The 56,366-nt window shown below is 64.5% G+C and carries 53 protein-coding genes and 1 tRNA gene (2 of these 54 cut by a window edge); 31 read left to right on the top strand and 23 right to left on the bottom strand.

Annotated features, from left to right (window positions below):
- Positions 1-371 carry the 5' end (the start) of a lysozyme inhibitor LprI family protein gene (locus AAC645_RS01105; protein WP_340313198.1) on the bottom strand. The gene continues 727 nt to the left of window position 1, outside the view, so the window shows 371 of its 1,098 coding nt (coding positions 1-371); the start codon lies at positions 369-371; its stop codon lies beyond the left edge, outside the window.
- Between the two features lie 549 nt (positions 372-920).
- Here AAC645_RS01105 and AAC645_RS01100 point away from each other — a divergent pair.
- Entirely contained in the window at positions 921-1,181 is a 261-nt protein-coding gene (locus AAC645_RS01100; RefSeq protein WP_340313197.1) for a hypothetical protein, read from the top strand.
- Positions 1,182-1,276: 95 nt separating this feature from the next.
- Here the strand turns inward: AAC645_RS01100 and AAC645_RS01095 are convergent, their stop codons facing one another.
- The 4 genes from AAC645_RS01095 to AAC645_RS01080 all read right to left on the bottom strand — a co-directional run bounded on the left by AAC645_RS01095 (position 1,277) and on the right by AAC645_RS01080 (position 6,421).
- A complete protein-coding gene (locus AAC645_RS01095) occupies positions 1,277-2,296 on the bottom strand; it encodes a DUF4402 domain-containing protein (protein ID WP_340313196.1) in 1,020 nt (339 codons plus the stop codon).
- The gene (locus AAC645_RS01090) at positions 2,286-4,907 is read right to left on the bottom strand and encodes a collagen binding domain-containing protein (RefSeq protein WP_340313194.1); all 2,622 of its coding nucleotides are present in this window, start codon (positions 4,905-4,907) and stop codon (positions 2,286-2,288) included. The genes AAC645_RS01095 and AAC645_RS01090 overlap by 11 nt, the downstream gene beginning before the upstream one ends.
- A gap of 101 nt (positions 4,908-5,008) precedes the next feature.
- On the bottom strand, positions 5,009-5,956 hold the full coding sequence (locus tag AAC645_RS01085; RefSeq protein WP_340313193.1) for a fimbrial biogenesis chaperone: 948 nt from the start codon (positions 5,954-5,956) through the stop codon (positions 5,009-5,011).
- 39 nt (positions 5,957-5,995) lie between these two features.
- Positions 5,996-6,421: a DUF4402 domain-containing protein gene (locus tag AAC645_RS01080; RefSeq protein WP_340313191.1), complete on the bottom strand. Its 426-nt coding sequence runs from the start codon at positions 6,419-6,421 to the stop codon at positions 5,996-5,998.
- Between AAC645_RS01080 and AAC645_RS01075 the strand changes: the two genes are divergently transcribed.
- Positions 6,390-6,614, top strand: coding sequence for a hypothetical protein (locus tag AAC645_RS01075; protein ID WP_340313190.1), 225 nt, complete (start codon positions 6,390-6,392; stop codon positions 6,612-6,614). The genes AAC645_RS01080 and AAC645_RS01075 overlap by 32 nt on opposite strands.
- Before the next feature lie 39 nt (positions 6,615-6,653).
- Here AAC645_RS01075 and AAC645_RS01070 read toward each other — a convergent pair whose 3' ends face one another.
- The gene (locus tag AAC645_RS01070; RefSeq protein ID WP_340313188.1) at positions 6,654-7,178 is read right to left on the bottom strand and encodes a DUF4402 domain-containing protein; all 525 of its coding nucleotides are present in this window, start codon (positions 7,176-7,178) and stop codon (positions 6,654-6,656) included.
- Positions 7,179-7,572: 394 nt separating this feature from the next.
- Here AAC645_RS01070 and AAC645_RS01065 point away from each other — a divergent pair, with 394 nt between their 5' ends.
- Together AAC645_RS01065 and AAC645_RS01060 are read left to right on the top strand one after the other, a co-directional pair.
- Entirely contained in the window at positions 7,573-9,000 is a 1,428-nt protein-coding gene (locus tag AAC645_RS01065; RefSeq protein ID WP_340313187.1) for an oligosaccharide flippase family protein, read from the top strand.
- Positions 8,997-10,172, top strand: a complete 1,176-nt coding sequence (locus AAC645_RS01060; protein ID WP_340313186.1) for a glycosyltransferase family 4 protein — start codon at positions 8,997-8,999, stop codon at positions 10,170-10,172. Before AAC645_RS01065 ends, AAC645_RS01060 begins: the two co-directional genes overlap by 4 nt.
- A 122-nt stretch (positions 10,173-10,294) precedes the next feature.
- On the opposite strand, the gene AAC645_RS01055 is transcribed toward AAC645_RS01060, so the two are convergent.
- Positions 10,295-12,235, bottom strand: coding sequence for a hybrid sensor histidine kinase/response regulator (locus AAC645_RS01055; RefSeq protein WP_340313184.1), 1,941 nt, complete (start codon positions 12,233-12,235; stop codon positions 10,295-10,297).
- A gap of 300 nt (positions 12,236-12,535) precedes the next feature.
- Between AAC645_RS01055 and AAC645_RS01050 the strand changes: the two genes are divergently transcribed.
- A complete protein-coding gene (locus AAC645_RS01050; RefSeq protein WP_340313182.1) occupies positions 12,536-14,128 on the top strand; it encodes a phospholipase D-like domain-containing protein in 1,593 nt (530 codons plus the stop codon).
- 34 nt (positions 14,129-14,162) lie between these two features.
- Here AAC645_RS01050 and AAC645_RS01045 read toward each other — a convergent pair whose 3' ends face one another.
- Together AAC645_RS01045 and AAC645_RS01040 are read right to left on the bottom strand one after the other, a co-directional pair.
- Positions 14,163-15,569 (bottom strand): DEAD/DEAH box helicase, encoded by a 1,407-nt coding sequence (locus AAC645_RS01045; protein WP_340313180.1) that lies wholly within the window; start codon positions 15,567-15,569, stop codon positions 14,163-14,165.
- 98 nt (positions 15,570-15,667) lie between these two features.
- Positions 15,668-16,123, bottom strand: coding sequence for a hypothetical protein (locus tag AAC645_RS01040; RefSeq protein WP_340313179.1), 456 nt, complete (start codon positions 16,121-16,123; stop codon positions 15,668-15,670).
- 126 nt (positions 16,124-16,249) lie between these two features.
- On the opposite strand from AAC645_RS01040, the gene AAC645_RS01035 reads away from it, so the two are divergent.
- Together AAC645_RS01035 and AAC645_RS01030 are read left to right on the top strand one after the other, a co-directional pair.
- Positions 16,250-17,707: an FAD-binding oxidoreductase gene (locus AAC645_RS01035; protein WP_340313177.1), complete on the top strand. Its 1,458-nt coding sequence runs from the start codon at positions 16,250-16,252 to the stop codon at positions 17,705-17,707.
- A gap of 50 nt (positions 17,708-17,757) precedes the next feature.
- Positions 17,758-18,531: a SapC family protein gene (locus tag AAC645_RS01030; protein WP_340313175.1), complete on the top strand. Its 774-nt coding sequence runs from the start codon at positions 17,758-17,760 to the stop codon at positions 18,529-18,531.
- Positions 18,532-18,789: 258 nt separating this feature from the next.
- On the opposite strand, the gene AAC645_RS01025 is transcribed toward AAC645_RS01030, so the two are convergent.
- Positions 18,790-19,650, bottom strand: a complete 861-nt coding sequence (locus AAC645_RS01025) for an N-formylglutamate amidohydrolase (protein ID WP_340313173.1) — start codon at positions 19,648-19,650, stop codon at positions 18,790-18,792.
- Between the two features lie 165 nt (positions 19,651-19,815).
- Here AAC645_RS01025 and cpdR point away from each other — a divergent pair, with 165 nt between their 5' ends.
- From cpdR to AAC645_RS01000, 5 genes are all read left to right on the top strand, one after another.
- Complete coding sequence (gene cpdR / locus AAC645_RS01020) at positions 19,816-20,190, top strand: cell cycle two-component system response regulator CpdR (RefSeq protein WP_340313172.1); 375 nt, start codon at positions 19,816-19,818, stop codon at positions 20,188-20,190.
- A 337-nt stretch (positions 20,191-20,527) separates the two neighbouring features.
- Positions 20,528-20,890, top strand: a complete 363-nt coding sequence (locus tag AAC645_RS01015) for a hypothetical protein (RefSeq protein WP_340313171.1) — start codon at positions 20,528-20,530, stop codon at positions 20,888-20,890.
- A 140-nt stretch (positions 20,891-21,030) separates the two neighbouring features.
- Entirely contained in the window at positions 21,031-23,268 is a 2,238-nt protein-coding gene (locus AAC645_RS01010) for a TonB-dependent receptor (protein WP_340313170.1), read from the top strand.
- 165 nt (positions 23,269-23,433) lie between these two features.
- Positions 23,434-23,601, top strand: coding sequence for a hypothetical protein (locus AAC645_RS01005; RefSeq protein ID WP_340313168.1), 168 nt, complete (start codon positions 23,434-23,436; stop codon positions 23,599-23,601).
- A gap of 91 nt (positions 23,602-23,692) precedes the next feature.
- Positions 23,693-23,767, top strand: a tRNA-Val gene (locus tag AAC645_RS01000).
- A gap of 199 nt (positions 23,768-23,966) precedes the next feature.
- On the opposite strand, the gene tgt is transcribed toward AAC645_RS01000, so the two are convergent.
- On the bottom strand, positions 23,967-25,127 hold the full coding sequence (tgt, locus tag AAC645_RS00995) for a tRNA guanosine(34) transglycosylase Tgt (RefSeq protein WP_340313166.1): 1,161 nt from the start codon (positions 25,125-25,127) through the stop codon (positions 23,967-23,969).
- A gap of 74 nt (positions 25,128-25,201) precedes the next feature.
- Here tgt and AAC645_RS00990 point away from each other — a divergent pair, with 74 nt between their 5' ends.
- The 5 genes from AAC645_RS00990 to AAC645_RS00970 all read left to right on the top strand — a co-directional run bounded on the left by AAC645_RS00990 (position 25,202) and on the right by AAC645_RS00970 (position 27,654).
- Positions 25,202-25,957, top strand: coding sequence for a TSUP family transporter (locus tag AAC645_RS00990; RefSeq protein WP_340313165.1), 756 nt, complete (start codon positions 25,202-25,204; stop codon positions 25,955-25,957).
- A gap of 165 nt (positions 25,958-26,122) precedes the next feature.
- The gene (locus AAC645_RS00985) at positions 26,123-26,281 is read left to right on the top strand and encodes a hypothetical protein (protein ID WP_340313163.1); all 159 of its coding nucleotides are present in this window, start codon (positions 26,123-26,125) and stop codon (positions 26,279-26,281) included.
- Positions 26,282-26,294: 13 nt separating this feature from the next.
- Complete coding sequence (locus tag AAC645_RS00980; protein WP_340313162.1) at positions 26,295-26,747, top strand: DUF488 domain-containing protein; 453 nt, start codon at positions 26,295-26,297, stop codon at positions 26,745-26,747.
- Positions 26,748-26,771: 24 nt separating this feature from the next.
- Positions 26,772-26,969 carry a KTSC domain-containing protein gene (locus tag AAC645_RS00975; protein ID WP_340313161.1) on the top strand — a complete coding sequence of 66 codons (198 nt, stop codon included), beginning with the start codon at positions 26,772-26,774 and terminating at the stop codon, positions 26,967-26,969.
- An 85-nt stretch (positions 26,970-27,054) separates the two neighbouring features.
- Entirely contained in the window at positions 27,055-27,654 is a 600-nt protein-coding gene (locus AAC645_RS00970) for a DUF4142 domain-containing protein (protein WP_340313160.1), read from the top strand.
- A 75-nt stretch (positions 27,655-27,729) separates the two neighbouring features.
- Here AAC645_RS00970 and AAC645_RS00965 read toward each other — a convergent pair whose 3' ends face one another.
- On the bottom strand, positions 27,730-28,740 hold the full coding sequence (locus tag AAC645_RS00965; protein WP_340313157.1) for an NAD(P)H-quinone oxidoreductase: 1,011 nt from the start codon (positions 28,738-28,740) through the stop codon (positions 27,730-27,732).
- A gap of 53 nt (positions 28,741-28,793) precedes the next feature.
- Here AAC645_RS00965 and AAC645_RS00960 point away from each other — a divergent pair, with 53 nt between their 5' ends.
- The 5 genes from AAC645_RS00960 (at position 28,794) to AAC645_RS00940 (ending at position 36,554) form a co-directional block, all read left to right on the top strand.
- Entirely contained in the window at positions 28,794-29,021 is a 228-nt protein-coding gene (locus AAC645_RS00960) for a DUF1192 domain-containing protein (protein WP_422785772.1), read from the top strand.
- 125 nt (positions 29,022-29,146) lie between these two features.
- Complete coding sequence (gene clpA / locus AAC645_RS00955) at positions 29,147-31,459, top strand: ATP-dependent Clp protease ATP-binding subunit ClpA (RefSeq protein WP_340313328.1); 2,313 nt, start codon at positions 29,147-29,149, stop codon at positions 31,457-31,459.
- Positions 31,460-31,766: 307 nt separating this feature from the next.
- Positions 31,767-33,236 (top strand): Si-specific NAD(P)(+) transhydrogenase, encoded by a 1,470-nt coding sequence (gene sthA, locus AAC645_RS00950; RefSeq protein WP_340313155.1) that lies wholly within the window; start codon positions 31,767-31,769, stop codon positions 33,234-33,236.
- A 139-nt stretch (positions 33,237-33,375) separates the two neighbouring features.
- The gene (locus tag AAC645_RS00945; protein ID WP_340313154.1) at positions 33,376-34,062 is read left to right on the top strand and encodes an ABC transporter ATP-binding protein; all 687 of its coding nucleotides are present in this window, start codon (positions 33,376-33,378) and stop codon (positions 34,060-34,062) included.
- The gene (locus AAC645_RS00940; protein WP_340313153.1) at positions 34,059-36,554 is read left to right on the top strand and encodes an ABC transporter permease; all 2,496 of its coding nucleotides are present in this window, start codon (positions 34,059-34,061) and stop codon (positions 36,552-36,554) included. The genes AAC645_RS00945 and AAC645_RS00940 overlap by 4 nt, the downstream gene beginning before the upstream one ends.
- A 9-nt stretch (positions 36,555-36,563) precedes the next feature.
- Here the strand turns inward: AAC645_RS00940 and AAC645_RS00935 are convergent, their stop codons facing one another.
- Entirely contained in the window at positions 36,564-37,139 is a 576-nt protein-coding gene (locus tag AAC645_RS00935) for a nucleotidyltransferase family protein (RefSeq protein WP_340313152.1), read from the bottom strand.
- Positions 37,136-38,068, bottom strand: a complete 933-nt coding sequence (locus AAC645_RS00930) for an XdhC family protein (protein ID WP_340313151.1) — start codon at positions 38,066-38,068, stop codon at positions 37,136-37,138. Before AAC645_RS00930 ends, AAC645_RS00935 begins: the two co-directional genes overlap by 4 nt.
- 115 nt (positions 38,069-38,183) lie before the next feature.
- Here AAC645_RS00930 and AAC645_RS00925 point away from each other — a divergent pair, with 115 nt between their 5' ends.
- Positions 38,184-39,170 (top strand): adenosine kinase, encoded by a 987-nt coding sequence (locus AAC645_RS00925; protein ID WP_340313150.1) that lies wholly within the window; start codon positions 38,184-38,186, stop codon positions 39,168-39,170.
- 93 nt (positions 39,171-39,263) lie between these two features.
- Here AAC645_RS00925 and AAC645_RS00920 read toward each other — a convergent pair whose 3' ends face one another.
- The 4 genes from AAC645_RS00920 to AAC645_RS00905 all read right to left on the bottom strand — a co-directional run bounded on the left by AAC645_RS00920 (position 39,264) and on the right by AAC645_RS00905 (position 41,773).
- Complete coding sequence (locus AAC645_RS00920) at positions 39,264-39,692, bottom strand: ExbD/TolR family protein (protein ID WP_340313148.1); 429 nt, start codon at positions 39,690-39,692, stop codon at positions 39,264-39,266.
- A gap of 24 nt (positions 39,693-39,716) precedes the next feature.
- Positions 39,717-40,199 carry an ExbD/TolR family protein gene (locus AAC645_RS00915; protein ID WP_340313147.1) on the bottom strand — a complete coding sequence of 161 codons (483 nt, stop codon included), beginning with the start codon at positions 40,197-40,199 and terminating at the stop codon, positions 39,717-39,719.
- 122 nt (positions 40,200-40,321) lie between these two features.
- Complete coding sequence (locus AAC645_RS00910) at positions 40,322-41,047, bottom strand: MotA/TolQ/ExbB proton channel family protein (protein WP_340313146.1); 726 nt, start codon at positions 41,045-41,047, stop codon at positions 40,322-40,324.
- Positions 41,048-41,128: 81 nt separating this feature from the next.
- The gene (locus AAC645_RS00905; RefSeq protein ID WP_340313145.1) at positions 41,129-41,773 is read right to left on the bottom strand and encodes an energy transducer TonB; all 645 of its coding nucleotides are present in this window, start codon (positions 41,771-41,773) and stop codon (positions 41,129-41,131) included.
- 331 nt (positions 41,774-42,104) lie between these two features.
- Between AAC645_RS00905 and AAC645_RS00900 the strand changes: the two genes are divergently transcribed.
- Positions 42,105-42,911, top strand: coding sequence for a hypothetical protein (locus AAC645_RS00900; protein WP_422785776.1), 807 nt, complete (start codon positions 42,105-42,107; stop codon positions 42,909-42,911).
- A 31-nt stretch (positions 42,912-42,942) separates the two neighbouring features.
- On the opposite strand, the gene AAC645_RS00895 is transcribed toward AAC645_RS00900, so the two are convergent.
- Entirely contained in the window at positions 42,943-43,344 is a 402-nt protein-coding gene (locus tag AAC645_RS00895) for a dihydroneopterin aldolase (protein WP_340313142.1), read from the bottom strand.
- Positions 43,344-44,105 carry an SDR family oxidoreductase gene (locus AAC645_RS00890; RefSeq protein WP_340313141.1) on the bottom strand — a complete coding sequence of 254 codons (762 nt, stop codon included), beginning with the start codon at positions 44,103-44,105 and terminating at the stop codon, positions 43,344-43,346. The genes AAC645_RS00895 and AAC645_RS00890 overlap by 1 nt, the downstream gene beginning before the upstream one ends.
- 238 nt (positions 44,106-44,343) lie before the next feature.
- Between AAC645_RS00890 and AAC645_RS00885 the strand changes: the two genes are divergently transcribed.
- From AAC645_RS00885 to AAC645_RS00870, 4 genes are all read left to right on the top strand, one after another.
- Positions 44,344-44,877, top strand: coding sequence for a GNAT family N-acetyltransferase (locus tag AAC645_RS00885; protein WP_340313140.1), 534 nt, complete (start codon positions 44,344-44,346; stop codon positions 44,875-44,877).
- 87 nt (positions 44,878-44,964) lie between these two features.
- Positions 44,965-45,531 carry a DUF1285 domain-containing protein gene (locus tag AAC645_RS00880; RefSeq protein ID WP_340313139.1) on the top strand — a complete coding sequence of 189 codons (567 nt, stop codon included), beginning with the start codon at positions 44,965-44,967 and terminating at the stop codon, positions 45,529-45,531.
- Positions 45,528-46,139, top strand: a complete 612-nt coding sequence (locus AAC645_RS00875; RefSeq protein WP_340313138.1) for a CoA pyrophosphatase — start codon at positions 45,528-45,530, stop codon at positions 46,137-46,139. Before AAC645_RS00880 ends, AAC645_RS00875 begins: the two co-directional genes overlap by 4 nt.
- Complete coding sequence (locus AAC645_RS00870; RefSeq protein WP_340313137.1) at positions 46,136-47,341, top strand: CCA tRNA nucleotidyltransferase; 1,206 nt, start codon at positions 46,136-46,138, stop codon at positions 47,339-47,341. The genes AAC645_RS00875 and AAC645_RS00870 overlap by 4 nt, the downstream gene beginning before the upstream one ends.
- Here the strand turns inward: AAC645_RS00870 and AAC645_RS00865 are convergent.
- Together AAC645_RS00865 and parC are read right to left on the bottom strand one after the other, a co-directional pair.
- Positions 47,317-49,101 (bottom strand): putative bifunctional diguanylate cyclase/phosphodiesterase, encoded by a 1,785-nt coding sequence (locus AAC645_RS00865; RefSeq protein WP_340313136.1) that lies wholly within the window; start codon positions 49,099-49,101, stop codon positions 47,317-47,319. The two genes, AAC645_RS00870 and AAC645_RS00865, sit on opposite strands and share 25 nt — an antisense overlap.
- Before the next feature lie 60 nt (positions 49,102-49,161).
- Entirely contained in the window at positions 49,162-51,411 is a 2,250-nt protein-coding gene (gene parC / locus AAC645_RS00860) for a DNA topoisomerase IV subunit A (protein ID WP_340313135.1), read from the bottom strand.
- A gap of 78 nt (positions 51,412-51,489) precedes the next feature.
- Here parC and AAC645_RS00855 point away from each other — a divergent pair, with 78 nt between their 5' ends.
- Positions 51,490-53,550, top strand: coding sequence for a S46 family peptidase (locus tag AAC645_RS00855; protein WP_340313134.1), 2,061 nt, complete (start codon positions 51,490-51,492; stop codon positions 53,548-53,550).
- 107 nt (positions 53,551-53,657) lie between these two features.
- Here the strand turns inward: AAC645_RS00855 and phaR are convergent, their stop codons facing one another.
- Entirely contained in the window at positions 53,658-54,227 is a 570-nt protein-coding gene (gene phaR / locus AAC645_RS00850) for a polyhydroxyalkanoate synthesis repressor PhaR (RefSeq protein WP_340313133.1), read from the bottom strand.
- Positions 54,228-54,321: 94 nt separating this feature from the next.
- Between phaR and AAC645_RS00845 the strand changes: the two genes are divergently transcribed.
- Positions 54,322-55,314, top strand: coding sequence for an alpha/beta fold hydrolase (locus AAC645_RS00845; protein WP_340313131.1), 993 nt, complete (start codon positions 54,322-54,324; stop codon positions 55,312-55,314).
- 89 nt (positions 55,315-55,403) lie between these two features.
- Positions 55,404-56,366 carry the 5' portion of an acetyl-CoA C-acetyltransferase gene (locus AAC645_RS00840; RefSeq protein WP_340313130.1) on the top strand. The gene runs 210 nt beyond the window's last position, so the window shows 963 of its 1,173 coding nt (coding positions 1-963); its start codon is at positions 55,404-55,406; its stop codon lies beyond the right edge, outside the window.

Here is a 56,366-nt window from a genome sequence, read left to right as displayed (position 1 = left end):
ATAAGCTGCCGCCGGCCATCGAAGGCCTGCTCCGTGCCGGCCGGTACTTCGAGTATCATCCTCCCCCTGCACACGGTGATCTCGAATTGCGGGTCGTGGAAATTCACGCCGGGCCGCTCGACGCGCATCACAGTCCCTTGGGCGAACCGATCGAACGTGCCGATCTTGCGGTGGCCGATGCGCCGCGCCTCGCTGAATATATGAGCCTTCAGCCGTGCATGGCTTTCTTGGCTGGAGCAGATCCGATGAAGCTTTTCCGGAATCGCCGTTTCTGCGCCTCCTGGGCTGCGCGCATCGCTGGGCTGACGATCGCAGCCCGCGAGCAATGCCGCCACGGCGGTTACTGCGATACGGAGATGAATGCCGCTCACACATGTCTCCATTCGGATCGTGCGATCACAAGCGCCGGAGCCGCGTGGTTGTTCCGGGGTCAGCCCATCCGGAGCTAGGGTTCCAGCTGCGCGGACGCGACGGATGAGCGTTCGATGAACCGTTGTGCCATCGAACATTAATCCAGGCGCTCATAACAAACGCGCTCTCTTCAAATGGATTGGAGCAATGTTGTGAGCTTCCTTTGCCATTGGGGCATACATCGCTGGGCGAAACGCCTGGCTACCCATAACCCGGAACGTGTCGTCCGCAGATGCACGCGCTGCGCGACTGTACGCGTCACCCGCCTGGAGCGGTTGGTCGGATCCGCTCTGCAGGAAGAAATCGGTCGATAGCGGCCCGCCAAAGCACCACCGGCCATGAGTCCTTGCGCGTAGGAAAAGCGACCATTGTTCGAGCAGGTCTGCGCCTTACTCGCGACCATCTCTGCCGCCGGTCGTGGTGCAAGGATACGGAAACATTCGGCTGCCGTAACAGTTTATGCCTTGTTGTTTCACTTAGGTTAATGCAGCTCCGGGTAGATCAACATCATGATAGCAAAGAACATGGAGCGCGCGGCCACAGCCTGGCGTAAAGCCGGCATAGAAGGCGACAGGTGGATTGTACGCGCAGACATCATCGAACTCTTGCGGCTGGGGCATGAGATGGATGCTCCTCGTCTCGCAGAGATGGGAAGAGAGCTATTTTTCATGGGAATACCGATCGATATCGGCATCCCATCTGACTCTGCTCCGTTCCAGCTCGTCGCGCGGCACCATGCCGATATGCCCGGCGAACGGGATCGGCTTTAGATCGCTCGTCGCTTGAGAAAAATGAGCGATCCGCATTGCGGCGTGCTTATATAATGGCCGCCATGCTCGTTGCGGATGAAGGTCTCGCCGCCGCCCTAGTTGTAGACCACCGAGACACTGAACGTCTGGGAGTACAAGCCCGTATTGGTGCTGCTCGAGATGGTCACGGTCCCGCCGATGTTGAGCGCCATCGATCCCGACAGATCCATGTTCATCGATCCGGAAATGTTCGGGGTGAGCGGTATGAGCAGGTGATTGGAAGGCCCGAGCAGGTCGACACTGGCAGGGACCGTGAGGGTGAAGGCCGTGCCCGGCTCCCCGAACAGCTGATAGGTCGCGGCGCCGTAGAGATATGCAAGGCCGACTCCTGTCATCGCGATCGGCGGTACGGCGCCCCCTGGCGAGCGGCCGCCACCCGTTGTGATGGTGATGGTACCAGATCCGTTAGGGGGACGAATGATGGTTCCGAATCTCAGGTCCGTCGACTTGTTGACTTGCATCGAGCGGCGAACGGTCGCAGTCACGGACCCCGTGAGCCCCGCCACCGGTACGGCCGGATCCTTGTCGACGCGGACATAAAAGCCGGAGCTCGCCGCTCCGGTCGTGCCGCCGACCTGGTCGCCGTCGATCGGAACGTCGACGTCGAGGTAGAATGTGCGCGTGCCGGCGGCCGTCCACCCCGAGAACAGGAAGCTCAGCGGGCCTGCGCCCGTGCTGGTGCCCGCCCCCACCGTTCCGCTATTGCTGACAGCCGTGAATTTGGAGATGGCCTGTGCGCGGCCGCCGATCGTGCCATTCGCTCCCACCGTCACCCGCGCAAAATTGCTGGCATTGTTGCATCGACGGGGATTGCCGCTGCCGTCCACGCAACGGATAGTGACCAGCCCCCGGGTTACCGGGCCGGCATAGGTCACCCCGCTGCCGGACGCGACGCTGACGACGCCGTTGTTGGTATAGGTAGTCGACCCGATCGTCGCGGCGACAAGCGTTCCGAACGCCGGCGCCGTGATCGAGTCCACCGTATATGTCTGGGCAACGGCAGGAGCCGTCGCCATGACCAGCCCTGCAGCGACCGCCGGCAGCGCCCCAGCGGTGAAAATGCGCCTAACGGGCATCGTCGAACACCACCACCGCCTGCACGTCCGGCGCGGCGCCGCCCTCGCTCGATATCGTGAAGCTGACCGGCTGTTCGAGCCGCATGTTCAGCCGCCGGGCCTGGGCTTCTCCCAATTCGAGATGATATGTGCCGGGGCGCAGCGAATCGAACAGGGCGCTGCCGTCATATTCGGTGACGCCCTCATATTCCTCGCCCTTCTGGTTCACCGCACGCAACATGACCGCCGACAGCCCCACCCGTTTTTCCGCGCGCTGGACGAAGATGGTGATCATCACCTCGCCCTTCGCCTGTATGGGATAGTCTACTACAGCAACCGTGCCCGCCCGCGGTGTGAATTCGATCACTGACGGCGGTGCGGCGATATTGTCCAGTGCGACATTGTCGAGATTGGTGCGAACCTGCGCGATGCTGCCATAGCCGAGCCCAGTGACGAGCCCCCGCCCCTTGGCATCGGTGGCGATGTCGCCGGCGGAGCCCGACATGACGACGCCCGCCACCGGAGCCTCATCCTTGTCGAAGCGGCCATTGCCGTTCTGATCGATGAACGCCTGCAAAGCCATGTTGCCGCCTGAGGCAGCCCCTGGCCGCTGCAGCCCATAGCCTCCGCCCAGGGGATTCCGCACGAGGCTGAAGGCCAGTTGCAGCCCGATCCGCCAGTCGCTGTGCGGTGCGCTATATTCCGCCGAAAGCGCCATATCGGCGAAACCGAAGCGCCTGGTGGCGGCCATCTGAAGCGTCGTCGCACTTTCGCCGCCAAAGCTGTGGCCCGCGCCCAGCCGCAGCGCAGTCTTCTCCGAAAGGTCCCGATCCGCGGTCACCGACAGGGCGCGAACTGCGGCGACCGGCAGCACCGTGTAATCGACATTGGCGCGCAGCTGCCACTTGAACATCGCGAAGGACGAGGCGCTGAGAATTCCGGACAAGCGGTTGGTCGGGCTAGCGCCCACAGGATCAAGACGTTCGAAATCCAGCCCGGTCGATAAATAAACGCCCCCGACCGGGCTCGATGCCCGCACCAGGCCATTCCAGCTCAGATCGCCATTGGCGAACTCGTCCCGCGAAACGCGCATCGAGACGGGAAGTCCGAAATCCTTCCACGCCTTCAGCTGGACGTCCATGTCGAGCGCACTCGATCGCGCCAAGGCCATACCGCCGCTCCCGCGCGGGACCGTCTCATCCACGAAGCCCCGACGATATTCCGAATGGCGGATGACCGCGGACACTCCAGCCAGGTCACCCGCGAGCGCCAGGGCCAGGCCGCCGCCGCCACGGTCGTCGCGCGCGGCGTCGATCTGGGTAGCGATACCGCGGAGCGACGTGCGGATGCCGGCCGTGACGATGCGGCGCTCGCCGAGCCCGGTCGGCGAATAGCTGGCGACGCCGCCCGCCAGGGTCAGCGTCTCGGTCAGGCCATAGAGCAGGTTCATCGCCACGCGCAGATCGCCGACCCCCGGCGAGGTGATCGCGCCGGACTCCTTGTCGCGGAGATCGATCAGCGGCTTTTCCTGCTGGGCGGCGCCGAAATCGAGAACGAACTGGCCTTTTTCCAGCTGCCCGCCACCGACGTTGACCACACGCACTTCTTCCGACCGCTCGCCGCGCGGTCCGTAGGCGACGATCCTGATGATGTTGATGCCGCGGATCAGTGGCACGTCGCGGAATTCGTAGCGGCCTTGCACCGGCGTTGCCTGGCCGCTGCGAAGCACATCGTTGACATAGAGCTCCACATCATAGCCGAGCGGCAGTTCGCCGCGCAGATCTATGCGGCCGAATACGCTCTGCTGGGTGAGCGGCGCGGAACTGAAGGAGATGCCGCGCCCGCCCAGGCTGCGCGGGCCCAGCGATAGCGCCGGCGTGAAGATGTCGCCGGCGGCCACGCGGGTCAGGCCCAGCGGCCCCAGCGCATTGCCACCAGCATCCCGGCGCTCGAGCAGGGCGCGCGCGGTAACGGGTTTCCCCGCCTGGTCCGAACCGACATAGCCTTGGAAGTTGCTGAACAGCAGATCGCCGCCCGCGCGAACGTCGTAGCGATATGGCGTATGCGGAGTCCGCTTCTGCCCGCCGGCTTCGAGCGAAACGTCGAGACTTGGCAGGGTCGCCAGGGCCGCGGATGATTTTATCCGATAGACGTCTTCGCCACCGCCACCGTCACCCTTGAGGCCGCGCATGTTCTTGAGGCGGGTGAGCCGGGACTGGATTGGCAGCGCCTCCAGCGCCACCAGCGTGAGCCGTAGCGCCGAGCCATCATAGGTGGCGCGAACCGGCAGGATCTTTTCGAGCAGCGGCGCCCGCACATAGATCTCGTTGGCGCCGACCACGATGTCGTTAGGCGATAACGGCTGGCTTACCGCCGCCACGCGCACGGTGCCGCTCGCCACGTCGACGAGAACCGGGCGGCGCGCCTGGCCGATCGTCCCCACGATCCGACGCTCGCCGAGTTGCACGGCGAGGTCGACATCGAGCAGCCGCGCGAGTTCGCCGATCGGGATGAGCAGCCCGCCGGCGCTGTCATAAGCGCCGAGCGAGTCGGTCAGGCTGAGCTGATCGAGCATCACCTCGACCAGCAGCAGATTATCGTCGGTGAGCAACTCGGGCGCCGCTCGCGCCATGGCTGCGGGCGCTATCGCTCCGATGTCTGTCGTTTGGGCTTTTGCAGGAAATGATACCGAAGCAACTAACAGATACAGGACCGCCGCATGCGGCGGTCGGCTCACGGTGCGGCGAGAGAAGCCTTGCTGAGGATCGCACCCGGTGCTGTATCATCGTCGCGGAACTGGAGGTCGATCTGCTCGCCCGACGCGGGAATCCGCGTGAGGATGATCCTGACCTGTCGCCGCTCGATTTCCGGATAAACGCCGATGCCGCGCACTGCGCCGATCGGTTCCCCCCCCAACTTCTTGCTTCCCCTGACTTCCACATCGCCGAACAGCGAGTTGGCCCCCAGCCGGACAAGTTCGAACTTCAATACCGCCGTCCGCACCGGCTTCGCGCGGCCGTCAGCCGAAAGATCCTCGAATGCGATAGCCGGATGCTCGATGGCGGCGCGAACATCGATCGGTCCAACGCGCAGGATCACCGGAATGGAGATCGCCAGGACCGAATTGATCCGGAAGGCAAGCTTGCCCTCGCGCTGACTGGCTGCCTGCTCGGCGGTCAGGCCGGTGTCGGCCGGAGGAATGCCCGTTACGGTCAGGTGCGTGCGATATTCGCCTGGGGCCAGCGTGCTGGTCGCAGCCGCACGGACGCGGATCGCCTGGCCCACGCCTGGCGTCATGCGGATGCGGCGCGGCGTCAGCACAAGATAAGGCTTGGCCGACTTGAGCAGAGCCGCCTCGGGCCCGGTGGCCTGTGACAGCGGTACGATCTGGCCGTCCGGGAGCATCACCCGGTCGATCATCTCGACGTCGAAGCCGCCCGTGCCGCCGGTGCTCGCCACCGACACCGTCGCCGATTTTCCCGGCCGGTCGAAGGTAATGCGCTTCGGCGTCAGATTGACGCTTGCTCCCGAAGAGGTCGCTACCGCGCTGCCACCGGGGACGCCCTGCGCCGACAGCGCCGCAGGGCAAGCCGTGAGGAGCATGGCGCCCGTGGCGACCCGTACGACGTTTCGCAATTGGCAGAGCGCGCGAGGCGCAGCTTTCATGCCGGTCAAACCCATATGTTCATATCATCCCGAGCTGCACGGCGGCGGCCATAGTCAGTTATATTGAATGGTAACTTCCAATACGCCCGCATAATCGCCTGCGGTGGCGGAAGGCGACGGTTGCATCCGACCGCCGACATCAAAGGCAAGCTCACCCGTACCATCGGCCGAAGCCATCAACCGGCCCTCGCCGGCCATCCCCGCCAGGTTCATGGCGGGGTTGAACGCAACTTCACCATCGCCGCTCAACCGCGACAGCGAAATCGAGGAAGGCACGGTGATCGAGATAATCTGATCCTTGTCACCGATAATGGTGAAACTCGCCTGCTGCAATCCCGCCCGGCTCACGACTCGGGCAATGTCGCGGAACGCCGACTCCGTTCCGATCCTGATGCCACCAAGGCCAGCGAAACTTTGCGGAAAGGGCAGGCTCAGCCCGCCAGAGGTGATGCCGATATTGGTTGTCAGCGGCAGCGTCACCGCACCGATCACGGTCTGTTGCTCGGTAACCGCTGCACCGGCGGCAAGGATCGACGCGCTCGCGCTCGTCGATGCGGAGGAAGCCGCCCATGAAGGGGCGGCGCTTGCCGACAGCGAAGCCAGCAGCGCGCACCGCAATGCCAAAAGGCTCGATCGGCCCATATTCCACCCCGCCGCGCCGACGGCACTATAGCCGTCGGACGCACATTACTCTTCGAATCTTAAGAGCAACTTAGTTGTAGGCGATGGTCGTGTCGAAGGTACCCGTATAGAAACCGGTCGCCATGGTATCGGTAATCGCGAAGCTGCCGCCAACATAGAGCGGACCGCCAACGAGACTGCCAGCGGCTCCCAGCGAACCCGAGAAGTTGCCCGTCAGCGCCAGGGACGGCGTCAGCGTCACCGTGATCGTACCGGGACCACCCATGTTGAAGGTCGCGGGAACGGTGATCGTATAAGCCTGGTTGCCCTCACCCGAGGCGGTGTAGGATGCACGCGCATGGGTCGACGACGCCAGCAGCGAGGCTCCGGTGCCGGTTACGACAGGCGTGTCGCTCGCGTTCATCGTCACGGTGCCGCTGCCCGAAGACGGGCGGATGATCGTCCCGAATGACAGATCGGTCACCTTCGTCAGGCTGATCCCGCGGATGATCGTTACTGTTCCGGTGGTGCTCTCGGTGTCCGTGGACTGCGCGAACGCAGGAGCAGAAGCGCCGACCATCAGGACGGCAGCAAGAATCTTGCCGAATTTGTTCATGATATCCCCCAAGAAAATAATGCAACTACAAACAGTTGAGAAGCATCAACTGAAATATCGCTTGGTCTGGATGCTTCCCCCGGCGCGATTTCTTCCCCAAAAAACCGTACCTTCGAGCCGATATCTAGCATAGGAGCCTCATTTCGGTAAGAAAATTTTTACGATTTCCTGCGCCCCCCGAGTACTAAATTGGGAATATCGCTGAAGTTCCTGCGGATATACCTAAATATCAGCAGCTTGTACCGGCGCCATGTGTCAAACCAGCCAAGCCCGAAAGGTCGGATCGACTTTCACGGCGATGCTACTGCGCCTCCGCGCAAGCCGCCTTCCCCAAGGCCGGGTGACGTTGTAGCGTCACCTCCAGGGGCAATAAAAGGGACGTCATCCGTTGAGCATGAGCGGCAGCGCTATGGCGCGGATCGTTGGCGTGCAGACGATCGTCCAGTTCGCGATCGACTTCACCGCCAGCCTCATCGTCGCCCGCCTGCTCTCGCCCCACGAGATCGGCGCCTATTCGATCGCCCTAGCGGCGGTCGTCGTGGCGCAGACGCTGCGCACCGCCGGGGTCAACATGTTCCTGATTGCAGCGCCCGATCTGGACGAGCCCCAGGTTCGTACCGCCCTGGGCCTCGCCATGGTCGCGAGCGTCGCCTTTGCGGGGCTGATCTTTGCGGTCGCGCCGCTGGTTGCAGCCTTCTACCGCGAGCCGGTCATTGCCGATATACTGCGCATCGTCTGCATCACCTATCTTCTCGCGCCCCACCAGGTGCTCGCCCATGGCCTGCTGACGCGGGCACTCCGCTTCAAGGCAATCATGGCTGCTACGCTGGCCGGCAGCGCCACGGGCGCAGCCACGGCGGTGGCGCTCGCGCTGAACGGCTGGGGCAGCCTGTCGATGGCTTATGCCGCGCTCGTCACCGGCATCGTCGGTCTCACCGTCTCGATCCTCAGCCGCCCTCCCCGGTTCATGTTCCGTCCCTCGCTTACGAAGTGGCGTACGATCTCGGCCTTTGCCGGCTGGGTGCTCGGCGGCACCCTGCTGGGCCAGTTCGGGCCGCGGCTGAACGAGCTGTTCGTCGGGCGGGCGCTGGGGATCGCGCCGGCGGCCTTTCTCGACCGGGCCGAGATGCTCCCGCGCATGCTGTGGAACTACGCGGCGCCGCCGGTGCTGAGCATTCTCTCGCCACTGGTCGCACATGAGCTGCGCAGCGGTATCGACGCGCATTCCACGCTGCTGCTGCGCATGCGGCTGTTCGGCTGCATCTTCTCGCCCATCCTGATTGGGATCGCCACGCAGTCCGCACCGATCCTGATCGGCCTCTACGGCTGGCAGTGGCAGGCGTCGATTGCGCCGGCGCCATGGCTGTGCATCGCGGCCGCAATCACGGGCCAGTTCGTCGTGCTGAATGCATCGCTCAACGGCCTGGGGCAAACCAAGGCGCTGTTCTTCCTCGGCCTTGCCGAACAGGCCGCCAGGATCCTCATGCTCGCCCTGCTCAGCTGGACCCATATCGAGCTGGTGGCGATCGGCACGATCGGGGTTTCCCTCATTTATGCCGCTGCGGCGATCAGGCTGGGCACACGGCTCAAGCTGTTTTCCCTGCGCGAAGTACTGGCGAGCCTCGTGCCGGCCATCGCAATCTGCTCGGTGGTCGGGGCCGCCGGCATTGCGATCGATATCGCGCGCGGCGGCGGCATCCCCGCCAATCCGGTCGCGGCAGTGATCGAGGCGGCCTCCCTGCTGGCAGCGGTCTGGCTGGGCGCCGTGTTCGTTTTCCAACGCTCCGTGATCAAGGCGCTGTGGAAGGTCGTGCGGCATTGAATAGCAACGCGCCCATCCTGCTGGTCACGAACATGATCCCACCGCTGATCGGCGGAACGCCGATGGTCTACGACAGGATGGCACGCCATGGGGCGCCGCATATCCATGTGCTGAGCGCATGGCGCGACCCGGACATGGCAAAGCCGATCCCGGGATGGACGGAAAGCGACGCATCGAAGCCCTACCCAGTCCGCCGGATAGCCTGGTTGCGTCCGCCGCGGATCGAGCATCTGCGGCGGCGGATGGGGCTGCTGGACCTGATCCTCATCGACCTGCCGGTAATGGCCTTCGTGTTCGTCGCGGTCCTCTGCGAGGCATTTCGCATCGGCGCGAGAACGGTGGTGATCGGCGAGCTCCAGGGGCTCGGCTGGCTAGCCATCCTACTCGGCATCGTCACCCCCTGGCGGATCGTGATGTACACCCATGGCGAGGAGGTGGTGCAGACCAGCTATAATCGGCTCGCACGGCTGCGCGGCCCGGCACTGCGGTCGAGCGACGTGGTGCTGGCGGTCTCCAGCTTTACCCGGGATCGCCTGATTTCAGACTTCGGCGTCGCACGCGAGCGGATCAGACTCGTGACGTCCGGCGTCGATCTCGACCGCTTCCAGCCCTGCGCGGCCAGCGAGCCGTTCATCCTGAGCGTCGGCCGCCTGATCGAGCGAAAGGGCTTCGACCGGCTGGTCGACGCCTTCGCGCTGGTGGCTGCGAAATTTCCGGAGGTTCGACTGAGGATTGCCGGAAAGGGGCCGCAAGAATCGGCATTGAAGGCGCAGGCCGAGCGCACTGGCCTGGGCAACAGAATCCAGTTCATGGGCGGCGTCAGCGATGCCGAACTCGGCGAGCTTTATCGGTCGTGCAGCTTCTTCGCCATGCCGAACCGCACCCTTGCAGATGGCGATACCGAAGGATTCGGACTGATCTTTCTGGAGGCCAACGCCTGCGGCAAGGCAGTGATCGGCGGACGCGCCGGCGGGGCCCCCGATGCCATCATCGACGGCGAGACAGGCCTGCTGGTTGACGGGCAGGATCCCGAGGCGATCGCCGCCGCGCTCCGGCGCCTGCTCGCCGACAAAGCTTATCGTGACAGGCTGGCGGCGGGAGGGCTCGCCCACGCCCGCGCGCATGGCTGGGCGCAGGCAGCCGAACGACTGCTGCAAGCGGTGAGAGGCTAACGATCGGCAAGCGCGCGCGCTGGTGTTCGAGCAACGCCTGTATCGCGCTGCTATTGTTGCTGATGTCGTCGCTGCTGCGTCGGCAGTGCCGCCGCTGGACGACATGCCGTCCGGAACGAAGATCAAACCGCTGGAGCGTTGAACAGGTCGGAGATCGCCCGCTCCAGATCGGCCTGGGAGAATGGCTTGCCGAGCTTGCGCATCGCCGGGTCCGCGCCCGGCGGCAGTTCGCCATAGCCCGTGGCGAGGATGAACGGCACTCCAGGTCGCCGCGCCATCGCCTGCTCCGCAAACTGGACGCCGGTCATGTTCGGCATCGCCTGGTCGGTAATCACCAGGTCGATACCCGGCTCGCGCTCGAAGATCGCCAGCGCCTCATCGCCCGAACTTGCCTCGAACACCAGATGCCCCATGTCTTCGAGCAGGGCGACGGTGTTCATCAGCACCAGCCCGTCGTCGTCAACCGCGAGCACCGTCAGCGGCCGGGTGCCGGAGGGAGGGCTCGCTTCGGGTATCGCTCCCGCCGAGAGGGTACCGGACGGGGCGATTGGGAGCCAGAGAGCCGCGGTGGTGCCCTTTCCGGGTTCGCTCTCTAGGAAGAAACGGCCACCGGACTGTTCGGCCAGTCCATGCACCATCGACAGGCCAAGCCCGGTGCCCTTGCCCACTCCCTTGGTTGTGAAGAACGGCTCCATCGCCCGGGAAAGCGTTTCGCCGTCCATGCCTTCGCCGCTGTCGGTGACGCTCAGGCTCACATAGCGTCCGGGCGCAAGCCCATCCTTGGCGCCGGGACCGACCATCCTCTCCTCTGCGGCGATAGTGATCTCGCCGCCCTGTGGCATCGCGTCGCGCGCGTTTACTACCAGGTTCAGCAGCGCCATCTCCATCTGGTTGATGTCGGCTGTGACCGCATCCAGACTGAGCGGGAAGCGCGTTTCGACGTTGATCGATGGCCCGAGCGAACGGTTGATGAGGTCCGTCATGCCGCGGATGAGCATCGGGATTTCGACACGTACGGGCTTCAGATCCTGCCGGCGCGCGAAGGCAAGCATGCGCTGGGTCAGGCTTGCGCCACGCCGCGCGCCCTGCGTCGCATTGTCGAGCAGCCGAAGCGCCTGCGGATCGTCGACCACCCGCTTGCGGAGCAGCTCCAGGCTGCTGAGCGTCGCCATCAGGAGATTGTTGAAGTCGTGGGCCACACCGCCGGTGAGCTGTCCGATCGCCTCCATCTTCTGGGCCTGGAATAACGCTTCGCGCGCCCTCTCCAGTTCTCGCTGGGCTTCCTCGCGTTCCGTCAGGTCGCGGGTGATCTTCGCGAAGCCGACCAACGCGCCATCGTCGTTCCGGATCGGGTCGATCACGACGCTCGCCCAGAAGCGCGAGCCATCCTTGCGATAGCGCCAGCCCTCCTTGGAAAAGCGCCCCTCATATTGCGCCGCGGCCAGCGCACGTTGCGGCTCGCCGGAGGCTCGATCGTCCGCCGAATAGAAGCGGGAGAAATGCTCACCGATGATCTCACCGGGCTTATAGCCCTTGATCCGCTCCGCCCCCGCGTTCCAGCTAGAAACATAGCCCTGCGCGTCGAGCATGAAGATCGCGTAGTCTGTGACGCTCTGGACCAGCAGCCTGAACTGCTCCTCGCTGCGCTTGAGAGTCTTCTCGGCTTCCGCTCGCTCGCTCAGATCGCGTGTTATCTTGGCAAAGCCGATCAACTCTCCGGCTTCGTCCATGACCGGGTCGATGACGACGTGGGCCAAAAAGGTCGAACCATCCTTGCGGACCCGCCAGCCCTCGGTCTCGAACTTTCCCTCGGCTGCGGCGGTTGCCAACGCCGCGGCTGGCAATCCCTTCTGCCGGTCCTCGCTGCGATAGAAACATGTGAAGTTCCTGCCGACAATCTCTTCCGCCGTATAACCCTTCAGGCGCTGCGCCCCGGCGTTCCAGTTGATCACATCGCCCGTGACGTCGAGCATGTAGATTGCATAGTCGGTGATGGAGTCGACAAGGAGGCGGTAGCGGCCGTCTTCGGTAAGAGGCCCCCCCAATGTCTCGCTTTTATTCATGGCCCCCAATTTCAATCCAGCACCCGATCATTTTTACGAGTGGCCGTCCCAACGCGCGGTCGGGATACCTGTTCCAGCCGGCCCGTCAACGCGACCTCAGCTCAATCAGGTCGCGATTTCGGGTTGCAGGCAGAAATCGCCCGACCCCGACAGCGCATCAACCCGCGGGCGCGCGTCAGCGGTTTCCTATCGCAACCCGTCGCGCAGCGATATAGGGTTGGCGTCATCGTCATCAGATCCCGCGGCAACGAAACGACCTGCGGAGCGTTAGGGTCCCGACGAGAATGTTACGGGGCCCAAATGGAGTTGAAAATCGATCGCGTGCGGGAACTGTCTGATGGGTTCTTCCAGACCGGATCCAATTGCTGGCGGATAGATCGGGCGACCAAGATCGCCGTGATCGTCGACGCCGCCGATTATTTCCGGATCGCGCGCGACGCAATGCTCCGCGCGCGCGAACAGATCATCCTCGTCGGCTGGGATGTCGATCCGCGCATCCTGCTGGATCCCGAAGACGGCGACGCCGAGTCGCCCAACTGCCTCGCCCAGTTCATCCCCTGGCTCGCCCGCGAACGGCCGGATCTCCGGATCAACCTGCTGATCTGGAATATGGGCTTCATCAAGCTTCTCGCGCGCGGCCTTTCGGTCTTCACTCTCGCGCGGTGGCGGATGTCGCGGCATGTCTCGATCCGCTTCGACAGCAGCCATCCGATCGGCGCCACCCATCACCAGAAGATCCTGGTGATCGACGACAGCATTGCCCTGTGCGGCGGCATCGACATGACATCCGATCGCTGGGACACCCCGGAACATCGCGACGAGGATCCGCGGCGCCGGCTGCCCGGCGGCAAATCCTATATGCCATGGCACGACACGGCCGCGATGATAGAAGGCGAGGCCGCTGCATCGCTTGGCGAGCTTGCGCGGGAGCGCTGGCAGCGGGCGACGGGCCGCCAATTGCCGTCCCCCACTCGTCGCCACGGGCTGTGGCCTGAGCACGTCGAGCCGCTCTTGCGCGACCAGGATGTCGCGATCGCCCGCACCGTTCCCAAAGCAGATGGCGTCGACGAGGCTCGCGAGATCGAGCAGCTTTATATCGACATGATCGCTGCCGCGCGCCGCTTCATCTATGCGGACAACCAGTATTTCGCGTCGCGCCGGATTGCCGAAGCGCTCGCGCACCGGCTGGTGGAGAAGGATGGGCCGGAAATCGTGATCGTCAATCCGATCAGTGCCGATGGTTGGCTCCAGGAGGCGGTGATGGGCAGCGCGCGGGCGGCGCTTTTCTTCACGCTAGCCGAGCTCGACACCCATGATCGCTTCCAGATTTACACGCCGGTAACAACTGCCGGGAAGCCGATCTATGTCCACTCCAAGCTGATGATCGTCGACGACGTCATCCTTCGGGTCGGCTCCTCGAACATGAACAACCGCTCGATGGGGCTCGACAGCGAATGCGACATCGCGGTGGGTGGCATTTCTGGCGACACGCCCGATCCGGCGATCCGCAGCCTCCGCGAAAGGTTGATGGCCGAGCATCTTGGCACCACCCCGGAGATGGTCCGCTCGGTCTTCGAGCGGACGAAATCGCTGGTTGCCACCGTCGAGTGCCTGCGCGGCGAGGGCAAGACGCTGGTGCCGTTCGAGCCCGGCGAGTGGAGCGACGCGACATTGTCGATCGGCACCAGTGAACTGCTCGACCCTGAATCGGTCGACGAGCGATGGGAACCGCTGTCGAACCGCGGCCTGTTCCGCGGTTTTCTGCGTCGCGGCACCCGCCAGCTGTTCGAAGACGTGCGGACACGCCGCCGCGAGCGCCGTGAGCGCAACCGAGGGCGCTGGCGGCGCAAGTTCCGTGAGCTTTGGGAAGCCACGCGCGGGCACGGGGAATGAAACTACCCCTCCCGCCGAGAAGAGAAAGGCTTGGCTAGCCCAGCCGGACCTCGAGGAAGCTCGGCACCGGACCGTTCCATCCCTCATCGGGGCCGTCGTCGCGATCCTCGCGGCGCGCGCGGCGTTCTTCGGAACTGGTCGCGCGCGCGGGACGGGGCGCGCGGGGCGCCTCCTGCGCAGGCCGTTCGCGGCGCGGCGCGCGAACTTCGCGCGGTGCAGCCGTCGCTTCAGCCGGCGACGGCACGCGTTCGCGCCGTCCGCGCCCACGGGCCGGCCGCACCTCGGCTGCAGCCTCGGTCTCGGCGTTTTCTGCGGAAGCGGACGGCTTTGTGCCACCGCTCCGAGCGATCTTGTGACCCGTCAGCTTTTCGATTGCCTCGACGGCTTCGGCATCTTCGGGCGTGACGAGGGTGATCGCCTTGCCGGTTGCCCCGCCGCGGCCGGTCCGGCCGATCCGATGGACATAATCGTCGGGATGCCAGGGCACATCGAAATTGAAGACATGGCTGACGCCCTTGATGTCGAGCCCACGGGCGGCGACGTCGGATGCGACCAGGATGTTGATCTCACCGGCCTTGAAGCGGTCGAGTTCACGCAGACGCTCGGGCTGTTCCATATCGCCGTGGATCTGCCCCGCCCGGAAGCCATAGCGCGCGAGGCTTTGAGCCAGGTCGCGCACCGTCGTCTTGCGGTTCGAGAAAACCAGTGCGCTCGTGACATCCTCGACCTTGAGCAGGTCGCGCAGGGTATCGCGCTTGGCGCGGCTGGATGTCTCGACCAGCGCCTGGTCGATCGACAGGTTTGCGCTCGCGGGACGTGACACTTCGATCTGCTTCGGGTTCGACAGGAACTTGTCGGCCAGTTTCTTGATCGGCGCCGGCATCGTCGCCGAGAAGAGCAGCGTCTGCCGCTGGGCCGGAAGCTTGGTGCAGATTTCCTCGATATCGGGAATGAAGCCCATGTCTAGCATGCGGTCGGCCTCGTCGATGACAAGCATGCTGCAACCGGTCAGCAGAATCTTGCCGCGCTGGAACAGGTCCATCAGCCGGCCCGGTGTCGCGATCAGAACGTCGACACCCTTTTCGAGCGCCGCAACCTGCTCGCCCATGTTCACGCCGCCTATCAACAGAGCCATGCTAAGCTTGTGATATTTACCGTATTTTTCGAAATTCTCAGCAACCTGCGCCGCGAGCTCACGGGTCGGCTCGAGGATCAGCGACCGCGGCATGCGAGCGCGGCTTCGGCCATGTGCCAGGATGTCGATCATCGGCAGCACGAAACTGGCGGTCTTGCCCGTTCCCGTCTGCGCGATGCCGATGAGGTCCTTCATCATCAGGACAGGCGGGATCGCCTGCGACTGAATGGGGGTCGGCTCGGTATAGCCGGACTCCGACACGGCGCGGAGGAGTTCATCGGAAAGGCCGAGATCGGCAAACGACATAATATATCCGGAAATAGGCGGCGCGAAGCCCCGCTTGAACCGCCGCGCTTGGGCGCGAAGCCGAGATTTGTCAAGGTAAATGGCCCGGTATCAGGGCCTCATTTGTCCAGAACGAGCCTTCGGAAACGCAGTATCTCGCATTGCCCGCCAGCCCGGGTCCTGATCACGTCGCGATCGGCGCAGATGTTGCCGTCCTCGGTCGGCAGGATATAGAAGCCGGAGTAATAATCGAGTGCCGGGCAGTTCGACGAAAAATGCGCCCGTAACCGCTGGCCGCCGCGCAACGCCAGGTCGATCGCGTCATCGGCGACAACTGCGGCACCCGCGATCGCTGCCATCGGAACGCATTTGGGGCCCTTCTTCGATGTCCATTTGAGCGGCTTGGGCGGCACTCGGCGCGGCACCCGCACGATCAGCGACTGCTCGATGGTAAGCTGCGCAAGTTGGATCGGGCGCGCGCCTTCGCTGGCGCTGACCCCGGAGCCGGCGACCGGCAGCAGCAACGTCAACGCAGCACCGATCCACATTAGTCGCGGCAGACGGCCCAGCTTCACGATCGATTATCCACCCTTGTGCTGGCCCCGTTTTCGAGGTCACCCTAACCCCATCGTCCTTCGGCGCAATCGCTTGAACAGCGGATTAACTGGCAAATCGCGTCGGGGCTGCATTATGTTCCCGTCATGACCGGCCTAAACTCTCCGGATCGGGCGCTGCTCGACAAGCTCGCCGCCCTGCTCGGGCCGCAAGGCTTCGTCACCGACCGCGACCTGATCGCGCCCTGGCTCACCGATTGGCGCGAGCGCTATCATGGCGACAGCGCTGCGCTACTCGCCCCAACCACTAGCGAGCAGGTCGCCGGCATCGTCCGCCTGGCGGCCGAAGCACGGGTCGCACTGGTGCCCCAGGGCGGAAACACCGGCACGGTCGCGGGCGCGACGCCGGCGGCCGACGGATCGACGCTGTTGCTGTCGCTGCGGCGGATGAACCGGATCCGGTCGCTATCGGCCGACGACAACGCAGCCATCGCCGAGGCGGGCGTGATCCTGTCCGATCTGCACGACGCTGCCGGCACGATCGGGCGCCGATTTCCGCTATCGCTCGCCGCCAAGGGTTCGGCCACGGTCGGCGGGCTGGTCTCGACCAACGCCGGCGGCACGCAAGTGCTGCGCTTCGGCCCGATGCGTGCGCTCGTGCTGGGAATCGAGGCGGTTCTGCCGGACGGATCGCTGTTCGACGGCCTCGCCACCCTGCGCAAGGATAATCGTGGCTACGACCTGCGGCAGTTGCTGACGGGCGCCGAGGGAACGCTGGGCGTCATCACCGCCGCGGCCCTGCGGCTGGTGCCTGCCCCTGCGTCCCGCGCGGTCGCATGGGTCGGTGTCGCCAGCCCGAAGGCCGCCCTCACGCTGCTGCGGCAGCTCGAGGAGCGCACCGGGGAGGCGGTCGAAAGCTTCGAGCTGGTGCCGGCCAATGCGCTCACGCTGGTGCTCGAGAAGATCCCGGGCGCACGGGCGCCGCTCACCGAGCACTATCCCTGGAACATATTGGTCGAAGCTGTCGGCGCGCAGGCCGGCTTCGATCCGGTCGAAGCGCTCGAGACGGCACTCGCAGCGGCGATCGACGCGGGTCTGGTGCTCGACGCAACGATTGCCGCGAGCGAGACGCAGGCCGATGCGCTCTGGGCGTTGCGCGAGTCGATCTCCGAGGCCGAAAAGATCGATGGCCCCTCGGTCAAGCACGACATATCGGTTCCAGTGTCGGAAATGCCCGCTTTCCTGGAGCGCCAGCGCCAGCGGGTCGAAGCCCGCTTCCCGGGGTCGCGGATCATTGCCTTCGGCCACCTTGGCGACGGCAACATCCATTTCAACCTGCTGCCCCCCGATGCTGCGGACCGGTCGGCCTGGATCGCGGAGCATGGCCCGGCTGCAAGCGCCATGATCCATGACCTTGTCGCCGCAGCCGGCGGATCGCTGTCTGCGGAACATGGCATCGGTCAGGCCAAGCTCGCCGAGTTCGTCCGGCTGACCGATCCGGTCCGCCTCCGGACGCTGCGCGCGATCAAGCAGGCGCTCGATCCGCTCGGGATCATGAACCCCGGAAAGCTTGTTCCGCTTGCTTCCGGCGATCAGGCCCAATAGGCGGCGTTCTACGGCCTCGCGGCCAGAAGATATTTTCAGGAGATGCCCTCATGGCGAGTGCCCCGGCCAACGCCCTGCCCCTTTTCTACAATGATCTGCAACCGCTTTCGAGCCAGGCCCACGCGACCTGGAAGGCCAAATCGATCGAGGGCGCCCCGTTCTTCGCGCAGGCGCATGCGGTCCCGCTGACGGTGGAGGAGTTCGTCCTCGCCCAGCGCCACTATCCGATTGTCTTCTCGGCCGGGCCGCAGCCCGTTCCGCTCGCGCTGTTCGGCCTGAACGAAGGCGTGAACGTCTTCACCGACGAGCAGGGCGTTCCGACTCGCGATCTCTATATTCCCGCCTATGTCCGCCGTTACCCGTTCATGCTGGCGCGTCTGCGGGAAGGTAGCGACGATCTGTCGCTGTGCTTCGACAGCACCTCCGGCGTGATCGGGGAGTTCGAGGACGGCCTTCCGCTGTTCGAGGGCAGCGAACCGGCCGAGGCGACCAAGAACACGCTCGCCTTCTGCGAGCAGTTCGAGCAGGCGGGCATGCGCACCGGCATGTTCATGGAGGAACTGATCCAGAACAAGTTGCTGATCGACGGCGAGGTCACAATCGAAACCGAGAACCAGCAGCCGTTCGTCTATCGCGGTTTCCAGATTGTCTCCGAGGAAAAACTCAAGGAATTGCGCGGCGATGTCCTGCGCAAGATGCTTCAGAGCGGGCTGCTCCCGCTGATCCACGCCCACCTGTTCTCGCTTTCTCTCATTCGCGATGTGTTCTCGATGCAGATGCAGCAGGGCAGGATGCCGGAGCCGACTCTCGCGACGACAGCCTGAAAGGGCCAGACCCAGGATAACCGTCGTGCTTATAAGGAATTTTCCCGATAGCGACGAACTGTTCTTGAAACCGTAAGGGAACCGGCCTATCTTGTTTTTGTGCGGTGGTCGTGCCCCCCTTTCGCGGCCCCGTACTACGCATCCTTCGGGATGCGTTCCTCCCTGAACCTTGGCCACCTCGTGCATCTGCACGAGGTGGTTTTTTTCATTTGGGGCTGTCGGCTAACGCAGGCGGCCCATGAACAGGAACAGGACACTTCATTCCGCGGCGATCGATAGTCCCCCGCTGAACAACGCGCCGATCTCCGCTGCGATCGTCGCCAGCAGCCGCCCACACCCTTCCAGATTGGCCGTCGGCGCATTCAGCGCAGCATCAAGGTATAGGGACCGATCATATTCGATCTGGATCGCGTGGACGTTCTTGCGAGGGCGGCCATGCCGATCGATGGTGTAGCCGCCGGCATAAGGGTGATTACGCGCAGCACGCAGCCCGACTGCTTCGATGACCGCGAGCGCCACATCGACCACGGCCGCCGATGCGCCAGCGCCGAATCGGTCGCCGATCACCAGCCTGACCGGTCCGCCGGCCTGACGGACGGGCAGCGGCGGCATCGAATGACAATCGATCAGCACTGCCACTCCGAAGATATCGCGCGTTGCCTTCAGCCGTTCGGCTATCGCGCGATGATAAGGCTCATGCGCGCAGGCGATCCGCCGGGCGGCCTCGTCCAGCGACATTGGCCGGCTCCATAGATCGCCGCAAGCTGGCAGCCGGCGCGGGAACAGGCCGAGGCCGGCGCGGACCTTGCCGCTGAGGAGTAGTTGACCGCCGGCGATGCTGCCGTCGATCATCGCTGGATCGATCTCACGCGGGTCGCGATTGAGATCGATCGCGGCTCGCGCGATCCGCGCGACGATCGCGGTCGCCCCGTCCGCCACCGCCTGCTCGACGAGACATTCCGCGTGGCGATCCTCCAGCGCGCGAAGCCGTTCGAGCGGAACTCGGGCCTGGTCCAGAAGCCAACCCGGATAGACGCGACCCGCATGCGGCACCGCCAGCAACACCGGCGAGCGCGGCGTTGCGGGTCCTAAGGCGGAGAAGGCAGGTTCTTCCAGCATCCGGACTAGTGCTAAGGACGCAATTGGCGCCACGCAACCGGCCGTGGAACGCCGGCGGCAGCTGGACCGGATATTTCGTCGTTTGGCTGGAATTTGTTAAGCGGTTGACGCATAAAGAGCAGGACTTCACCGGCACGGTGCCGGTTGCGGGATGCGATCAGGGCTATGATCCGAATACTTCTGGCCGAAGACGACGATTCGATGCGCGAATATCTCGCGCGCGCGCTCGAGCGCACCGGCTATTCGGTGACGAGCGTCGATCGTGGCACTGCCGCGCTGCCGTTGATCGAGAGCGAGAGCTTTGATCTGCTCCTCACCGACATCGTCATGCCTGAGATGGACGGAATCGAACTGGCCCAGCGCGCCAATGTCATCGCACCCGGCATGCGCGTCATGTTCATCACCGGCTTCGCCGCGGTGACGCTGAAATCGGGCGCGACCCCGCCCGACGCCAAGGTTCTCTCAAAGCCCTTCCACCTGCGCGACCTCGTTCTCGAAGTCGACCGCATGTTCCAGATCGGCACCGCGACCGGGAGATAACCGGAGAAGCCTAGCTGAGCTTTGCCACCGGGAGAGCTACGAGCGCCATCGCTGCAATCATAATCGGTGTAACCACGACGGCATCTCCCGATCGGCGCCTCCTTCCGCCGATTCAGACTGATGCGGCAAGCGCTGACAGAGGCGCCAGAACACATAGCGCTTATGTGAACCGTGTGCGTCCGGCCGCAGCAGTCGAGCCTTATAAGTCAAGAACATCTTCGCAAAGATGCGCCCTGTACTACTAAAGTATAGGTTGCGCCGCGATTCCTGCCCGTACTCACCACGCGATTTTTACTCTCGAAGGGGTATGCCGCCTGATCGGAAACAGGAAACACGAATGTATTCGTTCAAAGTTGATCCAGGGACGCGCCTTATCCGCGCGGTCGTCGGGGGGCATCAGTCGGCCGAAGAACTCGAGCAGTTCAGCGCCGAACTGCAGGTTCGCGCACGCGCGTTGCACGCAGCAGCCGGCAAGTTCGATGTGCTCCTGGATATGCGGGAGGCGCTCATATTGCCGCAGGCGCTGACGGCCGCTGTACAGGCGTCCATGCACTGGCTCGCCAATAACGGATTGGCCCGAAACGCCTATCTTGTTGGCAGCGCGCTAATGAAGATGCAATTCAACCGCATCGCGATCAGCCCCGCCTTCGCCTGCTTCCAGACAGAGAAGGACGCACTGACCTGGATCGCAGGCGATTGAGGCCCACCGTGGCGCGGGCGCCAAAGAACTCGCGGCCTGTCATCTGGACAATTGGATTTGGACAAAGGCGAAAGCGATCGATGAGGACGATGGCGCGTGGCATGGTAGCGTTCCGGACGCTTGCGTGGAGCATTTGCGCCATGACCGTGGCAGCTCCGGCGGCATCCTATGCCAACGAAATTTCCGGCGAAGCCACGCCGCCGCAGGACGACGGCCGAATCCAGGATATCGTCGTCACTGCCGAACGGCGCGAACAATCAGTCCAGAAGTCCTCGCTGGCGCTCCAGGTTCTGACCAGCGCGGAACTGGAGCGGTCGAATCTCACCCAGGCGAGCGACCTTAACACCGTCGTCCCCGGCTTGCAGATCGGCGCCGGCGGCAACGCCCCGCAAATCTATATCCGCGGGGTCGGAGACTTTGCCGGAAGCGCGCTGAGCAACCCGGCGGTCGCCGTCAACATCGACGGAGTATATGTCGCGCGCCCGCAGGCCGTGAACAGCCTGTTCTACGATCTCGCCCGCATCGAGGTGCTGAAAGGCCCGCAGGGCATCCTCTATGGACGCAACTCCTCGGGCGGCGCGATCAACCTCGTCTCCAACCGGCCTTCGCTCGACAAGGCCGGCGGCTATCTCTCGGCAACGCTCGGCAATTACGCGGCGCGGCGGCTTGAAGGCGCCGTGAACATCCCGCTCGGCGCCACGGTCGCCGTGCGCGGCGCACTCAACCTAGTAGACCGCAACGGCTATCTGTCGGACGGCACCGATGATGACGAACGTCAAGCCGGCCGCCTTCGCCTGTTGTGGGAGCCGAACGCCGATGTGTCGCTGCTGCTCAACGCCGACTATGCGAATGAAGGCGGCCACGGGCCCGGCTTTGTGATGCTGCCGCGGCCGGAGGGGACGGGGCGATGGACGTCGGCGTCCAGCCCACAGGCCAATGCCGTGCTCTCGTCGACCCCGCCAATCGGCTTCCTGATCCCTCCCGTCCAGCCCGACAGCTTCCGCGGCACCCGCTTCTGGAACTTCAGCGCGGAGCTGAACTGGAAGCTCGGCCTGGGCACGTTGACGGTGCTGCCGGCCTATCGCGACGCCCGCCTGCGGGAACGCAACTATCCGGCCGGGCTCCGCAACTTCATCCCCGCAGCCGACGCCAAGCAGACGAGCGTCGAGATCCGGCTGGCGAACGATGGCGGCCGCCTCGGCTGGGTGATCGGCTTCTTCTATTTCAACGAGGACCAGCGGGCCGAGCAGCAGATCTTCCAAGGCATCCTCCAGGACAATGTCGGCTTCTACAGCCCGAAGACCCGCAGCTACGCCGCCTTCGGGCAGGCGACCGTGCATGTGCGGGACGATCTGCGGCTCATCGGTGGCCTTCGCTATACCTATGAGCGGCGCACGCTCGACGGCCGGCTGCTCACCAACAGTCCGCTAGGGCTTCCGCCGGGAACGCTGCTGCCCGCTCTGCTGGAAAGCTTTGGCGGCCGCGACAGCTTCGATTCGCTAACCTGGCGCACCGGCGTCGAATATGATGTTGCTCCGCGCAGCATGCTGTTCCTCACCGCCAGCACCGGCTTCAAGGCCGGCGGCTTCAATCAGACGATCGCCCCCGACGATTCCTATGATCCCGAGAAGATCACGGCGATCGAGTTCGGCTCGCGCAACATCTTCCTCGATGGCCGCGTGCAGGCCAACTTCGAAGGCTTCTTGTGGAAACTGAAGGGCGCACAGGTCGCGCACGTCAAGTTCGACCCGATCGGCAACGTCAACTTCATCACCGACAACGCCGGCTCGTCGACCATCTATGGCGTCAGCATCGACGTCGTGGCGAGCCTGGGCGACGATGATCGGGTGCGGATCTTCGGCGAATATAATCACGCCCGATATGACCGATTCCGCTATGACACCGCGTTCAGCATCTTCGGCAATCCGATCTTCAACCCGCTCTCGGTTGGCTGCCCTGTCGGCGCGACGGCTCCCGGCAGCGTCTTCGGCACCCAAATGATTTCCGTCGATTGCTCGGGATTCCGCCCGCCACGCGCGCCCCAATGGTCGGGATCGGCATCCTACCGCCACAGCTTCGCGCTGCCGCAGGGAGACCAGTTCGTCGTCGATCTGACCTCGGTGTTCGCGTCCGCCCGGCAACTCGGTTACGAGCTCGTCCCTACCCAGCGGGCATCGGGTTACGCTACCTTCGATGCCGATCTGACCTACCGCGCGCCCGACGACCGCTGGTCGATCGGCGGGTTCGTCCACAACATCACCCAGCGGGCGGTCTATACCGGCGGCGCCGTCCAGGCGTTCGTCCCGCCGCTGGTCTATGCCACCATCGCCCCGCCGCGAACCTACGGCCTGCGGCTGCGCTATGATTTCGGCCGCTGAGGCTTTGGCTCTGGCGAGCCCCGGCCGCTGAGCTGTCCGCGCGGTGATGCGGGAATCCCGCGCGACGCCGCCCATTAGCGACACGGCCCGCCGCGTTGCGCAATTTTGGTCATCATAGTGAAAGGTGCGTGGCTCCATCGGTGCTGCGACCACAAAGGATGGCACATGCTCGACACCGAAACCTCATATCTGCTGACCCGCGCACGGGAAGAGGCTGTCGCGGCGATACAGGCGAAACATCCGTCCGCGTCGGCAGCGCACCAGCAACTGTCCGTTCTCTATTCGGCCAAAGCGATCATGGAGCTTGGCGACCGCCCAGTCCGACGACGCTGATCATGATCTCGACCTCTCCCAAAGCCCGCGCGCAAAAAGCATTTCGGCGGGGTTGCGTGGTCGCCTGGCCTCGGCTAGTGAGCGCCGCGTTGGGCGTGTAGCTCAGTGGTAGAGCACTGTGTTGACATCGCAGGGGTCGCAAGTTCAATCCTTGCCACGCCCACCATTCACCTCAGGCTGAATGCATGGATTAGGGCGTCTCTTCGGAGGCGCCCTTCCCTCGCTGGCGAGCAGGCTGCGGCGACTGGTCCGGGGACGATCGAGATCATCCCCGGAACGCCCAGGTTACGCAAAGCAACTTCACTCGATATCGGGACTTCTCCCGTCCCTGCAGATAGTTATAGCCGTATCCCGTTGGGATTCGGTTAAACGATGCTTGGCGTTTCGTTCACCATGTTCGCGCCGCGATAGGCTGCCCGGAAGCCGCTGGCGAAGGCGCTCAGCTGACCTTCCCCGATCGCCCTGCGCAGGTCGTCCATCAGCGCCTGGTAGAAGCTCAGATTATGTTCGGTCATCAGCATCGCGCCCAGGATTTCGCCCGCGCGGATCAGATGGTGGATATAGGCGCGGCTGAACTGCGCGCAGACCGGACAGGCGCAGGCCTCGTCGAGCGGGCGTTGGTCCTCGCCGAACCTGGCGTTGCGCAGGTTGATTGGACCGGAACGGGTGAAGGCCTGGCCGTTGCGGCCCGATCGGGTCGGCAGCACGCAATCGAACATGTCGATGCCGCGCTCGACTGCGCCGACGATGTCATCAGGCTTGCCGACGCCCATCAGGTAACGCGGCTTGGCGGCATCGAGTTGGCCCGGCGCGAAATCGAGCGTCGCGAACATCGCTTCCTGCCCCTCGCCGACAGCGAGCCCGCCGACCGCATAGCCGTCGAAGCCGATGTCCAGCAGCGCATCGGCTGATGCCTTGCGCAGCCCTTCGTCCAGCGCGCCCTGCTGGATACCGAACAGGGCCGCACGCCCGGCATGGTCGCCGCCTGCATCGAAGGCCGTACGCGAACGCTTGGCCCAGCGCATCGAGCGCTCCATCGCCTCGCCCTGCTGTTGAACGGTGGCAGTGGTCGGCACCAGTTCGTCAAATGCCATGACGATGTCGGAACCGAGCAGACGCTGTATCTCGATCGAGCGTTCCGGGCTCAGCATGTGGGCCGATCCGTCGAGATGGCTCTTGAAGGCGACGCCCTCTTCGCTGCGCTTGGTCAGGGCGGACAGGCTCATCACCTGATAACCGCCGCTGTCGGTCAGGATTGGGCGGTCCCAGCGCATGAATTCATGTAGTCCGCCCAGTCGCGCAACCCGCTCGGCGCCAGGCCGCAGCATCAGATGATAGGTGTTGCCCAGGATGATGTCGGCACCGGTCGCGCGGACATCCGCTGGTTTCATTGCCTTGACCGTCGCAGCGGTTCCGACCGGCATGAAAGCCGGCGTTCGGATCTCGCCGCGCTGCATGGCTATGGTGCCCGCACGGGCCTTGCCGTCGGTAGCGGCGATGGAGAACTGGAAGCGGGGAAGCGTCATCGGCACGCCCATAAAGAGGCCGCCGCGCACTGCCAAGGCTTGCACGGCTTGGTGGCATACGGCACGGCCGCGCCATGCATCTCGCGCCCGAAATCTATCTGCTGCTGACGGTCGTCGCCTTCACCGCCGGCGTTATCGACGCGATTGCCGGCGGTGGCGGGCTGCTCACGGTGCCGGCCATGCTGGCGGCCGGACTTCCGCCCATTCCGGCACTGGCCACCAACAAGCTTCAGTCAAGTTTCAGTTCGGGTACGGCCACTCTCAGCTTCAGCCGGAAGAAGATGATCAACTGGCGGACCTATTGGCCGCAGGTGCTGGCGATCCTGATCCTGTCGGCGATCGGCGCCCAAGTCGTCCAGTCGATCGAGACGGGCATGCTGAACCTGATCGTTCCCGGCCTGCTGATCGCGGTCGCCGCCTATGTGCTGCTCAGCCCGCGGATGTCCGACGAGGATGCGCATCACCGGCTCAGCGCCAGGGGCTATCTCCCCGTCGGCGCGGCGATCGGCTTCTACGACGGCTTCTTCGGACCCGGCACCGGCAGCTTCTTCGCCACCACCTTGGTATCGCTACGTGGTCTCGGCCTGATTCGCGCGACCGCCCACACCAAGGCATTCAATTTCGCCAGCAACATCGGAAGCCTGATCGTCTTCCTGATCGGCGGCCATGCCGTCATCCTGCTCGGCCTTTGCATGGCGATCGGCTCGGCTTCCGGGGCCTATACCGGATCGCACATGGCAATGCGGTTCGGCGCGCAGGTGATTCGCCCGGTGTTGGTAACGATTTCCCTCGGGCTGACGGCAAAGCTGCTGTGGACCGCTCTGAACTGAGCTCCGCTCCGGCGGGTGAAGCGATCAGCATGCGACGCTGACCGAATATGAGGGAGAACCTCACGGACTGTTCGCCACGGCGCCGGAACGACTCAACGAGGACCGTCTTGCTTTTCTGACCCGTTAGGGCCGAATATGACGGAGCATATAGCAGGAGAGATCGCGTTGGACGACAGCAGCACGCCCGAACCCGTACCGGAAAACAAGGGCAAGCAGGCACCGAAGATCACCAAGAAGACCGCCGTCGTCGGCGCCGCGATCGGCGTGGGCTCGGCCGCGATCGTGGCGGCGCTGCTCTACGCGAATCGTAGCAACAAGAGCTGAAGCGGCGGCGCCGGTGCGCATCTTCACGATCGGCTACGAGGGGTCGACCCAGTCGGAGCTGGTCGAGCGCCTGAAACTGGCCGGGGTTGCGTTGCTGGCCGATGTCCGTGCGGTCCCGCTGTCGCGTCGACCCGGTTTCTCGAAGAATATTCTCGCCGCCGGCCTCCGCGAGGCCGGCATCGACTATGTCGGCCTGAAGGCGCTGGGCACCCCGCCGGAAGGCCGCGAAGCCGCGCGCAAGCACGACCTCGCCAAATTGCGGCGGATATATACGGCGCAACTCGATCTGCCCGAGGCGATGGTGCAGGCGGCGCAACTCCGCGATCTCGCGCAGGAACGCCCGACCGCCCTGCTCTGTTTCGAGCGCGACCCTGCTTATTGTCACCGAACCCTGCTGGTCGAATCGATCATGCCCGAGGCCGAGGTGATCGATCTGTTCGTAGACGGCAGCGGCCCAGGAGCCTGACAGCGAGTTACGCGTTTTCGCCGCATGCCCTCGAGCGTCATCCGCCGTTTCGATTATGACGAGGCGAGCCGCCGCCTTGATGTCCTGTTCGTGACTGGACGGCGCTACAGCTATCACGACGTGCCCGCCAAGCTCGTCGAGGCGATGCACACTGCCCCTTCGAAGGGGCGGTTCTTCAACGCCCGAATCCGGGACCATTTCCGCTTTACGCGTGAGACATGATCGCGCGCGGGCCGCGTCACGAGAGCTGGTTCAGGAACGCCGTCGGCCTTTGGTCGTTTAGCGGGTCCGCCACGGAGGAAGACTCATGAAACATATATTAGTCGCGACTGTCGGTGTGTTGGCGCTCAGCCTAGCGGGCTGCAACAAATCCGAGCACGCCGCGCAAGGCGCCGCCAACAGCGCCAGCCAAACCGCCGACAGCGCAGGCGCAATGGCGTCGAATGCGATGGTCGACGTCAAGCAGGCGATGTCAGCCACCCCCAATGGAATGGACTTCGCCAACACCGCCGCCAAATCAGACGCCTTTGAAATCGCCTCCTCGAAGCTGGCGCAGGCCAACGCCACCTCGAAGGAGGTCAAGGATTTCGCCGCCGAGATGATCAAGGCGCACACGGACTCGACCAGCAAGATCAAGGCTGCCGCCGCCAAGGCCAGCCCAGCCATCACGCCAGATCCCGCGCTGACCGAGGATCAGAATGAGGACTTGGCCGAACTCGGCAAGAAGAAGGGCGCGGACTTCGACGAGGCCTATATCGATGGGCAGGTTGCGGCGCACCAGACGACGCTGGCGATGATGCGCGACTATGCCGAACGTGGTGACACGCCATCGCTGAAGGCGGTAGCGGGGGAAATCGCCCCGATCGTCCAGAAGCATCTCGATCACGCCAAGATGCTGGACAAATGATCGCATGATGACAAAGGGCCGGGCGCTATTGCCTGGCCCTTTCACCGCCTCCGCCTTTTCACCGCCCCGGCGCTCTCACCGCATGGCGGCGTCCATCACCAACACGACCTTCCCGATATGATCCTCGTCCATGCGCCGATGCGCGGCCGCGGCATCGGCCAGCGGGAAGGTCGCGTCGATCACCGGCTTCAGCCGCCCTTCCTCGACATGCGGCCACACCACCGATGCAATCTCGCTGGCGACCAGTGCCTTGAACTCCACGCTGCGCGGTCGCAGCGTCGATCCGGTGAGGCTCAGCCTCTTCTGCATCACCTTCCAGATCGGGATCTCGGCCTTGGCGCCGCGGAGCACCGCGATCGAGACGTGGCGGCCATCGTCCGCCAGGCAATCGATGTTGCGCGGCAGATAGTCGCCGCCGACCATGTCGAGCACCACGTCGACGCCTTGGCCCCCGGTGATGCGCCGCACCTCCTCGACGAAATCCTGCGAACGATAGTTGATCGCGTGGGCCGCGCCCAGGCCCAGCGCCGCGGCGCATTTGTCGTCCGAGCCGACGGTGACGATGATCCGTACCTGGAAGATCCGGCCGAGCAGAATCGCCATCGTACCGATTCCGCTGGTGCCGCCATGGACCAATACCTGGTCCCCCTCGTCCACATAGGCGCGCTCGAACAGGTTGCTCCACACCGTGAACAGCGTCTCTGGAATAGCCGCCGCTTCGATCATCGACAGAGTGTTCGGCACCGGCAGGCACAGCCCGGCTTCGGCCACGGCATATTCGGCATAGCCGCCCCCGGCGAGCAAGGCGCAGACCGGCTGGCCGAGCAACTCCCGCTGGGTCCCCTCGCCCAGAGCGACAACCTCGCCGGCCACTTCGAGGCCCGGTATCGTCGGCGCTCCCGGCGGTGGCGGATAGGCACCGATCCTCTGCGCAACATCCGGCCGGTTTACCCCCGCGGCTGCTACCCGAATCAGCAGCTGGCCCGGGCCAGGCCGTGGCACCGGCCGCCGGACGGGGACCAGAATCTCCGCCCCCCCCTTGTCCGCGGGATCGATCGCCGTCATCCAATCGGGAATTTCGGCCATGTAGACCCTCTTTTTCACGTGGCACCGGCCGGTCCACCTAAGGGTTTATTGACATGCGGCCCGCAGCGGTCAACGCTGTGTCCATGGAGCCCGACGATCTTTTCGCCAAGCGCCCCGACGATCCGGTGAAGCAACTCATCCGGCAGGATATCGATCACCTGTCAGTCGACGAACTTGAAGCCCGGATCGCCGCACTCGATACCGAAATCACGCGCTGCCGTGCAAAAATTAAAAAAGCCGTTAACCATCGCGCAACAGCTGAAAGCCTATTCAAGCGATGAAGGCGCGTTGTCGAGATCGGCGTTCCGCTGTCTCGGCAGAGACTGGTTCTTGATGAACGGACCACGGCACCCGACATATGCGTTACCGGCCTGGCTTGGCCCATGCCGCACGGAGTAAAATGACCATGCCTTCTTTCGCCCGCGAACTCGAACAGACGCTGCACAACGCGCTGAGCGCTGCCAGCAGCCGGCGTCATGAATATGCGACGCTGGAGCATCTGCTGCTCGCGCTGATCGCCGACGAGCATGCCTCGAAGGTGATGATCGCCTGCGGCGTCGACCTGTCCGAGCTTCGCAACGCCGTCACCAACTATCTCGATACCGAACTGGACGCGCTCAAGGTGGAGGGCGAAACAGATCCCTCGCCGACCAGCGGTTTTCAGCGTGTCGTCCAGCGCGCCATCCTCCATGTCCAGTCTTCGGGCCGCGAGGAGGTAACGGGTGCGAATGTGCTCGTCGCCCTGTTCAGCGAGCGCGAAAGCTATGCCGTCTTCTTCCTGCAGCAGCAGGACATGAGCCGCCTCGATGCGGTCAGCTTCATCAGCCACGGAGTCGGCAAGGCCGGACAACCCACGGAGCAACGCGAAGTGAAGGGCGCCGAAGAGGAAAAGAGCCAGGCCAAGGCCGATGGCAAGAAGGGCGAAAGCGCGCTCAAGCAATTCTGCGTGAACCTCAACGAGAAGGCCAAGAACGGCAAGGTCGATCCGCTGATCGGTCGCGGCCCGGAGGTCGATCGCACCGTCCAGATCCTGTGCCGCCGCTCGAAGAACAACCCGCTCTATGTCGGCGATCCAGGCGTCGGAAAGACCGCCATCGCCGAGGGGCTTGCGCGCAAGATCGTCGAAGGCGACGTTCCCGAGGTGCTGCTGCCTGCGGTGATCTACTCGCTCGACATGGGCGCGCTGCTCGCCGGCACCCGCTATCGCGGCGACTTCGAAGAGCGCCTCAAGCAGGTCGTGACCGAGCTGGAAAAGCTGCCCCACGCAGTCCTGTTCATCGACGAGATCCATACCGTGATCGGCGCTGGGGCGACCTCAGGCGGCGCGATGGATGCATCGAACCTGTTGAAGCCGGCGCTGTCGGGCGGCACGATCCGCTGCATCGGCTCCACCACCTACAAGGAATTCCGCAATCACTTCGAGAAGGACCGCGCGTTGCTGCGGCGCTTCCAGAAGATCGACGTGAACGAGCCGACGATCGAGGACACGATCAAGATCATCACGGGGCTGCGCACCGCGTTCGAGGAGCATCACCACGTCAAATACACGCCCGACGCCATCAAGGCGGCGGTCGAGTTGTCGTCGCGCTACATCAACGACCGCAAGCAGCCCGACAAGGCGATCGACGTGATCGACGAAGTCGGCGCTTCGCAGATGCTGGTGCCGCCGGCCAAGCGCAAGAAGGTGATCACGCCGAAGGAGATCGAGGCGGTGATCGCGACGATGGCGCGCATCCCGGCCAAGTCGGTCTCCACCGACGACAAGAAGACGCTCGGCTCGCTGGAGACCGATCTGAAGCGCGTCGTGTTCGGGCAGGACGCAGCGATCGGGATCCTCTCCTCGGCGATCAAGCTCAGCCGGGCGGGCCTCCGCGATCCGGACAAGCCGATCGGCAACTATCTGTTCTCGGGCCCCACCGGCGTCGGCAAGACCGAGGTCGCGCGCCAGCTGGCTTCGATCCTGGGCATTCCGCTGCAGCGGTTCGACATGTCCGAATATATGGAGCGCCATTCGGTCAGCCGTCTGATCGGCGCACCTCCCGGCTATGTGGGCTATGACCAGGGTGGGCTGCTGACGGACGCGGTCGACCAGCATCCGCATTGCGTGCTGCTGCTCGACGAGATCGAGAAGGCTCACCCGGACCTGTTCAACATCCTGCTGCAGGTGATGGACAACGGCAAGCTGACCGATCACCACGGCAAGACGGTGGACTTCCGCAACACCATCCTGATCATGACCACCAACGCCGGCGCATCCGACATGGCGCGCGAGACGGTGGGCTTCGGCAATCTCACCCGCGAGGGCGAGGATGAGGAAGCGGTCAAGAAGATGTTCACGCCGGAGTTCCGCAACCGCCTCGATGCGATCGTCCCGTTCGGCTATCTGCCGACCGAGGTGGTGTCGCGGGTCGTCGAGAAGTTCATCCTGCAGCTCGAACTGCAGCTGGCGGACCGCGACGTCCATATCAGTCTCGATGATGAGGCCAAGACCTGGTTGACCGCCAAGGGTTACGACAAGCTCTACGGCGCTCGCCCGATGGGCCGCCTGATCCAGGAGAAGATCAAGCAGCCCCTCGCCGAGGAATTGCTGTTCGGCAAGCTGGTCCATGGCGGCGAGGTCAAGGTGAAGCTGAAGGACGAAGCGCTGTCGTTCGAGATCGTCCCAGCGGCGCCGAAGCGCCCGAAAAAGGGCGGCACCAAGCCTAAGCTCAAAGTGTGATCGTTCAGCCTGGCTGAATCGGGCCCGTCTCGAAAGAGGCGGGCCTTTTGTTTTGACCCGCAGCCCCCTTAACCGTCATTCCAGCGGAGGCGGGAATCCACCGGCGAGCGAATTCCTACTCACGAGAGTCTTGACCAAGCCGCCAAGTGGATTCCCGCTTTCGGGGAATGACGCCGGATATAATGCGATAGCCTCTTATGTGATTTCCTCATTACTCTCGCCAATTCTCCACATTAACCATGTTTTCAGCCTCATCTTCTAGAAGGATTCATCGGACTCGCGAGAACGAGTCAACGCGGGGGATGTGATGCGCTACGAACTGATCGTTATTGGCAGTGGGCCGGCCGGACGCCGTGCTGCGATCCAGGCCGCCAAGCTCGGCAAATCGACCCTGGTCATCGAGAACCGCTTCCGCGTTGGTGGCGTCTCGGTACACACCGGCACTATCCCGTCGAAGACACTGCGCGAGACCGTGCTCAATCTGACCGGCTGGCGCGAGAGAGGCTTTTATGGCCGCGCCTATCGCGTCAAGAAGGACATCCAGGGCAACGACCTCAACGCCAGGCTGAAGATGACGCTGGAGCATGAGATCGATGTGCTCGAGCATCAGTTCACCCGCAACGGCGTGCGGACTGTCGAGGGTGCCGCCCAGTTCCGTGGTCCGCACGAAATCGCGGTCACCGGGCCGCGGGGCGACGTCCAGCTATTCGAGGCCGAGCGGGTGCTGATCGCCGTGGGCACCACTCCCTTTCGTCCTGCTTCGATACCGTTCAACGACAGCACGATTCTCGACAGCGACAGTCTGATCGCCAATCCACGCGTGCCCCGCAGCCTTACCGTGATTGGCGCCGGTGTGATCGGCATCGAATATGCCACAATCTTCTCGGCGCTTGACGTACCGGTGACGCTGATCGAGCCGCGCGACACTTTCCTCGATTTCGTCGACCGCGAGATTATCGACGACTTCGTCCACCAACTGCGCGACCGCGGCATGACGATCCGGCTCGGCTCCAAGGTTGAGCGCGTCGAGGTCGACGGCCAGGGCTGGCCGATCTCGGTGCTCGATGATGGCCGCCGTATTCGTTCGGAAATGCTCCTCTATGCGGCGGGGCGTATCGGCGCCACCGCCTCCCTCGGCCTGGAGAATTGCGGTCTCGAAGCCGACAGCCGCGGCCGGTTGAAGGTCGACCCCGTCACCCTCCAGACCGATGTTCCGCATATCTATGCCGCCGGCGACGTGATCGGCTTCCCGAGCCTCGCTTCCACATCGATGGAACAGGGCCGCATCGCCGCTTGCCACGCCTTTGGCGCGCCGATGCCCCCTGCCCCCGCTTATTTCCCCTATGGCATCTACGCAGTGCCCGAAATCTCTACGGTTGGCCTGTCCGAGCAGGAGGTGCGCGATCGCGGTATCCCCTACGAATGCGGCATCGCGCGGTTCCGCGAGACATCGCGCGGGCATATCATGGGCATGCAGGCGGGCATGATGAAGATGATCTTCGCGCTTGAGGACCGCCGCCTGCTCGGCGTCCACATCATCGGCGAAAGTGCGACCGAACTGATCCACATCGGCCAAGCGGTGCTCAACCTGGGCGGCACGCTCGACTATTTTGTCGAAAACACGTTCAACTATCCAACATTGGCGGAGGCGTACAAGATCGCCGCGCTCGATGCCTGGAACCGCATGCCGCGCTGCGACGACACGCACCAGAGCGCACTGGAGCGCGCGTTGCCGGAATTGCAGCGGCTTGCCGTCCAAGGACCAAAGGCCGCCTGAGCTTTTCGGATCCTGGGCTTGCTCGCTCCCGCCGCGGCGGGGAACAGGAATCCTTGTGAAACCACGCGCGCCCCATTGATAGTGCCGTCCACGATCCTCATGTTGCAGTACAGCAACGAAACAGGATCGCCCGGCCCCCATGACATTACCCATCATCGACGCCAGCGCCGTTCGTCTCGCGCTGGGCAAAGGGTCGGCGCGGGTCGAGATCCTCAAAAGCATCGACATCGCCATTGGCGGCGGCGAAACGGTCGCTCTGCTCGGGCCATCGGGCTCCGGCAAGTCGTCGCTGATGGCGATCCTATCGGGGCTGGAGCGGGCCGATGCCGGCGGCATCAGCGTGGCGGGGCTCGATTTCACCCGGCTCGACGAGGATGGCCTCGCCGCCGCGCGGCGGGGACGGATCGGCATCATCCTGCAGGCCTTTCACCTGCTTCCGACGATGACCGCGCTCGAGAATGTCGCCGTCCCCCTCGAGCTCGCCGGCGAAGCCGAGGCCTTCTCACGCGCGCGCGCCGAACTGGAGGCTGTGGGCCTTGGTCATCGGCTCGATCATTATCCGGCCCAGCTATCGGGCGGCGAACAGCAGCGCGTCGCCATCGCCCGCGCGACCGCGCCACGCCCCGTCATCCTCTTCGCGGATGAGCCCACCGGCAATCTAGACGCAGCAACCGGCGCGGGGATCATGGACCTGCTGTTCGATCGCCAACGCGAAACGGGCGCCACGTTGCTGGTGATCACGCATGATCCCGAACTCGCCAAGCGCTGCCGCCGGGTCGTCGAGATGCGGGACGGACAGATCATATCGGACCGCTCGGCCGCATGAACATCGCGTGGACGCTAGCACTGCGTGAGATGCGCGGGGGCCTGCGGGGTCTGCGCCTGCTGGTCGTCTGCCTGTTCCTGGGCGTTGCCGGGCTGGCCGGCGTCGGCAGCCTCGGCGAGGCGATCACCGCTGAGCTGGACGCCCGCGGCCAGGAAATATTGGGCGGCGACATCGAGATGCGAGTCGCCCAGCGCCAAGCTACGCCGGTCGAACGCACGGCCTTTTCCCGTGTCGGCATCGTCTCGACCAGCGTCCGTATGCGAGCCATGGCATCGCGCGTCGATGGTGAGGCTTCGGTGCTCGCCGAACTGAAGGGGGTCGATGATCGCTGGCCCCTCTACGGCGCGCTCAGGCTCGCACCGGGCGCGCTCGCTCCCCGCCCGGCCGGTCTCGGTGTCGCCGTCGCCCCCGAACTTGCCGAGCGGCTGTCGCTCCGCGTTGGCGATCGCATCCGCGTCGGCGATACGACGCTGCGCGTGACCGGCCTCATCGCCGACGAACCCGATCGCGTTGGCGAGGGCTTCACCCTCGGCCCGACGATTCTCCTGTCGCAGCAGGGGCTGGCGGCGACCCGGCTCGTTCAACCCGGCAGCCTCTACACAGCCCGCTACCGTATCCGCCTCTCCGGCAATCAGGATGCGCATGCGATCGCGGAGCGGCTGGATGACCGATTTCACGATGCCAACTGGGAAGTCACCGATCGCAGCAATGCTGCGCGCGGGTTGCGGCGCACGGTTGAACAACTCGGGCAATTCCTCACCCTTGTGGGGCTGACGGCGCTGATCGTGGCCGGCATCGGTGTCGGCAACGGGGTCTCGTCCTGGCTCGACCAACGGCGGCCGGGCATCGCGACCCTGAAGATACTGGGCGCGTCGTCGCGCAGCATCTTCCGCATCTACCTGATCCAGATCGCCCTGGTCGCAACCGGCGCGATCGTCGCGGGACTGGTGGCCGGCGCCGCCGTCCCTGCGCTGGTCGGCGCAGTCGCCGGCGACGTCCTGCCTGTAGAACCGCATTTCGCGCTTTTCCCGCTGCCGCTGCTGGTCAGCGCCGGCTATGGCCTGCTCGCGGCCTTGCTGTTCAGCCTCGCCCCGCTTGCCCGCGCGGGGCAGGTCAGTCCCGCGGCGATCTTCCGGGCGCGGATCGAGCCGTTCGGCCTCCCGCGTTGGAAGGTTTTGGCACCCATGGCCGGCGCAAGCGCAGGCATTGCGGCGCTTGCGATCGGCACCGCCCGCGATCCCCTGCTCAGCGCGGGATTCCTCGGAGGCACCATCGCCGTCTTCGCGCTGCTCGGCGCAATAGGCTGGCTCGTCCGCCGTGGCGCGCGCGCCGTGCCTCGCCCCCGGCGGCCGCTACTCCGCCTCGCCATCGCTAACCTGCATCGGCCGGCGGCACAGACCGATCGCCTCATCGTGGCGCTCGGCCTCGGCCTCACCCTGTTCGTGATGCTCGCGGTGCTGCAGACCAACCTCTCGAACCAGATCGAGCGCACCATCCCGGCGACGGCGCCGAACTTTTTCGTGCTGGACGTGCCCACCGATGGCATCGATCAGTTCCGCCACACCGTCCACTCCAAAGCACCCGACGCGGAGATCACCAGTGTACCGTCATTGCGCGGTTCGGTGGTGGCAGTCCGGGGGGTGCGTGTCGCCGACATGAAGCCGGTGCCCAAGGGCGCCTGGATCCTGAACGGCGACCGTGGCCTCACCTATGCATCGGTCCTGCCGCAGGGCAATGAGATCGTCGCGGGCAAATGGTGGCCTGCCGACTATGCCGGCCCGCCGCTCGTCTCGATCGAGGAGCAGGCGGCCAAGGCTCTCGCCCTCAAGCCTGGAGATGCGATGACGCTGTCGGTGCTCGGGGTGGAGATCGATGCAAAGATCGCCTCGATCCGCCGGGTGAACTGGGAGACGATGGGATTCAACTTCGGCATCGTCTTCGCACCAGGCACGCTCGAGGCGGCGCCCCATAGCTATATGGCGACAATCACCCTTCCCGATGCGCGCGAGGCTGCGGTGAACAAGGCGGTTATCGGCGCCTTTCCCTCGGTATCGCTGATCCGCGTCAAGGACGTGGTCAGCCAGGTCTCCCAGGTCTTCGGCCAGCTCGCCACGGCGATACGCGCTGCGGCCTCGGTGACGCTGGCTGCCGGCATCGCCGTGCTTATCGGCGCGATCGCCGCATCACGACGCGCACGGCTCTACGACGCGGTGCTGCTGAAGCTGCTCGGCGCGAGCCGGCGGCAGATCCTCGCGGCGCAGGCGATCGAATACGCCCTGCTCTCCATCATTGTCGCCGGGCTCGCGCTTGCCGTCGGCACAGCCGCCGGCTGGTACATCGTCACCGGCATCTTTGAGCTTCGCTGGGCGCCCGACTGGAGCGTGGTGCTGGCAACGCTGGCAGCCGGCGCAGTAGGAACGCTGGGGATCGGCATGCTCGGCTCCCTGCCTACCTTGGCGGCGCGGCCGGCGGCAGCATTACGGACGCTCTGACCCGAGCCCTCATGCAGCGATGAGACGCCGAGCCCGTTCCAGCGCCTCGGGCGTGTCGACATCGATCTCCACTCCCGGATCGTCGCAGTCCAGCAAGGTCGCCGGATGACGCGCGAACAGCGCCCGGCCGCCCAGGTCGCCGGTCAGTGCCGCCAGCTCGCCGAAATGGTCGCGCCCCCACAGCACCGGATTGCCCGGTCGCTGCTCATAGCAGGGCCGGACGATCGCGTCGGCCGATGCTCGTTGCGCGAGCGCCATCAGCGTGGAGGCCTGAACGAACGGCATGTCTCCCAAGCAGACTATCGCGGCCATCCAGTGGGATGGCGCAACGCGGGCTGCCGCCGCCAGGGAACACCCCATGCCGAGCGCGTGGTCGGCAACCTCGACGAGCACCGCTCGTCGCTCGAGCAGCGCCGCCACCCTGCTGCCGGGCGCGACCGCGATGATCGGCCCTTCGAGCCCGGCTGCGGCGATCGCCTCGCAGGCATGCAGGATGAGCGGCTTGCCGCCAAGGTCCGCGAGCAGCTTGTTCTCGCCCATCCGCCGCGCGCTGCCTGCCGCGAGGAGGATGGCGCCGACCGTCACGCGCCGCGCAACGCTGCCGTCGCGCCCGCCAGGATCGATAGCGCGATCTCTGCAGGGGTGGCGGCGCCGATCGCGAGCCCGGCCGGCCCGTCGACGCGAGCCAGCGCCTCGGGCGAGAAGCCAAGTGCTGCGAGCCGCTCCAGTCGGGCCGCATGCGTACGGCGAGAGCCAAGCGCCGCGATATAGAAGGCATTGCTGCGCAGTGCGGCGGCCAGCGCAGGATCGTCGATCTTGGAGTCGTGAGTCAGCGTGACCACCGCGGTGCCGGCGTCCGGCCTCCAATCGGCGAACGCCTCATCAGGCCAGCGCGTGTCTATATCGATACCGGCGAAGCGGCTCGCAGCCGCAAAGCTGTCGCGCGGATCGACCACCAGCACATGATAGCCGAGCTGCCGGGCCAGCGGCACCAGGCTCTGGCTGACATGCACGGCGCCGACGATCATCATCCGAAGCGGCGGGGAATAGTGATTGATGTAGCTTTCCTCGCTCGCCGGCGCGCCCTCGGTGCTAGCCCCGCTGGCGAGGTCGGTGCTGACGGCAACCCCGAGTCCTTCCCCGCGCTGCTGGATGACGCGATCGAGGAGCGCAGGCGGATAATGCTCGGCGTCGATGGTCTGGATCAGCACGGAAATCCTGCCGCCACAGGCCAGGCCAAAGGCCCAGGCATTGTCATCCTGCACGCCATAGTCGTGCCGTTCATGACCACCGCCCGAGCGGATCAGCGCCTGGGCCGCGACGATGACATCTCCTTCGACGCATCCGCCGCTCACCGACCCCTCGAACAATCCGTCGTCGCGGACGATCGCATGCGAACCGCGCCGCCGCGGCGCCGATCCCCAGGTTTCGATGACGGTGGCGATCGCGACGCCGTGGCCCTCCCCCACCCAGGCGCGGGCCTTGCGCAGGAGATCGTCAAGTTCGTCGAGCATGAGGCGGCCGTTCAGTCATAGGTTGGGCTTGCCCGCGCGGATCGCGCGCGGCATGGAGCAGCCGGCTTTGCCATAATTTTTCCACGGGCGCACCCGCCCAGCGCAGGGGCATATAATGACCGAAGCGACCCTCGACGTCGTCGGGATCGGCAATGCGATCATCGACCTGATCGCCCATGCCGAGGATGATTTCCTCGACCAGCACCAGCTTGCCAAGGGCGGAATGACCCTGATCGACGAGCCGACCGCCGAGCGGCTCTATGCCGCGATGGGCCCGGCCACCCGCGCCTCGGGCGGATCGGCCGGCAACACCATCGCGGGCCTGGGTTCGCTAGGCGCAGCCTGCGGCTATATCGGCAAGCTGCGCGACGATGAACTGGGTGCGGCCTATCGGCACGACCTACTGGCTGGAGGCGTACGCTTCACCACCGCGATGGCTTCCGATGGGCCCGCCACGGCGCGCTGCATCATCTTCGTCACCTCCGATGCCGAGCGGACGATGAACACCTATCTTGGCGCCTGCGTGAATCTGACCGCGGCCGATATCGACGAAGCACTCGTCGCCTCCGCCAGGATCACCTATCTCGAAGGCTATCTGTACGACGAGCCGCACGCGAAGGACGCGTTTCACCGTGCCGCCGACTTCGCCCATGCCGCGGGGCGGAAGGTCGCGCTTTCGCTGTCCGATGCCTTCTGCGTGGTGCGGCATCGCGAGGCCTTCCTCGACCTCGTCGCGAACCGCATAGATATCTTGTTCGCGAACGAGACGGAATTGCTGGCTTTGTTCGAAACCGACGACATCGAGGCAGCGCTTGCCCAGGTCAGCGGGATGGTCGATCTCGCGGCGATCACTTTAGGTGCTCAGGGCTCGGTGGTGGTGCGCGGCACAGAGCGGATCAGCAGCCCGGCCGCACCGGTCGCGCGCGTGGTCGACACCACCGGCGCGGGGGACCTCTATGCCGCCGGCTTCCTCTACGGGCTGACGCGAGACCTGCCGCTCGGCGAATGCGCCCGTATCGCCGGCCTCGCAGCGGCGGAAGTCATTTCGCACTTCGGCGCGCGCCCCGAAACACCGCTACGGGAATATGCGGCACTGACCTGAGCTGTTGTCCCGCCGACTGAACATCGACAGCACCAAAGAAAAAGGGCGGCCCCGCAAGGCCGCCCTTTACTTATTCAGGCTGTGAAAGCGACCTCAGAAGGCGCCGCCATAAGCCTCGTTACCGACGAAGCCCATCTTTTCGACCTGCGCACGCTTGGTGACGGCCAGAACCTGGTCAACGAGCACGTAACGCGCCTGCGGATCGGGCTGCAGATGCAGCTCCGGGATCGGGTTCATCGTCTGGGTGATGTCCAGATACTGACGAAGCCGGACCAGATCGATCGGGCTGCCATTCCAGAGCACTTCCCCCGCTGGCGTGATGACAACCTTGTTCTTCACCGGATCGACCGGCGGAGGATTGGTGTTGTTGTCATTGACCGGCAAATCAAGCTTCACCGCGTGGGTCTGGATTGGAATGGTAATGATGAACATGATCAGCAGCACCAACATCACGTCGATCAACGGCGTGGTGTTGATGTCCATCATGGGCTCGCCTTCGGTGGTACTTGCGGCCATTGCCATGACTAAAACTCCTGAAAAGCGAGATCAGCTACGCTCGTGAACCATGCCCGGGGGCGGCTCGGAAATGAAGCCGACGCGGGTAAATCCAGCGCGTTGCATGTTGTACACGGCGCCCCCGATGCAACGATAGGGCGTGTTGATGTCACCGCGGATGTGGACTTCAGGCAGTTCGAGACCGGGGGCATTCGGGCCACCCTGGCGATCGATTTCCTTCCGCAGCTTCACGACGGCACGATCGATCAGTTCCTGAGCGGTCACCGGGGTCTGGCCCCAGTAGACCTGGCAGGCGCCGCTTGGGGAAGCACGCACGGTCAGTGCCACATTCTCCGGCTTGGTCGTCGTGGGCTCGAACACCACGTTCGGCAACTTGACGGGAACGGTCTGGATCACGACCGGAACCGTAATCAGGAAGATGATCAGAAGCACCAGCATGACGTCGACGAGCGGCGTCGTGTTGATGTCCGACATCGGGGCGTCGTTTTCGGCGGGGCCCGCACTCATGGCCATCGGCACAAATCCTATCTACTTGGCGGCATATCGGAGCATCGGCGCGTCGCGCCGCTTCCGGGCCATAACTTCCTCGAGAACGGGGCGGGCGCAGCGTGCGCCCGCCACCGTTCATCCGCCGATCACTTCTTGACGGCAGGCGCCGGAGCCGCCTTCGTCATGGTCGCGGGCTTCACCGCACCGGCCGACACCATGTAGCCATGGAGATCGGTCGAGAAGGCCGCCAACTGCTCTGCTACCACCTTGTTGCGGCGGATCAGCCAGTTGTAGCCGAGCACGGCCGGCACGGCCACGGCGAGACCGAGTGCGGTCATGATCAGAGCCTCACCGACCGGGCCGGCAACGGCGTCGATCGAAGCCTGACCGGCAGCACCGATCTTGATGAGCGCGCGGTAGATGCCGATAACCGTGCCGAACAGACCGATGAACGGCGAGGTCGAACCGACCGTGGCGAGCACCGCAAGGCCGTTGCCCAGCTTCGAGTTGATCAACGCCTGGCTGCGGGAAAGCGAGCCGGTCAGCCACTCATGCTGGTCGACGGGATCGGTCAGCTTCGTGTGCTGGTCCTGAGCGACCAGGCCGTCGTCGACGATCTGGCGATAGGCCGAGTTCTTCTCCAGCTTCGCCTGGCCATCGCGCAGGCTGGGCGCGGTCCAGAAGGTGGCGCGCGCGCGCTTACCCTGGTTCAGGATCTTCTGCTGCTCGAGCAGCTTCGTGAACATGATGTACCAGGACGCCGCCGACATCACGACGAGGATGATGAAAACCGTCCATGCAATCGTACCGCCCTGCTCGAGAGCGGCCATAAGGCCATAGGGGTTGGAACCTGCGGCTGCGGGAGTAGCCATAAACTGAATTTCCTTCTCTGAAACTGTCTCTGCAATGGGTGGTCAGGCGGAGCCAGTCGGGCGACCCGCTCCGCCGGAAGGTCAATCCTTCGGAATCCTCCAGGTGAACCGACCGTTGTACACGCTTGTGGTCGGGTTGCCCGACGAGTCCTTGCCCGGATTGAACCGCCCACGACGCTGGAGCAGCGTGCAGGAAGTCTGATCGAGCCGCGGAAATCCGCTGCTGGACGTGACTGTGCATCCGGTGACCCTGCCGTCCGTACCGACATCGAGCCTGTAGGCCACGGTGCCCTCTTCATTCGCGCGCAGCGAAGCCGAAGGATAGTCGTCGGTGGACATGAGGGACTGGAAGTTCCCCTTAGGTGTCGCACGCACGGGTGCGACGGTCGGCGGAGCCGGCGGCGCAGTTGCGTGGATCACCGGCGGCGGAGCGACCGGAACGTTCACGATAGTCGGAGCGACCGGCGCCTGCACCTGGACGATCGGTGGTGGCGCGACGACGGGCGGCGGCTCGATCTTTGTTTCGGGGGGCGGGGGCGGCGGCTTGTCCGGGGGCGGAGGAGCCTCTTCATCAACGTCGAAGGTCTTCAGGTCGCGAGCCACCTTCTTGACGACGTTATACGCAAGCCCGGTGACGAAGGCGTACCCGATGATCGCATGAAGCAGAATCACCAGCGCAATCGACACCGCCTTGCGGGTGCTCATCGATTGATCAGCGTAAGCCATTAAGGAACGACACTCCCTCCAATCCATAAGCCTGCAAAAGGCCGGAATTTCACCAATGACAGCTCATTGGCGCCCGGCCCCTACCCGCCATAACATGATTTGATATTTAGCGGAGGTGTGTCCTTATCGCGACAGTTCGTTCGACGCAATAAGCGAAACGCCATGGAGCTATGGTTTTCGGCCATTCCGCACCCACTGCTTCACCGCTATTGAGGGGTTGGAACATGCGGAAACGAGGATCCGATCGATGCATCTACTGGATAACCGCCGCCGCCAACTCAGATTTGGCACGGCCTTTGCTTTATGCCTGGTCGGCATGGTTACGCCCATCATGTCGGCTATGGCCCAGACAGATGCTGCCGCGCGCGCTGCGGACCTTGTAAATTCAGGCCTTTCCTACGCCGATCTGGCCGATCTGGCCCTGACCGCGCCCATCGTTGCGGGGGTTTCGGTGGTCAAAGCGGAGCGATTGAAAGGAGCCTTGGCGCCCGGTCTGGCAGCCGGTCGAGCCCGATTTCTGATACAGGCGACGACGATGATTCTGCTCCGGGGTGCCGACGGCATGCCAGGTACGGTCAGTTATATTGTCGACGTCCCGCTCGATGCCGGCGGCAAGCCGCAAAAGCTGAAGAAAGCGCGGTTCATCCTGTTTGCAGACCGCGTCCCGGGGCGCCCGCTGGAGCTCCGGCTCACTTCGCCTTATTCGCAGCTCGATTGGACGCAAACGAACGAATCGCGGCTCAGAGCGATTCTTACCGAGGCGATTTCGCCCGCCGCACCGCCGATTGTTACGGGGATCGGCAGCGCCTTTCATGTGCCTGGCGCGATTCCCGGCGAAAGCGAATCTCAGATTTTCCTCACCACGCGTGACAACCGCCCGATCTCGCTGTCGGTCTTGCGTCGTCCCGCGGAGCAGCCGCAATGGGCGGTGGCGCTGGGCGAGATGGTCGACGACAGCGCCCGCGCGCCTGCCAGGGACAGCTTGCTCTGGTATCGGCTCGCCTGTTTCCTGCCTTCGCGGATTCCCGATGCGAGCGTTGCAGCGCTGTCGGAAGGAGATGCTGCAGCAGTGCGGGAGGATTATCGCTTCGTGCTCGACCAGCTCGGCGCCTGCGGCCGAACCCTCGGACAAAGATGAAGTACTCCTTCTGCGCCACGGCGCGTTCGGGCTATCGGAAGGAGCTCAGCTCCACGCCGACCGCTCTGCAGTCGGGATAGACGTCCGGCTTGCTCGTCGCGATGCGAAGGCCCTGCACGCCTGCTCGCGCCGCCACCAGCATATAGATTTCGCGAACGAGCGTTTCCTGCAGATTATAGCGCCGGCCCTCTACGAGCCGCAGAATTTCAGAACGGAGGAAGTCGTAATCCCAGGCGGCCGCGACATCGTCGACCGCAGCGAAACTGGCCTCGTCCAGCCACAGCTCCACGGTGACGAACACGCGCTGCGGATTGCCGACTTCGAAGTCGTGAAAGCCGATATCCACAGGCACCGCAAAATCGCGCAATATGATCCGCCGGGTGCGCGGCAGAAGATGTTCGGGCACAAGGCCGTCAAGCGAGGCGGGATCCATCAGAGCTCCATGAACTGGACGTCGCGCGGCAGGCCCAGGAAGCGCTGACCGCCGTCGAGCGTGATCGTCTGCCCGGTGATCGTCGGCACGGCAACCAGGAAGCGCAGGGCGGCGACGATCTCGCCGACATCGACGCCACGCCCCAGTGCATTCATGCGATGAACCTTTTCGAAATTTTCCCGGCTCTGGGGACCGGAGACGAGCGTGACCGATGGCGCGATGGCATTCACGCGGATGCCTCGGCCGGCCAGGCTGCGCGCCAGCAATTCGCTGGCCCCGGCGAACGCCATCTTCGACACTGTGTAGGAGAAAAAGTCGGGGTTGGGCTGGGACAGCTTCGCATCGAGCATGTTGACGATCAATCCGCCCGCCCTTTCCGGCACCACCGCGGCGAAAGCCCGCGACAGCAGAGCCGGCCCCCGCACATTGGCGGCCATGTGCATATCCCAGCTCTCGATCGAGAAATCGTCCAGCGCATCATAGACGAAGGCGGACGCGCTGTTCACCAGCAGCGCGGGCGGCGGCATGCCTTCGAGCGCCGCTATGATGCGCTCGGGCCCGTCAGGCGTGGCGAGGTCGGCCCGGACCGTCCGCGCGCCTGGCAAGCTGGCGGCCAGCGCCTGCGCCTCACCCTCCGAGTCGCGATAATGAATCAACACGTCCCAGCCGTCCGCGGAGAGCGCCTTGGCGATTTCGGCACCAATCCGCCTTGCGGCACCGGTGACGATCGCGGTCCTGCGGGGGGCGAACTCTGCTGTCATGGCGGCATCCGATAGGCGCTGCCCGAAAATCGGGCAAGCCGAACGACGATGAGACGGTCCGGCTTCGAAACGTCTGCTGTACCATGGTTATCCACAAGCTATCCACAGACGGTGGGGAAAACGCGACTGGATGGAAAGCCAGCAGGCCAGTTTTGCCATGTCGCAATCACAGTTATTGCGGCGGTCGGCTTTGAACCTTAAACGCCGCGCTCCAGTGAGTCCCAGGATCCCGGCTACATTGATCAAGCTCGTACCCATTGCGTCGGTTGGCACGTCCGACATCGACGCCCTGCTCGACCTCGCCTTCGGCGCCGACCGTCGGCAGCGCACTGCCTACCGGCTGCGCCAGGCTGCCGAGCCGATCCCGGAATTGAGCTTCGCGGCAGTCGAGGATGGAGTGCTGCTGGGATCAATCCAATGTTGGCCGGTGCAACTGACCGAGAGTAACGGCGGGATAACGCCGCTGATCCTGGTCGGGCCAGTCGCGGTTCATCCCGACCGCCAGCGCGACGGAATCGGGCGCAAGCTGGTCGAAGCGGCTCTCGCACGCGCCGACGCCGACGACAGCGAGCCGATGATGCTGATCGGCGACGCGATCTATTATGACCGATTTTTCGGCTTCTCCGCGCGCCATACACGTGGCTGGACGCTGCCGGGGCCCGTCGATCGCGACCGGCTTCTGGCGCGGCTACGCCCTGGCCAGACGGTGCCAAGCCACGCTGCCCTAGGCCCGCGCCCAAGCCCTGCGCTCGACTTGCAGAAAATCGCCTGAACCGCACGACACGCCGCCGGCGGAACGCCGCCGGCGGTTGCGATCGCCCCCTTGTGCAGGGCGGCGATTGACGGCACATCGCCCCTCATGCCCGAAAGCCATCCGCCACCCGATCTTGCCGGCCTGTCACTGAGCGACATCGCCGCGCTTGGCGCGGAAAACCGGCTCCCGCCCGTGGACAAGTGGCATCCCGCCCATTGCGGTGACAGCCATATGCGGATCGCGAGCGACGGCACCTGGTTTCACGAAGGCTCGCCGATCGGCCGCCCAGCGATGGTGCGGCTGTTCTCGACGATATTGCGGCGCGAACCCGACGATAGCTATGTGCTGGTCACGCCCGCCGAAAAGCTCTCGATCCTGGTCGATGACGCGCCTTTCGTCGCCGTGGAGATGAAGGCCGAAGGAAACGGTCCCAACCGCCGCCTGGCGTTCCGGCTGAACACCGGCGATCTCGTCATCGCCGACGCCGAACACCCGCTTCGGGTGCGTGAACGCGCGGACGGGCCGCATCCCTATGTCCGGGTACGAAAGGGCCTCGATGCCCTGATCGCCCGTTCGGTTTATTATGAGCTGGTCAACATCGCATTGGACGAGGGTAGCGAGCCTGTGGGCATCTGGAGCGCAGGCGAATTCTTCGTTCTGGAGGCGCAGTGAGCGGTCTAGCGGGCCGGCTGCGCGGCAGCCTGGCCGCCAATCCTGAACCCGACGGCCACGCTCCGGGTTGGGTCGGCGAGCAGGTGGAAAACCTCGAATCGCTGTCGCATGCTGCCGTGCTGGTACCGATCATCGATGCCCCGCAGCCGCGCGTGCTGATGACCGTACGCCACGCCGGGCTGCGCGCGCATGCGGGCCAGGTGGCCTTTCCGGGCGGACGGATCGACCCAAGCGACGAAGGTCCGATAGCAGCGGCGCTGCGTGAAGCCTGGGAGGAGGTCGGCCTCCCCCCCGAGCAGGTTGAGATCGTCGGCACCACCCGATCGCACGCGACGAGGACAGGGTACCTCATTACGCCAGTAATAGCGGTCATCCCGGATGGCCTGGATCTGCGGCCCCATGAGGCAGAGGTCTCCGGGCTGTTCGAAGTGCCGCTGGATATCTTGCTGGCCGAGGCAAGGCACCTGCGAAAGTCGACAATTTTCGATGGCATCGAGCGTGAATATTACGAGATCGACTGGCCGCACGAACGCATCTGGGGCGTTACAGCCGGTCTCATCGTGGACTTCGCGCCGCGGCTGCGTGCCGCGATCAGATCGCCGTCATGATTTCTCTGCCGGATGCCGCCTGGCGACACAACGCCGGGCTGGACGCGCTCATGGCGGCGATGGGGGGCGACGAAGGGCTGGTCCGCTTTGTCGGCGGCGCCGTACGCGACACGCTGCTGGGCCTTCCGGTCAAGGACATCGATTGCGCGACCCGACTCCTGCCGGAGGAGAGCATCCGTCGGATCGCCGCAGCGGGATTCAAGCCGATCCCGACCGGCATGGCCCATGGCACGGTCACCGCACTCCTGCCCTCCGGGCCGGTCGAGGTCACGACGCTGCGCCGCGACATCGCCACCGACGGCCGCCGCGCCACCGTTGCCTTCACCGACGAATGGCGCGAGGATGCTGCGCGGCGTGACTTCACGATCAACGCGCTGTCCGCAGACCCGGAGACCGGCGCGGTGTACGACTATTTCGGCGGACTCGACGATCTCGCCCAGGGACTTGTCCGCTTCATAGGCGATCCCCTGCAGCGCATCGCCGAGGATCATCTGCGCATCCTGCGGCTGTTCCGCTTTCATGAGCGCTTTGGTTCAGGCGACCCCGATCCCGCAGCATTGGCCGCCTGCATCGCGCGCGCCAACGACCTGATGGCGCTCTCCCGCGAACGTATTGCTGACGAATTGCTCAAGTTGCTTGGCGGCGAAAATCCCGCACCTACGGTCCGGCTGATGGTCGACAAGGGGATACTGCGGCCAATTATCCCCGAGGTCGGCGGCGAAGGAGTAGAGCGGCTCGCCCGATTGACCACGCGCGAACGAGCGGCTGGCGTGGCTGGCGATCCGCTGCGGCGATTGGGCGCACTGCTGCCGCGCGATGCCGCGAGCGCCTCGTCGATCGCTCGGCGGCTGAAGCTCTCCAAGGCTGCGGCGCGGCGCCTTGAACAGGCTGCATCGGATGACGATGCTACGGCCGGCAACCTCGCCTACCGGTTTGGCCCCGAGGTCGCGAGCGACATCTTGCTGCGCAGCGATCGTGATCTGGACGCGCTCGGTATCGACCAGTTGCGCGGGTGGGTGCGCCCCCGCCTTCCAATCGGCGGCGGCGATCTCATCGCGATGGGGCTGCGCGCCGGGCCAGGTGTCGCGGCGACGCTGCAAGCAATCGAACGGCGATGGATGGCAGAGCAGTTTCCCGGCAACGCACGCGTCGCGGCTATCGCTGCCGAGGAAGTCGATCAGGCCTTGCGGGCGGAGAGATAGGCAAATGCCGCGTCGGCATGGAGCGGACGCGCAAAATAATAGCCCTGTGCGACATCGCAGCCCAGGCCGATCAGTGTCTCAGCCAGTTCCTGGGTTTCGACCCCTTCCGCCGTCGTAGCCATGCCGAGCGCGGAAGCGAGGCCGAGTACCGCGCGCACGATAGCCACCGAGTCGGCGTCGTGCAGCATCGGCGCGATGAAGCTGCGGTCGATCTTGAGCACGTCGATCGGCAGCTTCTGGAGATAGGCAAGGCTCGAATAGCCGGTTCCGAAGTCATCCATCGCGATCAGCACGTCGAGATCATGGATTGCGCGAAGAACATTGGCGATGCCGTCCGGATCGCCGACGATGCAGCTTTCGGTCAGCTCTATCTTCAGCCGATTGCCGGCGATTCCGCTCTCCATCAGCGCAGCATTTATGGCCGCGACGACATCGTCGCGATGGAACTGCACCGCAGATACATTGACCGCCATGTGGACGGGGAGCGGTGCGCCGGCCTTGCGGTCCCATTCGGCGAGGGCACGGGTCGCCGCGCGCAGCGCCCAGCGGCCGAGCGGAACGATCAGTCCGGACTCTTCTGCCACCGGAATGAATTCGGCTGGCGAGATCGAGCCCTTTTCGGGATGATCCCATCGCGCGAGAGCCTCGAAGCCGATGACGTCGCCGCTATGTAGGTCGATCAGGGGCTGGTAGGCGAGCTGGAGCTGATCGCGCTCGATGGCGCGACGCAGTTCGGTTTCCAGGCTGAAGCGCTGGCGCGCCGCTGCGCTGTCGCAGGCCTGATAAATTTCGGCATGGCCGGAATGCTTCGCCCGCTTCATCGCGAACTGGGCATTGCGGATCAGATCCTCGACCGCTTCGATCGTGGGGGACATCATCGCAACGCCGACGGCGCAGTCGATCTTGATCTCGAGGTCGCCAAGCCGGATCGGGGTCGCGAGACAGGCCATCATGCGGCGGGCTGCACGCATCGCCTCCGACGCGTCGTCCGCCACATTGAGCAGTACCGCGAACTCGTCACCGGCCAGACGCGCCAACAGGTCGCCGGCGCGGAGTGCGGAAATCAGCCGGCGCGCGACGGTTATAATCAATTCGTCGCCCGCGAGTGAACCGACGCCTTCGTTGACCCGGCTGAAGCGGGTCAGGTCGACCAGCAGCACCGCGAACTGACGACCCTCTGTCTCGAAATTGGCCATCGCATGCTCGACATGCTCGGCAAATGCTGCGCGATTGGGGAGTCCCGTCAGGCTGTCGCGCAGCATCTGCGAACGCAGTGAGCGCTCGCCTTCGACCTGCTGGGTGCGATCGATCAGCGATACGATGCAGCGGGGAACGGGTGATTCGCTAACCGACAGTAGCGACAGGCGAACCGCAAAATGGCGGCCGCTGATACCGTCGCCCTCCTGCATGTCGAAGGAGCGATCACGCTCGTCCGAGCCAAGGAAGTCAGCAAGCTCGGGCATGAGCGGCAAGGCGATACCGGCACATAGGTCGCGCGCCGCATCGGCTTCCGCGAAGCCGCCGCGACGCTGCGAAAGCTGCAGGAATGCAGTGTTTCTCGCCAGTATCGTAGGTTTCTTGTCGATCAGGCCGACCAGCACAATGGCGATCGGAAGCGTATCGATGAACTCCTGCTGCGCAGCAGTGCGCGGCGTATCGAGCAGCTCCTGCAACGCTACCGGCAGCATCTGCAAAGACAATGGCGAGCGGTCTTCGATCCGCTCGGAAGTCTTGATGATCTCGGTTTTGGCCGGCCGCATGGTCTAACCGCATTAGCAGCGCAGGGTTAACGCACTCTTTCGAAGGGCTTAGGTAAAGTCTCAGCCGAAACGATTGTCGCGCGGGAAGCCGATCGGCGGCATCCGCCCTGCAGCACCCCGGGCCGCCCGCCACGGCGTGAGATCAGTTTCGCTCCGCGTCCGCCCCTTGTCGCCGCCCATCGTCCAGCTCAGCCCGGCATCCAGCCTGAAGCTGATCGCATCAGACAGGCCGCCATCCTTGTAACGCTGAATGGTCACGCCCTGTCCGCGCGCCATGCGCGGCAGCTCGGCCAGGGGGAACACGACCATCTTGCGATTGTCGCCGATCGCGGCGACGTAATCGTCGGCCTGGCCGATCTGGTGGATCACCTTGAGCCGCCCGCCCTCTCGTAGGTTGACGACCTGCTTACCCTTGCGGGTTTCGGCGGTAACGTCCGCCATGTCCACGACGAAGCCCTTGCCCTCGGCCGATACGAGCAACAGCTCGATTCCAGGCTTCGCCACGAGCAATGTCGCGACTCGTGCGTCGGCCTCCACGTCCGCAAACAGGCGCACCGGTTCCCCGAAACCGCGGCCACCCGGCAGCCTGTCGGCGGGCAGCGTATAGAAGCGGCCCTGATCGGTCGCGAGCAGGATGCGATCGGTGGTCTGCGCCCGGACCGCATAGGCCGGGCCGTCACCCTCCTTGAACTTCACCGTCGCGAGAGCGGCGTCGTCGACATGGCCCTTCATCGCGCGAATCCAGCCGCGCTGCGACAGGATCACCGTCACCGGTTCGCGCTCGACCATCGCTTCGAGCGGGATTTCGCGCGCCGGGCCGGCTTCCGAGAGGGTCGTCCTGCGCGCGCCCAGTCGGGTCTCCGGACCATAGCGGTCGCGTAGCGCGACCAGGTCGCGCTTCATCCGGGTCCGTTGGCGCGCGGGGCTCTCGATGAGCGCCTCCAGCCCCTTGCCTTCGGCGTCGAGCGTGTCGCGCTCTTTCTTGATCTCATATTCCTCGAGCCGCCGCAGGCTGCGCAGCCGCATGTTGAGGATCGCCTCGGCCTGGCGATCGGTCAGGCCGAATTCGGCGATCATCACCGGCTTGGGCTCGTCCTCCTCGCGGATGATCTGAATCACGCGATCCAGGTTGAGATAGGTGATCAAATAGCCGTCGAGCAATTCTATACGGTCGGCGATCTTCGCCAGCCGATGCTGCGACCTCCGAACAAGCACGTCGAACTGGTGCTTGAGCCATGCCGCGAGCGCCGCCTTGAGGCTCATCACGCCCGGCGTGCGGTTTTCATCGAGCACGTTGAGGTTGAGCGGAACGCGGACCTCCAGATCGGTGAGCCGGAACAGGCTTTCCGTCAGCATGCCGGCATCAACGGTGCGGCTGCGCGGCTCGAGGATGATGCGGATCTCCTCGTCGCTCTCGTCGCGAACGTCGGCCAGGATCGGCAGCTTCTTGTCGTTAATGAGTTCGGCGATCTGCTCGATCAGCTTCGATTTTTGAACCTGGAACGGAATCTGTTGGACCACGAGGTGCCACCCTCCGCCCTTCTCGTCGACCCTCTCGATCAGCGCGCGAACGCGGAAGGCGCCGCGCCCGCTGGCATAGGCGTCGGCGATCGACGTCGCGCCGTCGACCAGCACGCCCCCCGTCGGAAAGTCCGGGCCCTGCACGAACTGCATCAGCTCGGCAGTCTCTGCCTCCGGCTTGTCGATCAGATGCACCGCGGCGTCGACAAGCTCGGCGACATTGTGCGGGGGGATCGAGGTGGCCATGCCGACGGCGATGCCACTGGCGCCGTTGGCGAGCAGGTTGGGGAACAGGCCCGGGAAGATCTCCGGCTCTTCCTCCTCGCCATTATAGGTCGGGCGGAAATCGACGGTGCCTTCGTCGAGGCCCGCCATCAGCTCGCCGGCCGCGGCAGTCAGCCGCGCCTCGGTGTAGCGCATCGCCGCGGCATTATCGCCATCGACATTGCCGAAATTGCCCTGCCCGTCGACCAGCGGATAACGCAGCGAGAAGGTCTGGGCGAGGCGAACCATCGCGTCATAGACAGACTGGTCGCCATGCGGATGATATTTGCCGATCACGTCGCCGACGACGCGCGCACATTTCTTGTAGCCGGAGGCGGGATCGAGCCGCAGCAGCCGCATCGCCCAGAGCAGCCGGCGGTGGACCGGTTTCAGCCCGTCGCGGACGTCGGGCAGCGAGCGTGCGGTGATCGTCGACAGAGCATAGACCAGATAGCGGTCCGACAGAGCGCTATCGAATGGAGTATTGCGGATGCTGTCGTCGGGCAACTCGGCGAGATCGGTCATGGCCGGGTATTAGGGTGGGCTTGGCAATCGGACAAGGACGTGGCGATAACAGACATATCGATATCACGGGAGCGACTTATGCATCATCGTCTGCTTGCAGCCACCGCCATCGCCGCCCTGCTCCCCTTCGCTGCCCATGCCGACGAAGGGATGTGGACCTTCGATGCCTTCCCCGCCGCGAAGGTAAAGGCGGCCTACGGCGCTGCGCCTGATCAGGCCTGGCTGGATCGTGTGCGGCAATCGGCAGTGCGGTTGACCGGGGGCTGTTCCGCGTCGGTGGTGTCGCTGCAGGGGCTGGTGCTGACCAACAACCACTGCGTCGTCGACTGCGCCCAGGCTTTATCGAGTGCCGACAATGACCTGATGAAGAACGGCTTCGTTGCCGCCGACAAGGCCAAGGAGCTGAAATGCCCCGGCCAGCAGGCGGAGATCGTGACCTCGATCACCGACGTCACCGCCGATGTCCAGAAGGCCATCGGCGCCAACAGCGGAGCCGCCTTCACCAAGGCACGCGACGCGGCGATCTCGACGATCGAAAAGCAGAGCTGCACGGATCCGGCGCGCGAACGTTGTCAGGTGGTGACCTTGTTCGGCGGCGGTCAGTACAAGCTGTACCGCTATCGCAAATATTCAGACGTCCGGCTCGTCTATGCGCCGGAGTTCCAGGCGGCTTTCTTCGGCGGCGATCCCGACAATTTCAACTTCCCCCGCTACGACATCGATGCCGCATTCCTGCGCCTGTACGAAAATGGCACGCCGGCCATGACAAAGGCGCATCTGACATGGAACGCACGCGCGCCGAAGGCCGGAGAGCTGACCTATGTGGTGGGCAATCCGGGTAGCACGCAGCGGCTTTACACCCAGGCCCAGATCGCCTTCCAACGCGACACCGCCCTGCCCACGACCGAATTGCTGCTGTCCGAACTGCGCGGCCGGCTGATCAGCGCGATGGCGACCGACGAAGAGAAAAACCGCACCGGTTCAGACCAGCTGTTCGGCATCGAGAACAGCTTCAAGGCATATTATGGCCAGTGGCAGGCCCTGCTCGACCCGGCATTCTCGGGCAAGCTCGCCACCAGCGAGCAGGCGTTGCGCGCCAGGGTGGCCGCCGACCCGACGCTGAGCGCCAAGGTCGGCAATCCCTGGGAGGAGGTCGAGAAGGCCGTCACTGCCTATCGTACCTTCTTTGACGACTATACCTGGCTGGAGCGGCGCCCCACCCTGTCCGAGCTCTTCTACGACGCACGACGCATCGTTCGCTCGGCGCAGGAGCGAGCCAAGCCCAACGCCGAGCGCCTGCCGGAATATGGCGACGCGCGCCTGCCGCTGCTCGAGAAGGAACTGACCGATCCCCGCCCGATCTATCCCTGGCTCGAAGAGCTCGAAATCGGGATGTGGCTTTCGAAGGCGCGGGAACATCTGACGGTCGATGCCCCCGCGGTGAAGCGGTTGCTAGGCAAGGAATCGCCGGAGGCTCTGGCCAAGCGGCTCGTCTCCGGCACCAAGCTGGCCGACCCCGCGGTGCGCAAGACGCTGTATGACGGCGGGCTCGCCGCCGTCCAAGCGTCGGACGATCCGCTGATCAAGTTCGTGCTGGCCAACGACGCGGACGCTCGCGCCGTGCTGCAGCGCTATCGCGCCGAATATGATGCGCCCGTCACCGCGGCCCAGTCACGGCTCGCGCTCGCCCGCTTCGCCGCCTATGGCAACGACATCTATCCCGACGCGACCTTCACGCTGAGGATCAGCTATGGCGCGGTTCAAGGTTGGACTTACCAGGGCCAGGCGGTGCCGGATCGCACCCTGTTCGGCGGCCTTTATGAACGGGCGACCGGCGCAGCACCGTTCGACCTTCCACCGAAATGGGCCGCCGCCGAAGCCACTATCGACAAGACCCGCGTCATCAATTTCGTCACTACGAACGACATCATCGGCGGCAATTCGGGCTCACCCGTGATTGCGGCGGATGGTTCGGTCATCGGCGCGGCCTTCGACGGCAACATCCACTCGCTGGGCGGAGCCTATGGCTATGACGCCAGCGTAAACCGCACGGTCGCCGTCTCGACGGGCGCAGTCGAGGAGGCTCTCACCAAGGTCTATCCTGCACCGGGGCTGCTGAAGGAACTACGCGGACGCTGATCGCCCGCACGGGGCATCGACCGGTCTCGCAGGCAGCTGAGCGCGCGCTCAGCTGCCGATGCTGCATCATGTTGCGGCGGGAGCGCCACCGCCCGCGGTGGCCGCAGCTATTTCAGCTTGTCGATCTGTTCCTGCATGGCGGCGAGCTGCGCCTTGAGCTGTTCCACCTCGTTGCGCGGCGCTGTCGGCGGCGTCGGCGTACCTGCGGCCGAAGCGGGGCCGGCGGCACCGCCCTTCGGCTTGAAAGCACTCGCGGCCGCTTCGAACATCTCCATGTTGCGCTTGGCAATCTCCGCGAAAGGACCGCCGGAAAACGCGCCCTCCATCGCCTGGCGGAACTGGGTCTGGTTGCGGCGGAACGCATCCATCGATGCTTCGAGATATTGCGGCACCATCGACTGCATCGAATCGCCATAGAGCGAGATCAGCTGGCGCAGGAAGCTGACCGGCAGCATCGTCTGGCCGCGGGTCTCTTCTTCCATTATGATCTGTGTTAGGACGTTATGGGTGATGTCATCTTCGGTCTTGGCGTCGATCACCTTGAAATCGCGCCCCTCGCGCGTCATCGCGGCAAGGTGATCTAGCGTGATGTAGCTCGAAGTTTCCGTATTATATAAGCGGCGATTGGCGTATTTCTTGATGATGACCGTACCCGAACCGTCCGATGATTTCGCCATGATACCCCACCTGCCAACTAAATCCGTGTGCAGCATAGCATCGAATCATGCCGCGCCGCAACACAGGCCGCGTCCGCTGCCGCTCTTCCTCGAGATGCTGCGCAACGAAACATCGAACGACGTGGTGCGGCTGCGCAAGGCCCTGGCCGGGTTGAAGTCGTACCAGACCGCCTCGCGACCGCCGCGGCCGCCTGCGCCACCGGTCATCGGCCGGATAGGCCGCGTCTCGCTGCGCAGCTATGGCGGGCAAGGGCGGCCCGTTCTGTTCGTGCCTTCGTTGATCAATGGTTCGGAGATCCTTGATCTCACGGCGGAAAACTCGATGATGCGGGGCCTTGCGGCCTGTGGCCTGAATCCCGTTCTGCTCGACTGGGGCTGTCCCGAAACCAGCGAACAGGATCTCGATGTCGGCGGGCATGTCGAACATTATGTCATACCTGCACTCGATATTATCGGTCGCGACGCGGCGTTGGCGGGATATTGCCTGGGCGGAACGATGAGCATCGCCGCCGCCGCGCTCAGACCGCCAAAAGCTCTCGTCCTCATTGCGGCACCTTGGGATTTCCGCGGTTTTCCTTCGCAGACGCGGAACGATCTGCAGCAATTATGGAATGCCGCGGAGCCAGTGGCGCGCGCCTTCGGGCTGTTGCCTGCAGAGATCTTGCAGCAAATCTTCTGGCAGATCGACCCGTCCCGCACCGTCGCGAAGTTCGAAAATTTCGCCGGCAAGGATCCCTCGAGTCCGGAGGGTCAGAATTACGTCGCAGTGGAGGACTGGGCCAATGACGGCCCGCCGATGCCGCTCGCCGCCGGCCGTGAGCTGATGGAGGAACTCATGGTAGGGAATGCCAGTGGCCGCGGCGTTTGGCAGGTCGGCGGGCGCATTGTCGATCCCGCCGCGCTCGATATGCCGGTGCTCAACATCATCTCCACGACGGATCGGATTACGCCGGCGGAAAGCGCCTGGGCTGGGGGCGAACGGATTGCTCTCGCAGAGGGGCATGTCGGAATGATCGTTGGCCGCAAAGCGCCCGCGTCGCTGTGGCGGCGCCTGGGCACATGGCTTTCGCAGTTGCAGAAGTCCTGATAGTGATTGAGCGGACTATTCCATAGGTTTTCAGAGCCTGGCAATACGGCCGGGCTATTCGCATATGCACAAAAGTGGGAGATGGGACTATGAGCGACATTGTCATCACGGGTGCCAAGCGCACTGCAGTCGGTAGCTTCCTCGGTGCTTTCGCAACGACTCCGGCCCACGAACTCGGCCGTGTGGCAATCCAAGCTGCGCTGGCGCAAGCGGGCGTCGACGGTGGCGAGGTCCAGGAAGCGATCCTCGGTCAGGTGCTCACGGCCGGTCAGGGACAGAACCCGGCCCGGCAAGCCGCAATGAACGCCGGCCTCCCCAAGGAGGCGACCGCATTCGGCATCAATCAGGTCTGCGGATCGGGGCTCCGCGCGGTTGCCCTGGCGGCCCAGTCGATCCGCTGCGGCGACGCGCGAGTAGTGGTCGCCGGCGGCCAGGAGAGCATGTCGCTGTCCGCCCACGCGCAGAATCTTCGTACCGGAACGAGGCTCGGTAACAGTTCGCTCGTCGACACGATGATCGTCGACGGCCTTACGGACGTGTTCAACGGCTATCATATGGGCATCACCGCCGAGAACCTGGCCGAAAAATACCAGATCAGCCGCGCCGAGCAGGACGAGTTTTCGGTGAGCAGCCAAAACAAGGCGGAAGCCGCGCAGGCGGCCGGTCGCTTCAATGACGAGATCGCCGGCGTCGCCGTCAAGAGCCGCAAGGGTGAGACAATCGTGGACCGCGACGAATATATCCGGCTTGGCGCCACCATTGACGCGATGTCGGGCCTCAAGCCGGCGTTCAAGAAGGACGGCACCGTCACCGCGGCGAATGCCAGCGGCCTCAACGATGGCGCCGCCGCCCTGGTGCTGATGTCGGCGGAGGATGCGGCTACACGCGGCAGCGCCGTGCTTGGCCGAATTGCGAGCTGGGCCACGTGCGGCGTGGACCCGTCGATCATGGGTATCGGCCCGGCCCCGGCAAGCAAGCTCGCCCTGGAACGGGCCGGATGGAAACTGTCCGATCTCGACCTCATCGAGGCCAATGAGGCGTTCGCGGCCCAG

The sequence above is a fragment of the Rhizorhabdus argentea genome (assembly GCF_037861105.1).
Taxonomy (GTDB): domain Bacteria; phylum Pseudomonadota; class Alphaproteobacteria; order Sphingomonadales; family Sphingomonadaceae; genus Rhizorhabdus; species Rhizorhabdus argentea.
This window is presented reverse-complemented; position numbering and strand designations above follow the sequence as displayed.

Coding starts and splice junctions, on each gene's coding strand:
- AAC645_RS01100 (WP_340313197.1), top strand. CDS start 921: ATGATAGCAAAGAACATGGAGCGCGCGGCCACAGCCTGGCGTAAAGCC.
- AAC645_RS01095 (WP_340313196.1), bottom strand. CDS start 2,296: ATGCCCGTTAGGCGCATTTTCACCGCTGGGGCGCTGCCGGCGGTCGCT.
- AAC645_RS01090 (WP_340313194.1), bottom strand. CDS start 4,907: ATGGCGCGAGCGGCGCCCGAGTTGCTCACCGACGATAATCTGCTGCTG.
- AAC645_RS01085 (WP_340313193.1), bottom strand. CDS start 5,956: ATGGGTTTGACCGGCATGAAAGCTGCGCCTCGCGCGCTCTGCCAATTG.
- AAC645_RS01075 (WP_340313190.1), top strand. CDS start 6,390: ATGCCGATATTGGTTGTCAGCGGCAGCGTCACCGCACCGATCACGGTC.
- AAC645_RS01070 (WP_340313188.1), bottom strand. CDS start 7,178: ATGAACAAATTCGGCAAGATTCTTGCTGCCGTCCTGATGGTCGGCGCT.
- AAC645_RS01065 (WP_340313187.1), top strand. CDS start 7,573: ATGAGCGGCAGCGCTATGGCGCGGATCGTTGGCGTGCAGACGATCGTC.
- AAC645_RS01055 (WP_340313184.1), bottom strand. CDS start 12,235: ATGAATAAAAGCGAGACATTGGGGGGGCCTCTTACCGAAGACGGCCGC.
- AAC645_RS01050 (WP_340313182.1), top strand. CDS start 12,536: ATGGAGTTGAAAATCGATCGCGTGCGGGAACTGTCTGATGGGTTCTTC.
- AAC645_RS01045 (WP_340313180.1), bottom strand. CDS start 15,569: ATGTCGTTTGCCGATCTCGGCCTTTCCGATGAACTCCTCCGCGCCGTG.
- AAC645_RS01035 (WP_340313177.1), top strand. CDS start 16,250: ATGACCGGCCTAAACTCTCCGGATCGGGCGCTGCTCGACAAGCTCGCC.
- AAC645_RS01030 (WP_340313175.1), top strand. CDS start 17,758: ATGGCGAGTGCCCCGGCCAACGCCCTGCCCCTTTTCTACAATGATCTG.
- AAC645_RS01025 (WP_340313173.1), bottom strand. CDS start 19,650: ATGCTGGAAGAACCTGCCTTCTCCGCCTTAGGACCCGCAACGCCGCGC.
- cpdR (WP_340313172.1), top strand. CDS start 19,816: ATGATCCGAATACTTCTGGCCGAAGACGACGATTCGATGCGCGAATAT.
- AAC645_RS01015 (WP_340313171.1), top strand. CDS start 20,528: ATGTATTCGTTCAAAGTTGATCCAGGGACGCGCCTTATCCGCGCGGTC.
- AAC645_RS01010 (WP_340313170.1), top strand. CDS start 21,031: ATGACCGTGGCAGCTCCGGCGGCATCCTATGCCAACGAAATTTCCGGC.
- AAC645_RS01005 (WP_340313168.1), top strand. CDS start 23,434: ATGCTCGACACCGAAACCTCATATCTGCTGACCCGCGCACGGGAAGAG.
- tgt (WP_340313166.1), bottom strand. CDS start 25,127: ATGACGCTTCCCCGCTTCCAGTTCTCCATCGCCGCTACCGACGGCAAG.
- AAC645_RS00990 (WP_340313165.1), top strand. CDS start 25,202: ATGCATCTCGCGCCCGAAATCTATCTGCTGCTGACGGTCGTCGCCTTC.
- AAC645_RS00975 (WP_340313161.1), top strand. CDS start 26,772: ATGCCCTCGAGCGTCATCCGCCGTTTCGATTATGACGAGGCGAGCCGC.
- AAC645_RS00970 (WP_340313160.1), top strand. CDS start 27,055: ATGAAACATATATTAGTCGCGACTGTCGGTGTGTTGGCGCTCAGCCTA.
- AAC645_RS00965 (WP_340313157.1), bottom strand. CDS start 28,740: ATGGCCGAAATTCCCGATTGGATGACGGCGATCGATCCCGCGGACAAG.
- AAC645_RS00960 (WP_422785772.1), top strand. CDS start 28,794: ATGCGGCCCGCAGCGGTCAACGCTGTGTCCATGGAGCCCGACGATCTT.
- clpA (WP_340313328.1), top strand. CDS start 29,147: ATGCCTTCTTTCGCCCGCGAACTCGAACAGACGCTGCACAACGCGCTG.
- sthA (WP_340313155.1), top strand. CDS start 31,767: ATGCGCTACGAACTGATCGTTATTGGCAGTGGGCCGGCCGGACGCCGT.
- AAC645_RS00945 (WP_340313154.1), top strand. CDS start 33,376: ATGACATTACCCATCATCGACGCCAGCGCCGTTCGTCTCGCGCTGGGC.
- AAC645_RS00940 (WP_340313153.1), top strand. CDS start 34,059: ATGAACATCGCGTGGACGCTAGCACTGCGTGAGATGCGCGGGGGCCTG.
- AAC645_RS00930 (WP_340313151.1), bottom strand. CDS start 38,068: ATGCTCGACGAACTTGACGATCTCCTGCGCAAGGCCCGCGCCTGGGTG.
- AAC645_RS00925 (WP_340313150.1), top strand. CDS start 38,184: ATGACCGAAGCGACCCTCGACGTCGTCGGGATCGGCAATGCGATCATC.
- AAC645_RS00920 (WP_340313148.1), bottom strand. CDS start 39,692: ATGGCAATGGCCGCAAGTACCACCGAAGGCGAGCCCATGATGGACATC.
- AAC645_RS00915 (WP_340313147.1), bottom strand. CDS start 40,199: ATGGCCATGAGTGCGGGCCCCGCCGAAAACGACGCCCCGATGTCGGAC.
- AAC645_RS00910 (WP_340313146.1), bottom strand. CDS start 41,047: ATGGCTACTCCCGCAGCCGCAGGTTCCAACCCCTATGGCCTTATGGCC.
- AAC645_RS00905 (WP_340313145.1), bottom strand. CDS start 41,773: ATGGCTTACGCTGATCAATCGATGAGCACCCGCAAGGCGGTGTCGATT.
- AAC645_RS00900 (WP_422785776.1), top strand. CDS start 42,105: ATGTCGGCTATGGCCCAGACAGATGCTGCCGCGCGCGCTGCGGACCTT.
- AAC645_RS00895 (WP_340313142.1), bottom strand. CDS start 43,344: ATGGATCCCGCCTCGCTTGACGGCCTTGTGCCCGAACATCTTCTGCCG.
- AAC645_RS00890 (WP_340313141.1), bottom strand. CDS start 44,105: ATGACAGCAGAGTTCGCCCCCCGCAGGACCGCGATCGTCACCGGTGCC.
- AAC645_RS00880 (WP_340313139.1), top strand. CDS start 44,965: ATGCCCGAAAGCCATCCGCCACCCGATCTTGCCGGCCTGTCACTGAGC.
- AAC645_RS00870 (WP_340313137.1), top strand. CDS start 46,136: ATGATTTCTCTGCCGGATGCCGCCTGGCGACACAACGCCGGGCTGGAC.
- AAC645_RS00865 (WP_340313136.1), bottom strand. CDS start 49,101: ATGCGGCCGGCCAAAACCGAGATCATCAAGACTTCCGAGCGGATCGAA.
- parC (WP_340313135.1), bottom strand. CDS start 51,411: ATGACCGATCTCGCCGAGTTGCCCGACGACAGCATCCGCAATACTCCA.
- AAC645_RS00855 (WP_340313134.1), top strand. CDS start 51,490: ATGCATCATCGTCTGCTTGCAGCCACCGCCATCGCCGCCCTGCTCCCC.
- phaR (WP_340313133.1), bottom strand. CDS start 54,227: ATGGCGAAATCATCGGACGGTTCGGGTACGGTCATCATCAAGAAATAC.
- AAC645_RS00845 (WP_340313131.1), top strand. CDS start 54,322: ATGCTGCGCAACGAAACATCGAACGACGTGGTGCGGCTGCGCAAGGCC.